Genomic DNA, 55,849 nt, shown 5'->3' with positions numbered 1-55,849 from the left:
GCAACAACCTCCCCAAGGTCGCCTGGATCGGCCTCGGCATCATGGGCTCCCCGATGTCCGAGAACCTGATCAAGGCCGGTTACCAGGTCACCGGGTTCACGCTGGAGCGGGAGAAGCTGGACCGTCTGGCCGCCGCGGGCGGCACCGCGGCCGGCTCGATCGCCGAGGCCGTGCGGGACGCCGACGTGATCGTGACGATGGTCCCCGCCTCCCCGCAGGTCGAGGCCATCGCCTACGGCCCCGACGGCATCCTGGAGAACGCGAGGTCCGGCGCGCTGCTGGTCGACATGTCCTCGATCACCCCGCAGACCTCCGTCGACCTGGCGAAGGCCGCGAAGGAGAAGGGCGTCCGCGTCCTGGACGCGCCCGTCTCCGGCGGCGAGGCCGGCGCGATCGAGGCCGTGCTCTCCATCATGGTCGGCGGCGAGCAGGCCGACTTCGACGAGGCCCAGCCGCTCCTCGAAGCGCTCGGCAAGACCCTCGTGCTCTGCGGTCCGCACGGCTCGGGCCAGACGGTGAAGGCCGCCAACCAGCTCATCGTCGCCGTCAACATCCAGGCGTGCGCCGAGGCCGTGGTCTTCCTGGAGAAGTCGGGCGTGGACCTGAAGGCCGCCCTGGACGTCCTGGGCGGCGGGCTGGCCGGCTCGACCGTGCTGGCGCGGAAGAAGGACAACTTCCTCGCCCGTGACTTCAAGCCGGGCTTCCGCATCGACCTGCACCACAAGGACATGGGCATCGTCACCGACGCGGCCCGCAATGTCGGCGCGGCCCTGCCGGTCGGCGCGGTGGTGGCCCAACTGGTCGCGTCCCTGCGCGCGCAGGGCGACGGCGGCCTCGACCACTCGGCGCTGCTGCGGGGCGTGGAGCGCCTCTCCGGCGCCCAGGTCTGACCCGCCCCCCGCCCACCGGACCGCCCCCTCAGGACCGGCCCTTCGAGACTTCCGGGCGGTGCCGTGCGCTGACACCTGTCCCGTCGCGCCCGAGTGCGCGGCGCCGCCCGGAAACCACTTCAACAAACTGTTGACGTACGCAAACCCCGATCCTAGGCTCCACGAAGCGGAAACAGTTTTCCGCTGATCACTCGCACGGAAGGTCCACGATGTCGCAGCGCGTGCTCACCACCGAGTCCGGCGCCCCGGTCGCCGACAATCAGAACTCCGCCTCCGCCGGCGTCGGCGGTCCGCTCCTGCTCCAGGACCAGCACCTCCTGGAGAAGCTCGCGCGCTTCAACCGGGAGCGCATTCCGGAGCGGGTGGTGCACGCCCGCGGCTCCGGTGCCTACGGGCACTTCGAGGTGACCGACGACGTCACGGACTTCACCCACGCCGAGTTCCTCGACACCGTCGGCAAGCGCACCGAGGTGTTCGCGCGCTTCTCGACCGTCGCCGACTCGCTCGGCGGCGCGGACGCGGTCCGCGACCCGCGTGGCTTCGCGCTGAAGTTCTACACCCGCGAGGGCAACTACGACCTGGTCGGGAACAACACCCCGGTCTTCTTCGTCAAGGACCCGGTCAAGTTCCCCGACTTCATCCACTCGCAGAAACGCGACCCGTTCACCGGCCGCCAGGAGCCGGACAACGTCTGGGACTTCTGGGGCCACTCCCCCGAGGCCACCCACCAGGTGACCTGGCTGATGGGCGACCGGGGCATCCCGGCGTCGTACCGGCACATGGACGGCTTCGGCTCGCACACCTATCAGTGGACGAACAGCGCGGGCGAGGCGTTCTACGTCAAGTACCACTTCAAGACCAACCAGGGCATCCGCTGCCTCTCCGCCGAGCAGGCGGCCGAGACCGCGGGCAGCGACCCGAACTCGCACCAGACGGACCTGCTCCAGGCGATCGAGCGCGGAGTGCACCCGTCCTGGACGCTCCACGTCCAGCTCATGCCGGCGGCCGAGGCGGCCGGCTACCGCTTCAACCCGTTCGACCTGACCAAGGTGTGGCCGCACCAGGACCACCCGCTGCGGCGCGTGGGCCGCCTGGTCCTCGACCGCAACCCGGACAACGTCTTCGCCGAGGTCGAGCAGGCCGCGTTCTCCCCGAACAACTTCGTGCCGGGCATCGGCCCCTCCCCCGACAAGATGCTCCAGGGCCGGCTCTTCGCCTACGCCGACGCGCACCGCTACCGCCTGGGCGTCAACCACACTCTGCTGGCCGTCAACGCGCCGAAGGCGACGTCCGCCGAGAACTACGGCCGGGACGGCCTGATGGCGGCGAACGCCCAGGGCCGGGGTGCGAAGAACTACGAGCCGAACTCCTACGGCGGCCCCGTGGAGACCGGCCGCCCGCTGTCGGCGCCGCTGCCCGTCTCGGGCCACACCGGCACCCACGAGGCGCCCTCGCACACCAAGGACGACCACTTCTTCCAGGCCGGTGAGCTGTACCGGCTGATGACGCCGGACGAGAAGAAGCGCCTGGTCGCGAACATCGCCGGCGGCCTGTCCCAGGTCACCCGCGACGACGTGATCGAGCGGAACCTGGCCCACTTCCACGCCGCCGACCCGGAGTACGGCAAGCGGGTGGAGGAAGCGGTCCGCGCCCTGCGCGAGGGCTGATCCCGGCTCGCGCGCGGACCCGGCGGGGAGGCCGGGACCGTGTGTGTGGCCCGCGGCGGCACCGGGCGGCCCGGATGAGGGGTACCGCCCCGGTGCGCCGCGGGCATCGATCGGGGGCCGCGGCGGCGTGCGAGCCAGTGCGGTGGTGAAGGGAACGGAGTCTCCTCCTACGACCTGAGGGGAGGAACCCCGGCCCCGTCGCACCCGCCGCGGTCCCGTCCCATCCCCTCCCCCACACCCCCACCAGACCCCGTCCGGCGGCGCGAATGTCCTGTCGCGCCCAGTCTCGCGCCGTCGGACGGACACCAGCCCCACGAGGGCGAGCAGCGCCGGAAGCGGACGGTCCCGCATCCGGCGCCGCTCGGCGTTCCGGCACGGCCCCTCAGGTTCCCGCGCGGCTTCCTCAAGTCTTCCTCTGAAACCGGCGCCCGCACGCTTCGGGCACCCCCACCGCCGGGCACATCCCCGGACACACGGGGGTGAGTCGGATGGACATCGGTACCGGAATGGAGCTGGAGCCGCACGAGATCGCGCTGCTGGCGGGCGGGGAGCGGGCGGTCGTCATGGTGACGGTGGTGGCCCTGCATCTGCTGGGCGCCCTGGAGACCGGACCGGGCGGGACGCTGTGGGCGGTGGGGCCCTGCCCGGACGAGGTGTCGCCGCTGGAGGGGACCGTCCGGGACTGTCTGGAGAAACCGCTCACCGCGCGGGAGTTGGCCAGGGACCCGGACGTGCGCCTCGCGCTCGCCCTGACCCGCATCCCGCTCTCGGACGCCGGGCTACTGGGCTACCCGCGGCTGCGGCCGAACCGGACCGCCCGCCGCTGGGTGGCGTTCCTGCGGGAGCGGCACCCGCTGCCGGCCGTCCGGCACGGGCTGACGGACGAGGACACGCTGCTCGCCGTCGCCCTGCACGGCGAGGCCGCGCTGCGTGTCCTCCTGCCGCGCTTCGCCCTGCGGGCCGGGCTGACGGACCCCGGCGGCGCGGCGGACCCCGGCGGCACCGCGGCGGGCGGGCGGCCGCCCTCCCGCCGGGAGAGGTTCCTGCGGTGGGCCGACGCGTACGGGGACGCCATCGGCCACGGCGACCGCGGGGACCACGGGGGCGGCGGCTTCGGCTGCGGAGGGGGCGGAGGCGGCGGGGACCGGCCGGGGTGACCGGCCCCGGACGCACCGGAGGGCGGCCCGTCCAGGGGACGGGCCGCCCGCACACGGTGGCCGCGCGGATCAGACCTTCAGCGTCCTGACCGCCGTCGGGGCGTGCCCCGGCTCGGTGGCGACGTCCTCGAACTCCACCACGCGGGAGATGTCGTTCGTCCCCGACATGGAGATGTTGGTGACGCGCTCCAGGATGGCCTCGACGATCACCGGCACCCGGAACTCGGCGGCGAGCTTCTTGGCCTGCTCCAGGGCCGCGCCCAGCTCACCCGGGTCGGTCACCCGGATCGCCTTGCAGCCCAGGCCCTCGGCGACCTTGACGTGGTCGACGCCGTAGACGCCCAGTTCGGGCGAGTTGAGGTTCTCGAACTCCAGGTTGACCTGGAAGTCGATCTCGAACGCCCGCTGCGCCTGGCGGATCAGGCCCAGGTAGGAGTTGTTGACCAGCACGTGCACGTACGGGATGCGGTGCTGCGCGCCGACGGCCAGTTCCTCGATCATGAACTGGAAGTCGTAGTCGCCGGAGAGCGCCACGACCTGGGCGTCGGGGTCGGCCTTGGCGACGCCGAGCGCGGCCGGGACGGTCCAGCCGAGCGGGCCGGCCTGACCGCAGTTGATCCAGTGCCGCGGGCGGTAGACGTGCAGCATCTGGGCGCCGGCGATCTGCGAGAGGCCGATGGTGGAGACGTACCGGGTCTCGGGCCCGAACGCCTTGTTCATCTCCTCGTAGACGCGCTGCGGCTTGATCGGGATGTCGTCGAAGTGCGTACGGCGCTGGAGGGTGGCCTTCTTCTCCTGCGCGGCGGCCGCCCAGGCGGAGCGGTCGGGCAGCTTGCCGGCCGCCTTGAGTTCCCCGGCGACCTCGACGAACAGTTCCAGGGCGGCCTTGGCGTCGGAGGCGATGCCGTAGTCCGGGGCGAAGATCCTGCCGATCTGGGTGGGCTCGATGTCGACGTGGACGAACTTCCGGCCGGCGGTGTAGACGTCCAGCTTGCCGGTGTGGCGGTTGGCCCAGCGGTTGCCGATACCGAGGACGAAGTCGGACTCCAGGAAGGTGGCGTTGCCGTAGCGGTGCGAGGTCTGCAGGCCGACCATGCCGGCGTTCAGCTCGTGGTCGTCGGGGAGCACGCCCCAGCCCATCAGGGTGGGGACGACGGGGGTGCCGGTCAGCTCGGCGAACTCCACCAGCAGGTCGGCGGCGTCGGCGTTGAGGACGCCGCCGCCGGCGACGAGCAGCGGGCGCGCGGCGGCGTTCAGCATCCCGAGCGCCTTCTCCACCTGGGCGCGGGACGCGGCCGGCTTGTAGACGGGCAGCGGCTGGTACGTCTCCGGGTCGAACTCGATCTCGGTGAGCTGGACGTCGATCGGCAGGTCGATCAGGACCGGGCCGGGGCGGGCCGAGCGCATCAGGTGGAACGCCTGCTGGAAGACGCCCGGGACCTGCGCGGCCTCCAGGACGGTCACCGCCATCTTGGTGACCGGCCGCGCGATGGAGGCGATGTCGACGGCCTGGAAGTCCTCCTTGTGGATCACCGCGGTCGGGGCCTGGCCGGTGATGCACAGGATCGGGATCGAGTCGCCGATCGCGGAGTACAGACCCGTGATCATGTCGGTGCCGGCCGGGCCCGAGGTGCCGATGCAGACACCGATGTTCCCGGCGTGGGTCCGGGTGTAGCCCTCTGCCATGTGCGAGGCGCCCTCGACGTGCCGGGCGAGGGTGTGGTGGATGCCGCCGGACGCCTTGAGTGCCGCGTAGAACGGGTTGATCGCCGCGCCCGGCACACCGAACGCGTCCGCGACGCCCTCGCGCTTGAGGATCTCAACTGCCGCGCGGGCAGCGGTCATACGAGCCATCGAGTACTCCTGCTTCGGCTGTCGGATACGCATTCCCGTCGCGCCCGCGGTGAGTGCGCTCTCCGTGTGTTTTCCGCATAGCGAAATTCAAGTTCTACTATCTGGAAATAATCTAGGTGGGCCGCCGGGGGCCGTCAAGGGTCCCTGCTGCCGACGGCCCGAGCAGGAGCCTGTAACGGGGCCCCGGGTCTCGCGGACCGGGGTGCGGACCGACCGGCCTCCGGCCGCCTGGAGGACGAGACCGGCCGGGAGTGAGTCGGGGCCGTCGCCGCCCTCGTCCGCACCGGGCGCCGCCCGGCCGATCAGAGGAGGGCGCCGCCGGAGACCTCGACGCGCTGGGCGGTGACCCAGCGCAGGCCCTCGGAGGCCAGCGTGGCGATGGCGTCGCCGATCTCCTCGGGTTCGCCGACGCGGCCGAGCGCGGTCTGCCCGGCCAGGACCTGGCGCGTCCCGGCGTCGTCCCGCATCGCTCCGCCGTTGAAATCGGTGGCGGTCGGCCCCGGGGCGAGGGAGTTGACCCGGATTCCGCGCGGGCCGAGTTCCGCGGCGAGGGTGCGGCTCAAGGCTTCGACGGCAGCCTTCGAGGCGGTGTAGACCGAGGTGGCGGGGCTGGTGTGGCGGGTCAGTGAGGTCGAGACGTTGATGACGCGGCCACCTCGGGCCAGCAGCGGCACAAGTGACTGGATGAGGAAGAACGTGCCCCGGACGTTGGTGCCCATCACCGTGTCGAAGTCGTCGACCGTGACGTCCTCCAGCGGTCCGAAGATCCCCACGCCCGCGTTGTTGACCAGGATGTCGAGCCGCGAAGTACCCCAGCGCTCCAACTGCTCGCCCAGTTCGGAGGTGAAGGACGCGAAAGAGGAGACGTCGCCGATGTCGAGCCGGAGAACAGCGGCAGTCCCACCCACCGCCCGCACCTGTTCCACCGTCTTCTCCGCCCCGGCCGCATCACCGCGGTGGGTGACCAAGACCCGCACCCCGCGTGTGGCCAGGGCGATGGCCGCACTGCGTCCGAGGCCGCGATTCGCTCCGGTCACCAAAGCGGTCCTGTCGATCGTCATGAGCTGTTCCTCCACCGCGCGGCTACCGGGACTCAGTCGGCGCCACAGACACGAGGCGAGTCACTCGACTCACCTTCCACTCGCACCGTAGGCAGGATCATTGAGGCGAGTCAAGTGACTCGCCTCGGGGCTGCGGCATACTGTGCGCATGGCCGCAGAACTCTCCGCACACCACCGCAGACTCGCTCAGCAGAAACGCGAGGCGATCACCAGCGCGGCCACCGAGCTGTTCTTGGAGCGTGGCTACGACGGCACCTCACTGGCCCGGATCGCCGAAGCGGCCGGAGTCTCGAAATCCACCCTGTTCAAGCGGTTCCCCACCAAGGCGGCCCTCTTCGAGGCCATCGTCACCGAGTCCTGGCAGCGTGACGCCGGCGACGCCGACGCGCGGCCCCAGGCCGGAGATCTGCGCTCCGGACTGACCACCGTCGGCCACCGCTATGCCGACCTGGTCGGCCGGCCCGGCATGACAGCCCTGTTCCGGATCGTCATCGCCGAACTGCCTCGCTTCCCCGAACTGGGACGGATGCAGTTCCAGCTCGGCAAACTGCCCTACTTCACCTCCGTTCAGCACTACCTGGAAGCCGAGCACGAGGCGGGCAACGCCGATGTCCCGGACGCGGCGAGCGCCGCGAACCAGTTCCTCGGCATGATCGCCAACTACGTCCTGTGGCCCCGCATGCTGCTGACCGACTGGAACCCCGCGGCCTCCGACATCCACGACGCCGTCGAAGAGGCCGTCCGGACCATGCTCGCCAGATACACACCGGCCCACCGGCTTGACCCGAAGCCGGAAGACTGACACCGGCGCGCGACGCTCACCATCCGCGACGGAGGCCGGGACCGCTGCCGTGCCGCATCCGCCGACGCGGCCGCGCTCAGTGACGCTCCGTGCCGACGAACCGGTCCGGGCCGATCACGCTCAGCAGTTGGAGCTTCTCGTGGGCCTCGGTGCGCGGCGGGGTGGTCAGCACCAGGAGCACCTGGGACTGGTCCTCGGTGAACAGCGCCTGGCAGTCCACCTCGATCGCGCCCAGCTCGGGGTGGACGAGGGTCTTGTGGTCCTCGAAGCGCTGCGCGACCTCGTGCCGCTCCCACAGCTCGGCGAACTCGGCGCTGGCCTTGCGCAGGGCGCGCACCAGTTCACCGGCCCGGGACCGGGGGCCGCGCAGCCCGTAGGCGACCCGCAACGTCGCGACCTGGGCGCGGCTCTGCCGGTCCCGGTCCGCCTCGGGGTAGCGCTCCCGCTCCGCGGGGTCCGTGAACCAGCGCAGGATCGCGCTGCGGGCGAGCCCCGTGAACCGGGACGCGTCCCCCAGCAGGGCGGCCGCCATCCTGTTCTGCGCCAGCGTCTCGCCCAGCTCGGACAGGATGAGCGCCGGCGTCTCGTCCAGCCGGTCCAGCACCCGCAGCAGGGCGGGAGCGACGTGTGTCGAGGCCGACCGCGGGGACGGGGCGTTGTGCCCGGCGACCCGGTACAGGTAGTCGCGCTCGTCGGTCGTCAGGCGCAGCGCACGGGCGAGGGAGGACAGCATCTGCTCGCTCGGCTGCGGGCCCCGCCGCTGTTCCAGCCGCGTGTAGTAGTCCGTGGACATCACGGCGAGGGACGCGACCTCCTCGCGCCGCAGCCCCTCGGTCCGCCGGCGGGGGCCGGTGGGCAGGCCGAGGTCCTGCGGTCGGAGCGCGGCGCGGCGGCGGCGCAGGAAGTCGGCCAGAGCTGCACGGTCCATGGGTACGAGTATCGTCCGCGGGCGGCGGGGGAGCCAGGGATCGCCGGTCCCCCGACAACCGGTCCCTGCCCTCGCGGCGCTGGATGAGCGAGGCTGGAGCCATGAACATCTCCGGAAACACCGTCTTCGTCCCCGGCTCCACCAGCGGCATCGGTCTCGCCCTCGCCCTGGAGCTGCGGGCCCGGGGCAACACCGTCATCGTGGGCGGCCGGCGGGTCGAACTGCTGGAGCGGATCGCCGCCGAGCACCCGGGCATCGACACCGTGCGGATCGACACCGCCGACCCGGCGAGCATCGCCTCCGCCGCGACGGAGGTCCTGGCGAACCACCCGGACCTCAACGTGCTCGTCACCATGGCGGGCGTGATGCGCGTCGAGGACTGGCACACCCCGGACTCGTTCCTCGCGTCGGCGGAGGAGACGGTGACGACGAACGTCCTCGGTCCGATCCGGCTCATCGCCGCGTTCGTCGAGCACCTGCGGACCCGGCCGGACGCCACGATCATGACCGTCTCCTCGGGCCTCGCGTTCGCCCCGCTCAAGGTCACACCGAGCTACAACGCGTCGAAGGCCGCGATCCACATGCTCAGCGAGTCGCTGCGGCTCCAGCTCGCGGACACCTCGGTGAAGGTCGTGGAACTCGTCCCGCCCGCCGTGCGCACCGCGCTGCTGCCCGGCCAGGAGGAGAGCGAGTTCGCGATGGACCTGGCCGAGTTCGTCGCCGAGACCGTCGCCCTGATCGAGGCCCGGCCCGACGCGAAGGAGATCCAGGTCGAGCGCGTGAAGTTCCTGCGTCACGGCGCGGCCCGCGGCGACTACGACCAGGTCGTGCGGACCCTCAACGCGGCGGACCCGCACGGGAAATGACCCGGCCCGGACGGAGTGCGGCCGGCCATGACCGCGTCGACCGACCGCCACGGGCCACTTTCGGGCTCCTACAGGGTCTCGCCCCGGCTTCGGGCGTTGGCTTGGGCGACCTTCTCGCGCAACCGGGAACGCCCACCCTGATCGCCTCCGTACGGCGGTCGGTCGGCCCATTCCTCAGCGGTGCCGAACGGGTCACCGGGGTCGTGGAACACGAGCAGCCGACCGTTGACGCCGTACTGCTCGATGGCCTCGGACAGTGCCGCTCGTGCGCTGCTCGCCATGACGGTTGCTCCTCGTGTCGGCTGTCACACGACAGCCTCACGCGAGTTCGGCAGAGGCTACAGGGAGGGAATGTCCCCCTTTCTGCGCGCTTACGAGGTCATTCCCAGGAACTCGGCGAGCTTCCGCAGGCCCGGAGGGCGGGCGGGGCCGGCCCAGAGGTCCCCGACGATGGTGACGGCGAGCGTGTGATGCCGTATCCAGGCCGGCGCGATCTCCCGCAACTTCGTGAGGGCCCGCACGGCGCCTTCGGCGTCACCGAGATCGGCGTGGGCGCGTGCGACGTCGAGGAGGAGCCAGGTACGCCACGACACGGGCGTGTCGGAGCTCAGCCGCATTCCCTCGGCGAGGTGCAGAGCCTCATCGGGGCGCGCGTGCTGCACCGCGAGCCGCACCCGTTCGATCCGGACCGACGAGCGGCTGAACACGGACACCAGCTTGCCGTCGACAGGCGGCGGCAGCTTCGCGAGCCGCCTGGTGGCGCTCTCGGCGGTCGACATCATCTCGGAGGCCGTGTCGTAGTCACCGGAGCGGGCCGCCGATGTCGCGGCCGACATCACCAAGCCGCCCCACACCCGCACGCTCTCGGCGGTGTCCCGCTGCTCTCGCTCGACCTTGTCGGCCGCGTGGACGGCCAGGTTCGTCGCGTCGTCGAGACGGTTCTGGCGCTGGTAGTTCCACGCCACCGAGTTCGCGATCATCGACGGGAGCAGCGGGTCGGAGGACTGCTCGGCCGCGTTCATCGCGCGCTCCAGCGCGGAGAGGGCCAGGTCCACCTTGCCCAGCCGGATCGCGAGGTGTCCGGCGAGCTGGAGGGCTTTGCCGAGGGCCGCCTGACCCGCCGCGCGGTCCTCCGGGGTACCCACGGAGGTGAGGAAGCGGGCGTCGTCGACGATGCCGGGCAGGGCGGCCATGAGCCGCCCGAAGTCGGCGTCGTGGTAAAGGGTCCAGGCGGCCGCGAGTTCCCGGCGCATGAGCGGGACGGTCAGGCGCTCGGTGTCGCCCGGTTCGGGGGGCGCGGCGAACAGGGGGGGCATGACGGCGCGGCGCAGGGCGACGAGCCTGGGTGAGTCGACGTCCCCGGTGCTCGGTACCCCGGGCGGGTCGCCGAGCAGGGCCGTCAGCTCGACGCCGAGGCCCTTGGCGAGGGCGTGCAGGGTGGGCAGCCGCGCGGAGTGCTTGCGCTTCTGTTCCAGCTTCTTGATCACGTCCACGGAGAGCCCGGACAGCTCGGCCAGGCTCTCCTGCGTGAGGTCGGCCAGTCGGCGCAGACACGCCAGACGGTCGCCCAAGTGCTCTGCCATGTTCCGAGGGTAGGGCCTGGCCCATGAGGGCCAGGGCGGGTCACCGGAAGTCCTCCTCCCGGTACTCCCCCTCCGAGCCCGCCGCCGTCGCCTCGCGCAGTTCGATGCGGCGGATCTTGCCCGAGACCGTCTTGGGGAGGTCGGCGAACTCCAGGCGGCGGAGGCGCTTGTAGGGGGCGAGGGTCTTGCGGGAGTGCGCGAAGAGCGCCCTCGCGGTGTCCGCGCCGGGTTCCCAGCCCGCCGCGAGGACGACGTACGCCTTCGGGACCGCCAGGCGCAGCGGGTCCGGCGCGGGGACCACGGCGGCCTCGGCGACCGCCTCGTGCTCCAGGAGCGCGCTCTCCAGCTCGAACGGGGAGATCTTGTAGTCGCTGGCCTTGAAGACGTCGTCGCTCCGGCCGATGTACGTCAGGTAGCCCTCCGCGTCCCGCGCGCCGATGTCGCCGGTGCGGTAGTAACCGTCCGCCATCGCCTCGGCCGTACGGCCCGGGTCGCCGTGGTAGCCGGTCATCAGGCCGACGGGGCGGGCGGACAGGTCGAGGGCGATCTCTCCCTCGGTGGCGCCGGGGGCGCCGGTGACCGGGTCGAGGAGTTCGACGCGGTAGCCGGGGCTGGGGCGGCCCATGGAGCCGGTCTTCAGCGGCTGGCCGGGGCTGTTGGCGACCTGCACGGCGGTCTCGGTCTGCCCGAAGCCGTCCCGGACGGTGACCCCCCAGGCCGCGCGGACCTGTTCGATCACCTCGGGGTTGAGCGGCTCCCCCGCGGCGACGACCTCGCGGGGGCGGGTGCGCAGCCGGGACAGGTCGGCCTGGACGAGCATGCGCCACACCGTCGGCGGGGCGCAGAAGGTGGTGACGCCCGCCCGGTCCATCTCCGCCATCAGCCGGGTGGCGTCGAACCGCGTGTAGTTGAGGAGGAAGACGGTCGCCTCCGCGTTCCACGGCGCGAACAGGTTCGACCAGGCGTGCTTGGCCCAGCCGGGCGAGGAGATGTTCAGGTGGACGTCGCCGGGCTTCAGGCCGACCCAGTACATCGTCGCCAGGTGCCCCACCGGGTAGGAGACGTGGGTGTGCTCGACCAGCTTGGGGCGGGCCGTGGTCCCGGAGGTGAAGTAGAGCATCAGCGGGTCCTCGGCGCGGGTCGGACCGTCCGGGGTGAAGCCGTCGGGGGCCGTGGCCGTGTCCTCGTACGGCAGCCAGCCGGCCGGCGCGCCGCCGACCGCGATCCGCGTGTACGCGCCGGGCACCTCCTCGAACTTGGCCGCGTCCTCGGCGCGTACGACCACCTGGGCGACCCGGCCGCGCTCGACGCGGTCACGCAGGTCGGCGGGGCCGAGCAGCGGGGTGGCCGGGATGACGACGGCCCGCAGCTTCATCGCGGCCAGCGCCGTCTCCCACAGCTCGGCCTGGTTGCCCAGCATGACCAGGATCCGGTCCCCGGCCGCGACGCCCCACTCGCGCAGCCGGTTCGCGACCCGGTCGCTGCGCGCGGACAGTTCGGCGAAGGTCCGGCGGGTCTCGGTGCCGTCCTCCTCGACGATGTGCAGCGCCGTGCGGCCGTTGCCGTCGGCGATGACGTCGAACCAGTCCAGCGCCCAGTTGAAGTGTGCCGGGCGGGGCCACTCGAAGCCCTGGTAGGCGCGGGTGTAGTCCTCGCGGTGCCGGAGCAGGAAGTCCCGTGCCCCGCGGAAGGTGTCGGTCGCCGTCGTCATCCCGGCAGCATACGGAGGAAGGTGCGGGAACGCCCCCGTTGCCTACCATTGGCCGGGACACGACACACGGAGGGAGCGGTGACCGTGCGACGGGACCAGCGGGACCAAGAGGAATCCGCCCGGCACCGCCCCGCCCCGCTCGTCGGCCGCCTCGAACCCCTCGGCGCCGCGCGCGGGCAGCTCGACCGCGGGGGCAGCGTCCTCCTGCACGGCCCGGCCGGGATCGGCAAGTCCACCGTCCTCGCGACCCTCGCCGCGGAGTACGGCCGCACCGCGCGGACCGTGCTGCGCTGCTCCGCCACCGAGTCGGAGTCCCACCTGCCCTTCCTGGCCCTCGCCGACCTTCTCGGGCTGGTCCTGGACGAGGTGTCCGGCGCCCTGCCCGAGGCCCAGCGGGCCGCGCTGGAGTCGGCGCTCACCGGACGCGGCGAGTCCACGCTGCGGCGCGACGCGCTGGCGCTGCGGCTGGCGGTGCTCTCCGCGCTGCGCGCGCTCGCCGCCGAGGGGCCGGTGCTGGTCGTCGCCGACGACCTCCAGTGGCTGGACGCGGCCAGCGCGGAGATCCTCGGCTTCGCCGCCCGCCGGCTGGGCTCCATCCCGGTGCGGCTGGTGGGCGCGGTGCGCACCGAGGGCGACGCGTACGACCGGCGGCTGCCGGCCTTCCCGGCGGACACCCTCGCGGTCCGGCTGGAGCCGCTGGCCCTGGCCGAGGTGTCGGCGCTGCTCGCCGCGCACGGCCACCGCGGTCTGCCCCGTTCCACCGTCCGCGACATCCACCGCACCAGCGGCGGCAACCCGCTCTTCGCGCGCGAACTGGGCCGGGCGCTCGCCGAGAGCCCCGCGCCGCCCCGGCCGGGCGAGCCGCTGCCGGTGCCGACCTCGCTGCGGGCCCTGGTCCTCAGCCGCCTGGAGCTGCTCCCGGACGAGGCCCGCCGCACCCTCCTGGTGGCCAGCGCGGGCGCCCGCCCCACCCTCGCCCTGCTGCGCGCGGCCGGCCGGCCCGACGCCGAGGCGGAGACCGCGCGCGCCGCCGAACTGGGCCTGCTCGCCACCGAACCCGAGGGTCCCGCCGTACGGTTCGCGCATCCGCTGATCTCCGCCGCGCTGTACGCCGAGGCCCCGGCGCCCGAACGGCGGGCCGCGCACGCGGCGCTCTCCACGGCGGCGCCCGACCCGATCGAACGCGCCCGGCACCTGGCCCTGGCCAGCACCGGCACCGATCCGCGGGTCGCGGCGAAGCTGGCCGGGGCGGCCGCCCTGGCCCGGGACCGGGGGGCGCCGTCGGTGGCGGCCTCGCTCGGGCTGCTCGCGGCCCGGCACACCCCGGCCGGCGGCGAACCGGGACCGGACGAGCGGCGGTTGCAGGCCGCCGAGGACGCGCTGACCGCCGGGGAGACCGACCTGGCGCGGGACGTCGCCCGCGAGGTGCTGACCCGGGCGAGCGCGCCCGGCGAACGGGTGCGGGCCTGGATGGTGGTGATCGAGGCGGCCGGGCAGGCGCTCGGCGAGGTCGACGCCGTCTTCCCGCAGGCGCTGGCCGACGCGGGCGAGGAGCCCCGGCTGCTGGCCCTGGTCCACTACCAGCTCGCCTGGCGCGGCCTGGTGCTCCAGGGGGACTTCGCCGAGGGCCGGCGGGAGGCCGCGCACGCCGCCCGGCTGGCCGCGCGGGCCGGGGACCGGCGCACCGAACTGCTGGCGCTCGCCTTCCAGGCGCAGGCCGAGATCCTGATGGGGCATCCGGACGCCCCGGACACCATCGAACGGGCGCTGCGCGAACCGCAGGACCCGCGCGTGGCCTGCCATCACAACGGCGCGGGTTCCGCCCGTTTCCGCTGGCTGGTCATGAGCGACCGGCTGGCCGAGGCCAGGTCCGCCGTCACCGCGCTGCTGCGCGAGGTGCGGCGGCGCGGGATGGCCGAGAGCGAGGTCCACTACCTGCGCTTCCTCGCCGAGACCGAACTGCGGGCCGGGAACTGCGGCCGGGCCCTGGAACTGGCCCACGAGAGCCTCGCCCTGGCCCGGGACGCGGGCATCGGGGAGGGCGCGGGCGCGATGCTCGCCTCGCTCGCCGAGGCCGACGGCGGTGCCGTGGAGCGGGCGCTCGCGCTGGCCCGGGAGGCGGTGGACCGGGCCGAGGAGGACGGGGACGCCGTCTACCTCTCCCGCGCGCTGGCCGCGCTCGGCCACGCCCACCTGGTCGCGGGCGACGCGGGGGCGGCCGTACGGGAACTGCGGCGGGTGCGGGGCCTGGAGGCCGGGGCGGGGATCACCGACCCGGCGCGCGGCCGGTGGCAGGGCGACCTCGCGGAGGCGCTGGTACGGATCGGCGAGACCGACGAGGCGCAGCAGGTGGTCGACGGGGCCCGCGGGCACGCCCTGCGGCTGGGCCGGCAGAGTGTGCTGGCCGTCCTGGACCGGGCCGAGGCGCTGGTACGGGCGGCCCGCGGCGAACCCGAGGAGGCGCTCGTCCGGCTGGCGGCGGTACGGGACCGGCTCGGCGCCCTGGGGCACGGCCTGGAGGAGGCGCGGGCCGCGTTCGCGCTGGCGGCGCTGGGCGGACCGGAGGCGGGGCCGGGGGCGTACGACGAGGCGGCGCGGCTGTTCCGGCGGTGCCGGGCGCTGCCGTGGCTGCGGCGGGTGGAGGCGGCGGCGGGCGCGGTGGGGCCGGGCGCGCCGGGGGCGGGGCTCGCGGGACTCGCCGCGATGGAACGGCAGGTGGCCGCGCTGGTCATGGAGGGGGCGACCAACCGGGAGGTCGCCGGGCGGCTGTTCGTCAGCGTCAAGACCGTGGAGGCGACCCTGACCCGGGTCTACCGCAAACTGGGCATCCGCTCCCGGGTGGACCTGGTCCGGCTGGCGGCGGGGCAACTGGCGCGGTGAGCGCGGGGACCGAGGGTTATCCCTGCCCGGTCCGCATAGGGGGTTCCCCCTCTTGGGCGGGCCGGGGGCGGTTCCCTAGCGTGTGGGTGTGCCACCCGCACGGACGCACGGGGCTCTGTCCCGAGATCCCCGTGTCCCCCACACGCCCGTGCGGACCTGAGGAGCCCTCAGGTGTCGTGCCGGGGGGCGTTGCGGGCCACCACGAGCGGCCCGCAACGCCCCCTCTCCATGACCGCCGCGTCCAGGCGGCGGGCGGCCCGTTCGACGTGCGCCGGCAGGGGTCTGCGGTGCCGCAGGGCGGCGGGCAGGCGGTTGAGGGCCTGGCGCAGGGCGTCCCGGGCGTGCGGGTCGTGCCGGGCCTCGGCGGCGAGCGCGCGGGTGCGGGCCAGGGCGTACGGCAGGGGGCGGCGCAGCCAGGCGGTGAGCAGCGCGTTGCGGCTGACGGCGGCCTGGTGGCCGGTGCGCGGGTCCGGGTGCGGATGGTGGTGGGCGGTGACCTCGGGGCAGTGGGTGACGCCCCAGCCGCGGGCGGCCAGGTCGTAGGCGAGGAGGGTCTCCTCGGCACCGGAGAACAGCAGGGGGTGGTAACCGCCCGCGTCGAGGTACGCCTCGCGGCGGACGACGGCGGCGCGGCCGAGGAAGTCGAGGATCTGGATGCCGGGGAGGTCGGCGGCCGGGCCGAGGGGCGAGGCGGCGAGGACGCCGCTGAGCGGGTCGGCGTACTCGGCGGGCCCGACCAGGGCGCGGGCGGAGAGCAGGCCGAGCCGGGGGTGCTCGTCCAGCAGCTGGGCGGCGGTGGCGAGCGCGCCGGGCGCCCACCAGGAGTCGTCGTCGCAGAAGGCCACGTACGGCGTGTCGAGGGCGCGGACGCCGTCGGTGCGGGCGAGGGCGCCGCGGTCGGACGGCAGGGGCAGGACCCGTACTTGCGGGAAGTCGCGGGCCAGCAGGGCGCGGGTGTCGTCGGTGGAGGCGTTGTCGACGACCAGGATCTCGGGCCGCTCGGGGAGCGCGAGCAGGTGCCGCAGGGAGCGGGCGAGGCCGGCGGAGCGGTCGCGGGTGGCGAGGACGAGGCCCATCGGGGCCGGGCCGGGGCGTGCGGTGCCGGCCGGGGTGCGGGTGGTCGAGGGGGCGTGGTTCACAGGGCCTCGCAGAGGGCGTCGAGCGTGTCGAGGGCGTCCAGGACCTCGGTGGTGGTGATGCGCAGCAGGGCGGGGTCGACGGCGCGGCCGTGCGGGTCGCCGTCCGGGCCGGGGTGCCACAGGGCCCGGTGGCGGGGGTGCGCGGGCGGGCCCCAGCGGCTGGGCGGCACCGGTCCGAAGAGGGTGACGGTGGGCGTGGCGAGGGCGACGGCGAGGTGCGCGACGCCGGTGTCGCCGCTCACCACGGCGTGGGCTTCGGCGACCAGCGCGGCGAGCCGGTCGTAGGGCAGGCCGCCGCCGAAGACGTCGGTGCCGGGCAGGCCGGCCAGGGCGGCCAGCCGGGTCACGAGGCCGCCCTCGGCCCCTCCCCCGGTCACCACGACGCGCAGGCCCCGCTCCCGGAGCCGGCGGGCGAGCGCCGCGTACCGCTCGACGGGCCAGCAGCGGGAGGGGGCGCCGGCGCCGGGGTGCAGGACGACCGCCCCGGGGGCCGGGGACGCCGCCCGCGGGCGGGGCAGCAGCAGGTCGGTGGGGTCGGCGGCGATGCCGTACGCCGTCAGCAGCCGGCACCAGCGGTCGCGTTCGTGCTCCTCGGCGTACCAGGGCGGCCCGTCGCCGCGCGGCAGGTCAGGGTGGGCGAACGCCAGCAGTCTGCGCGGGCGCACTCCGGCCAGCAGGCGGTGGCTGGACGGGCCGTTGCCGTGCAGGTCGACGGCGACCTCGGGGGGCGGGCCGGTCCAGTGCAGGGCACGGGGCACGGTGCGGCCGGGTCCGGCGGCGGGCAGCAGCCGGTCGACGGCACCGGTCGCGGCCGCGACGGGGGCCAGCTCCTCGGGTCCGGCCAGCACGAGGTCGTGCCCCGGGTACGCCCGTCGCAGCGCGCGCAGCGCGGGGACCCCGGCGAGCAGATCCCCCAGTCCGAGCGCCCGCAGGACGAGCAGGCGGGGCACCGGCGCGCGGTCCGAAGCGGCCCCGGACTCCGGGCCGGCCCCGGGTTCGAGGGGCGCGGACGTGCCGGGGGCCCGTGCCGTCGTCACCGGGCTCGCTCCGCCGCGCGGGCCAGCAGGGCGGTGGAGGAGCGGCCGTCGAGGTAGGGGAGGAGGACGGCCTGGCCGCCCCACTCCGCCAGGAGTCCGGCCTCGGGGAGGTCCGCGCCGGCGTAGTCGCCGCCCTTGACCCAGACGTCGGGGCGCAGGTCGCCCAGGAGGCGTTCGGGGGTGTCCTCGTCGAAGACGGCGACGGCGTCGACGCAGGCCAGGGCGCGCAGGACGCGGACGCGGTCGGCGAGGGGGTTGACCGGGCGGCCGTCGCCCTTGCGGCGCCGTACGGAGGCGTCGGAGTTGACGCAGACCACCAGGCAGTCACCGAGCCGCCGGGCCGCCTGGAGCAGACCGACGTGCCCGGCGTGCAGCAGGTCGAAGCAGCCGCCCGCGGCGACGACCGTGCCGTGCTGGGCGCGGACCCGGTCGGCGAGGACACGCGGGTCCTCGAAACCGGATTCCGGGGCGTCGGGTCCGCAACGGACGCCCGGCCGGGCCGCGACGGACCCGCGCCCGCCCCTCGGATCGGCGACAGGTCCATCCCCGGCACCCGACACGACATCGCCCGCTCCCCAACCGGTACCCGACCCGACGTCGACAGGCCCGCGACCGGCACCCGACACGGCCCGGACGGGCCCTCGGCCGGCACCCGACGCGGCCCGGACGGGTCCGCGCCCGGCCTCCGGCAGGACCCGGACCGGTCCGCGACCGGCGTCCGGGAGGGCGCTCGCGCCGCCCGCGGCGACGAAGGCGGTGGCGGCGCCCACCGCGGCCTCGACGGCCTCGCCGACCAGCGCCCCGTCGGCCAGCAGCCCGGCGGCCGTCGCGGCGAACCGGTCGCCCGCGCCGCAGGAGTCGCCGGGGTGGGCGTCGGGCGCGGGCACGAGCAGCGGGTGCTCGCCGTAGGAGAGCAGGGCGCCGCGCGGGCCGAGGGTCACCGCCACCGCGGCGACCCGCCAGTTCCGCACCAGGGCGGCGGCGCTGTGCGCGGCGGCGCCGAGGCCGCTGCCGGGCCGGCCCTCCGGCGGGGCGAACCCGTGCGCCTCCTGCTCGGCGGGCGTCACCAGCCGGGTGCCCGGCACGGGGGCGCCGCCGCGCGGATGCGGGTCCCAGACCAGCGGCGGCCGGGCGGCGAGCACGTCCCGGAGGGCGTCGGCGGTGCCCCGGCCGTAGTCGGAGACGAGGACGGCCGGGGCGGAGCGCAGCGCGGCGCGGGCCTCGTCGGTGGCGGCGCGGGCGCGTCCGCCGCCCCGGTCGAGCCGGACCACCGGGTGCGCCCGCGCCAGGACGCGGGTCTTCTCGGGCAGCGTGCCGGTGGACGGCAGCGCGATCAGCGTCAGCCAGGGGTCGAGCAGGGCGCGCAGCTCTCGGGCGGCGGGGTCGTCGCCCAGGGCGGTGATCAGCGTGACGTCGCGGCCGTCGCGGGCGGCGAGCCAGGCGGCGAGCGCGGCGCCCCCGGGACGGACCCGCTCGGCGCAGTCCCGGACCACCGGGACCGGCGCGTCCGGCGCGAGCCGGTCGGCCGAGCCGGTCAGGTCCCGGTCCAGCAGGGCGTCGCCCACCACGACGAGGGGGGTCCGCTCAGCCATGGGCACCCCTCGCGTCCGCGCCCCGGTCGAGGGCGGCGTCGAAGGCCGCGCAGATCATGTGCACGGCGACCAGGTGGATCTCCTGGACGGTCGCGGTGCCGGGCGCCGCCACGCACAGCGACTCGTCGCTGCCCGCCATCAGCGGGTTGGGTTCGCAGCCGGTGAGCGCCCACACCCGGACGCCGACCGCGCGGCCCGCGTCGGCGGCGGAGAGCAGGTTGGCGCTGGCGCCGGAGGTGGACAGCAGCATCAGTACGTCGCCGTCGCGGCCGTGCGCGCGGACCTGCCGGGCGAACACCTCGTGCACGCCGTAGTCGTTGGCGATGGCGGTGGTGCTTGAGGTGTCGGCGTGCAGGGCGATCGCGGAGAACGGCGGCCGGTCCTCGCGGTAGCGGCCGACGAGTTCGGCGGTGAGGTGCTGGGCCTGGGCGGCGCTGCCGCCGTTGCCCGCGGCCAGCAGCCGGCCGCCGCCGGAGAGCACCGACGCGAGCCGTTCGCCCCAGCGCTGGGTGATGTGCGCGGAGCGGCGGAACGCCGCCAGGGCGTCCCGGAGTTCGTCGCAGTGATCGACGACGGGCGGGTGCACGGTCATCACGCCACCTCCTCGGCCAGCTCGTGATCGGCGACGGTCAGGCGGTACACCTGTTCGGCGCCGTCCGCGACCCGCCGCCAGGTGTAGTGCCGCAGCACGCGTGCCCGCCCGGCCGCCCCGTACTCGCGGCGCAGCTCCTCGGCGGCGAGCAGTTCGCGGGCGGCGGCCGCGACCGCCCCGGGGTCGCGCGGCGGTACGAGGCGTCCGGTGACGCCGTCCGACACGGAGTCCCGGTGGCCGCCGACGTCGGTGGCGAGCACCGGCACCCCGCACGCCATCGCCTCCAGCGGCACGATGCCGAACGGCTCGTAGTGCGGGGTGCACAGGACGAGGTCGGCGCTGCCCATCAGGGTGGGCATGTGGTGCGGGTCGACCGCGCCGAGCAGGTGGACGCGGTCGGCGACGCCCAGCCGGTGCGCGAGCGCCGTCAGCCGCCGCGCCTCGGGGTCGGCGGCCAGCGCGTCGGCGGGCGGGCCGCCGGCGATGAGGAGTTCGGCGTCGGGCAGGCCGGCCAGGGCGCGCACGGCGTCCTCGTAACCCTTGCGGGGGACGAGCCGGCCGCAGGACAGGAGCCGGTGGCGCCGTCCGCGCGCGGGGGCGCGCCCGGCGTCGGCGCCGGGCCGGAAGTGGGTGGCGTCCACGCCGCAGGGCACCACGGAGATCCGGCGCGGGGGCACGCCCATCTCACCGAGTTCGACGACCTCGTCGGTGCAGGTCGCCAGGGTCCGCGCGCAGGTGCGGCCGATCTGCCGCTCGATGCCGACGCGGGCGTACGGGCTGGTGTCCCGCAGTCCCTGGTGGCGCCGCTTGACGGTGCCGAGGGCGTGGAAGGTCTGCACCAGCGGGACGCCGTGCGGCTGTACGCCGATCTGTGCGGCCAGCCCGGACATCCAGAAGTGGGCGTGCACCACGTCGGGCCGTGCGGCCGTCCAGACCCGCGCCAGATGGGCGCCGAAGGCCGGCATGTGCGGGAACAGGTCGTCCTTGGGCAGGATCTCGGCCGGTCCGGCGGGGACGTGCTCGACGGCGGCGCCGCCGGGCAGCGGTACCCGGTCGGGCAGGTCGAGCGAGTCGCGGCGGGTGTACACCGTGACCTCGTGGCCCCGGCGGGCCAGTTCCTCGCTGAGCCGTGCCACGTAGACGTTCTGTCCTCCGGCGTCGACGCCGCCGAGCGCGGCGAGCGGACTGGCGTGCTCGGACACCATGGCGATCCTCATCGGGTCACCTCCTTCAGCAGCCGCTCCCAGTCGTCCAGGAAGCGGGACAGCCCGTAGCGGGCGAGGGCCGCCGCGCGCGCCTCGTCGCCGACCGCGCGCGCGTGCGAGGGGTCGGCGAGGAAGCCGCGTACGGCGTCGGTCAGTACGTCGACGCGGTTCGAGACCACCCCGGCGCCGGGCGGCACCGCCTCGGTCACCTCGGTGGTGGCGAGGGCGACGACGGGCATGCCCAGGTGCATGGCCTCCAGCAGGGACAGGCCGAGGGAGGTCCAGCGCACGGGGTGGAGGTAGACGCGCCGCCGGGCCAGTTCGGTGTGCAGTTCGCTCTGGACGACGTCCCGCGCGCGGCAGCGGTCGGGGGCCAGGCCGAGGTGTTCGGCGAGTCCTTCGGCGCGCATGCCGAACACGTCGAGGGGGGCGGCGCGGGAGAGCGCGGGCAGCAGGTCGGTGCCGGTGGTACGGCCGCGCCGGACGGGTTCGTTGACGACGACGGCCGCCCGCTCCAGTTCGCCGGTCCAGCGGTGGCCGGGGTCGACGACGCCGTGCTCGACGACGGCCGTCTCGGTGCGGCCCGCGTCCCACATCAGCCGGTTGAAGTGGGTGACGTGGACGAGGGTGACGCCGGGGATCGCGGCGGCCGGGTGGCGGGTGTCGGGCACCCCGGGCGGGCCGTGCGGGGCGTTGTGCTCCAGGTACACCAGCGGCGGGCGGCGGCCCAGCCACCGGTCGACCAGGCCGAGTTCGTGCGGGCGTTGCAGCACCACGAGGTCGATGTCGGCGTCGCGCAGCCGCTCCGGCGGGACCTCGACCACCGAGTCGGGCCAGTCCCAGGTGCGGGCGCGGCCGAGGCCGTCGGGTCCGCGGCCGGGGGTGACGGGCAGCAGGTAGGTGTGCGGGCCCTGCACGAAGGACGTGGTCCACGACCCGTGCACGTGCCACAGGAGGATTCTCATGACGCCTCCCCGACGAGTTTGCCGACGGCGGCGGTCACGTCGGTGGCGGTGACGGTGTCCAGGCAGGGGTGGCCGGGGACGGGGCACCGCCGGGCCCGGCTGCCGGCGCAGGGCGCGGCCTGGTCGCCGAGGAGGACGTACGGCACTCCGTACGGTCCCCAGCGTTCGGCCGGGACGACCGGCGCGAACAGGGAGACGACGGGGGTGCCGACGGCAGCGGCGAGGTGGGCGGGGGCGGTGTTGCCGGTGACGACGGCCGCGGCGCCCGCGAGGACGCCGGCGAGTTCCGGTGCCCGGGTACGGCCGCCCAGGTCGGTGCCGTGCGTTCCGGCGACGTACGCGGTGAGTTCGCGTTCGTCCGGTCCGCCGGTGACCAGCACCCGGTGTCCGGCGGCGGTGAGTTCGCGCACGGCCTCGGCGGCCCGGCCGGGGCTCCAGGCGCGGGCGGGGACGGCGGCGCCGGGGTGCAGCACGACATAGCGGCCGGGGCCGGTCAGGGCGGTGGTGTCCGGGGGTCTGCGGACCCGCAGCCGCCCGTCGTCGGGCCGGGGGAACCCGGCGGCCTCGGCGAGGTCGAGTGCGGCCTCGGCCTCGTGGGCGTGCGGGGCGCGGTGGTGGCGCACGTCGAGCAGGGAGCCGGGGTAGTCCTCGCTGTCGGCGGCCAGGCGGCGGACCCCGGCCAGCCGCAGCAGCAGGGCGGTGGGCAGCGGGGACTGGTGGAAGGAGGTGAGGATCAGGCCGGTGTCGGCGTCGATCCGGTCGGCGAGGGCGTCGATCTCCGCGCGGTCCACGGGCGGCGGCCGGAATCCGCCCCAGGGCGCCTCCCAGACGAGGACCTCGTCCACGCCCGGCAGCAGCCGGGCGGCGGGGGCGCCGCGCGGCCCGCACAGCAGGGTGACGTGGTCGGCGCGGGCGGCGACGGCGCGGACGGCGGGCCCGGCGAGCAGCACGTCGCCGAAACTGTCCAGCCGGGCGACCAGGGCTCTCATCGCGCGCTCCCCGCAGCGGTGCCCCGGACCCGGCCCGCGGGCGGGCCGTCGAGCAGCGCGCGTACGGCGGCCCGCAGGTCGGGGGCGACGCGCGGGGCGGCGCTGATCTCCGCGGGCCGGGTGCGGGCGTTCGGGACGAGGATGCCGTGGGCGCCCGCGCGCCGGGCGGCCTCGACGTCGGCGCCGATGTCACCGATGACGGCGCAGTCGGCGGGCGGGAGACCGAGGCGGCCGGCCGCCCACCGCACCATGCCCGGCCGCGGTTTGCGGCAGGGGCAGCCGTCGTCGGGGCCGTGCGGGCAGAGGGCGACGACGTCGAACGGGCCGAGCAGTTCGCCGAGCCGGTGGTGGACGCGGCGGACGTCGGCGTGGGTGAGCAGGCCGCGGGCGATGCCCGACTGGTTGGTGACGACGCCGGTGCGGATGCCGTGCGCGCGCAGCAGGTCGACGGCCTCGCGGGCGCCGGCGACGGGCCGTACCCGATCGGGGTCGCCGTTGTAGGGGACGTCGTGGACGAGGGTGCCGTCGCGGTCGAACAGGACGGCTTTGACGGGGCTCATGCGACCACCTCCTGCCAGGCGGGGGCGGACCGGTGCCGCCACTCCCCGCTGAGCCGGTGCCAGGTGGCGGCCGGCGGGATGAGGACGCTGGTGACGGCCATGGTCGTCACCTCGTGCCGGGTGCGCGGTCCGGGCGCGATCCGGGCCCAGGCGAACTCGGCGGTGCCGGCCGCCCAGCCGAGCCCGGCGAGGGCGGCGGCCCGGGGCCGGCCGGCGGCGGCCAGCGCGAGAGCCGCGGCGCCCGCCGCGGTGATCGCGGCGTGCCGGCGGACCCGGCCCCTGGGGGCCATCGCCTTCGCCCACCAGGTGGGGCCGTGCAGGCGGCGCATGAGGGCGTCGTCGGCGTTGCCGCGCTGCTGCCGCAGCGACACCCAGCGGGAGGCGGAGCGCACCGGGTGCCGGGTGGTGCGCCGGCCCTGCCGGATGCGCCACCCGGCGTCGAGGACGCGCAGCGCCAGGTCGGCGTCCTCGCGGAAGGCGCGGGTGAACCGTTCGTCGAAGCCGCCGACCTGTTTGAGCGTCTCGGTGCGGTACGCCATGTCGGCGGTGATCCAGCGGGCGGTGGCGAGGCCGGCGGTGCCGCGTTCCCAGTCGGTGGGGCGGCGTTCGCCGGGCAGCGGCACGGCGATCACGCCCGGGATGCCGCCGGTGTCCGGGCCGGCCCCGTCGAGGTCCTGGCGGAGCTGTTCGCACCAGTGCGGGCCGACCTGGACGTCGTCGTCGAGGAAGACGGCCCATTCGGTGGTGACCGCGCCGAGCCCGGTGTTGCGCGCGGCGGCGGGACCGCGTCCGCCGCCGCGCAGCACGATCGTGCGTTCGCGCAGGTCGCCGAGGACGCCGAGCGGGTGCTCCAGCGCGTCGGGGCCGGCGCCGGGTGTGGCGTCGAGTGCGCGGCGGTCGTGTTCCGGCCGGTCGTCGACGAGGACGATCTCGTCGGGGCGGGGCCCGTTGGCGGCGACCAGCGCGGCCAGGCAGTCGGCGAGCGTGGTCCGCACGAGGGTGGGGATCACGACGGCGTACCCGGTCGTCGCGGGGCCGGAGTCCGTGGGGCCGGAGTCCGTGGGACCGGGGTTCGTGGGGCCGGTCATGCGAAGACCCTCCCCCGGCGCACCGCGAACGGGCCGATCGCCAGCAGGTCCACCGGCGCGGAGCCGAAGCACTCCAGCGCGTCGCGCGGGTCGTCGACCATGGGCCGCCCGGCGGTGTTGAGGCTGGTGTTGACCACGACGGGCAGCCCGGTGCGCCGCTCGAAGGCGGTCAGCATCCTGGCGACGAGGGGTTCGCGGCGCGCCTCGACGGTCTGGACGCGGGCGGTGCCGTCGACGTGCACGACGGCCGGGACACGCGCCCGCCACCCGGCGGCGACCTCGTGCACGAAGAGCATGTACGGGCTCGGCAGCGGCCCGGCGAAGATCTCGGCGGCGCGGTCGGCGAGCACCATGGGCGCGACCGGGCGGAACTCCTCCCGGCCCTTGACGCGGTTGAGCCGCTCCAGGTTCTCCGCGCGGCCCGGGTGGGCCAGCAGGGAGCGGTGTCCGAGGGCGCGCGGCCCGTACTCGCCCCGCCCCTGGAACCAGGCCACGATCCCGTCCCGGGCCAGCTCCTCGGCGACCGTCTCGGCGATGTCGTCCGGTTCCTCGAAGGGGATCGCGGCCGTCTCCAGCCAGGCCCGGATCTCCTCGCCGGTCCAGCTCCGGCCGAGGTCGGCGCCGGGCATCGGCCGCGGGGCGGTGCCCTCCCGGGCGGCGGCGACGTGCAGGGCGGCGCCGAGCGCGGTGCCGGCGTCACCGGCGGCGGGCTGCACCCAGACGTGCCGGTACGGTCCGCGCTCGGCGATCTTCGAGTTGGCGACGCAGTTGAGGGCGACGCCGCCCGCCATGGTGAGGGCCTCGCCGCCGGCCTCGCCGTGCAGCCAGTGGACGAGTTCGAGCAGCGTCTCCTCCAGGACCGCCTGGGCGCTGGCGGCGAGGTCGGCGTGGTCCCGGGTCCAGTCCTGGCCGCCGGGGCGGGCCGGGGCGAGCGAGGCCCAGTCGACGCCGTGGGTGCGGAAGCCGCCGTCGCCGGTGGCGTGGACGCGGGCGCGCAGCGCGTCGAGGAAGCGGGGGGTGCCGTAGGAGGCGAGTGCCATCACCTTGAACTCGTCGCTGCTGCGCAGGAAGCCGAGGTGCTCGGTCAGGTCCTCGTAGAGCAGGCCGAGCGAGTGCGGCAGGGCCTGGGCGGCGAGGGTGTCCAGCTTGCCGTCGCGGTAGCGGCCGGCCAGGTGGGAGGCGCACTCGCCGCGTCCGTCGAGGACGAGGACGTCGCTGTCGGGGTACGGGGAGGCGGGCCCCGCGGAGGCGGCGTGCGCCATGTGGTGCGGGACGAAGACGACCTGCTCGGGGTCGAGTCCGGGCAGCGCCTCGGCCAGGAACTCGGGGGCCCGCCGGGCGTACTCCTGGCGCAGCGGGTCCCACGGGTCGTCCAGGCCCAGGTCGCGGGCGGGGCGGGCGAGCTTCGGGTCGTAGGAGTAGGCGACCGCGTCCAGCTCCCCGGGGCGGACGCCCGCGTGCTCCAGGCACCAGCGGGCCGACAGCTCCGGTACCTCCCAGGCCGAGAAGGGCACGGGCCGCTTGCCGTGCTTGCGGCGGCTGAACCGCTCCTCCTCGGCGGCCGCCACGGTCCCGCCGTCCACGACGAGGGCGGCGGCGGGGTCGTGGAACAGGGCGTTGATACCAAGGATGCGCATGGGGTGTGCTCCGTCCCTGCGGCGGATGGTGCTGCTGAGGCGTTCGGTGCCGGTCGGTGTCGGTCGGTTTCTCTCCGTGTCTGTGGGTGCCGCGCAGAGATGACCTCAAACACCAACAAATCACCCAATTCAGGAAACGGGCACCGAACCGCCCTCGGTGACCGCGACGGTCTCGGTGACCTCGGTGACCTCGGTGACCTCGGTGACCTCGGTGACTTCTTTCGAGTGGCGTTTCGGGTCACGCCGCGACGGCGTGTGCGAACCACCCGATGGTCCGCTGCAGTCCCTCGTTCCAGTCGGTGCGGGGCCGCCAGCCGAGCCGTTCGCGGGCCAGGGTGGTGTCCGGCCGGCGCCGGCCGGGGTCGTCGACGGGGCGTTCGACGAACCGGACCCGGGAGCCGGAGCCGGTCAGGTCGATGATCCGCCGGGCCAGTTCCAGCACGGTGATCTCCTCGGTGCCGCCGATGTTCATCGGCCCGCTCTCGCCGGACGCGGCGAGGGCGAGGACCCCGTCCACGGTGTCGTCCACGAAGCACAGGGAGCGGGTCTGCCCGCCGTCCCCGGCGACCGTGAGCGGCACGCCGTCCAGCGCCTGGGCGATGAAGGCGGGCACCGCGCGGCCGTCACCGGTACGCATGCGGGGGCCGTAGGTGTTGAAGATGCGGACGACGGCCGTGTCGGTGCCGTGGACCTGGCGGTGGGCGGTGGTGAGGGCCTCCGCGAACCGCTTGGACTCGTCGTAGACGCTGCGCGGTCCGACCGGGTTGACGTTGCCCCAGTACGTCTCGCGCTGCGGGTGCTCCAGCGGGTCGCCGTAGACCTCGGAGGTGGAGGCGAGCAGGAAGCGGGCGCCGTCGGCGTGGGCCCGCTCCAGGGCGTTGCGGGTGCCGGTGGAGCCGACGTCGAGGGTCTCCAGCGGGAGCCGGAGGTAGTCGAGGGGCGAGGCCGGGCAGGCGAAGTGCAGGACCAGGTCGAACCGGCCGGGCAGGCCGCGCAGGGCGCCGGCGTCGGTGGCGTCGGCCCGGACGAAGCGGAAGCGGGGCTCCCGCTCCAGGGCGGCCACGTTGCTCCGGGAACCGGTGGCCAGGTTGTCCAGGCACACCACCTCGGCGCCGGTGCCGAACAGCCGGTCGCACAGGTGGGATCCCACGAATCCGGCTCCGCCGGTCACCAGCGCCCGGCGCCAGGGCCGGCCGCTCACGAGGCTGTCGCTCACGGGGCTCTCCTTCCTCTCGCCTTCACACGCGTGTCGGCGCGAGTAACCCGGCGGACGCCTTCCGTACCTCGAACGATCATTCGACAGGCCGCCGCGCGGCGCGTTCACCGGCTACGGGGGCCGTTCCCTACGATCGTCGGGTGGCCACCTTCTTCCTGGAACGCACGGCACCGCTGCCGCTGGACGAGACCTGGCGCCGGCTCACCGAGTGGCACCGCCACGGTGCGGCGGTGCCACTGACCCGCGTCACCGTCACCCCGGACGCGCCCACCCGTGTCGGCACCCTGGTCGTCGCCCGCACCGGCGTCGGCCCGCTGGCCTTCGACGACCCGATGGAGGTGACCGTCTGGGAACCCCCGCACGACGACGGGCCCGGCCGCTGCCGCCTGGAGAAGCGGGGCCGGCTGGTCCGGGGCTGGGCGGAGATCGAGGTCCGCCCCGGCCCGGGCGGCCGCACCCGCGTGCTGTGGCGGGAGCGGCTGGACGTCCTCCCGTCCCCGCTCGACGGGCTGGTGGGCCGCTCGGGACGGTACGTGTTCGGCCGTGCCGTCAACCAGTTGCTGAGACGGCCGTGAAAACCACCCGAACGGCGCAGAAGCGGCTCAGGCCACCGACCCGGCCCGCCGCCGCGGCGCCGCCGCCGCCCCGTCATGGTGGATCGGCGTGTGCGCCCCCGTCAGCGGCACCCCCGTGCCTCCGTGCCGCGCCGCGACGATCTCGGCGGCGATGGACAGAGCCGTCTCCTCGGGGGTGCGGGCGCCCAGGTCGAGGCCGATCGGGGACTTGAGGCGGGCCAGTTCCAGGTCTGTCACGCCGACCTCGCGCAGCCGCGCCGCCCGGTCCAGGTGGGTGCGGCGCGAGCCCATCGCACCGACGTACGCCACCGGCAGCCGCAGCGCCCGTTCCAGCAGCGGTACGTCGAACTTGGCGTCGTGGGTGAGGACGCACAGGACGGTGCGGTCGTCCACCTCCGTGCGCTCCAGGTACTCGTGCGGCCACGCCACGACGATCTCGTCGGCGTCGGGGAAGCGCGCCTCGGTGGCGAAGACGGGACGCGCGTCGCACACCGTCACCCGGTAGCCGAGGAACTTGCCGGCCCGGGTCAGCGCGGCGGCGAAGTCGATCGCACCGAAGACGATCATGCGCGGCGGTGGCACCGAGGACTCCACCAGCACCGTGAGCGGCGCTCCGCAGCGGGCGCCCCGCTCACCAATCTCCAGGGTGCCGGTGCGTCCGGCGGCCAGGAAGGCGCCCGCCTCGGCGGCCACCGTGCGGTCCAGTTCGGGACGGGCGCCGAAGCCGCCGTACCAGGAGCCGTCCGGACGGACCCCGAGCGCGCGTCCCCGCAGGCCGGGCGGGCCCGCCACGATCCTGGCGAGGGCCGCCGCCTCCCCGCGTACGGTGGCGGCGAGCGCGGCGGCCAGCACCGGGCGGGCCGGGTCGCCGGCCCGTACCGGCGTGACCAGGACATCAAGGACGCCGCCGCAGGTCAGACCGACCGCGAAGGCGTCCGCGTCGCTGTAGCCGAAGCGCTCGGTGACGGTCTCGCCGTCCGCGAGCGCCTGGCCGCACAGCTCGTAGACGGCGCCCTCCACGCAGCCCCCGGAGACCGAGCCGACCGCCGTGCCGTCGGCGTCCACCGCGAGGGCGGCGCCGGGCAGGCGCGGGGCGCTGCCGCCGACGGCCACCACGGTGGCCACGGCGAAGTCACGTCCCTGCTCGACCCACCGGTGCAGCTCTTCGGCGATGTCCAGCATCTGTTCGGTCTCCTTGGAGTGAGGGGGAAATCCTGGTGCGGGGCCGGGTGGACGGGTTCCCGGGCGGGCCGCTAGTGCACGCCCAGCAGGCTCTCGATCGGGTGCAGGGCGAAGTAGACGACGAAGATCACCGTCAGGACCCACATGAAGACACCGATCTCCCTGGCCCTGCCCTGGGCGGCCTTGATGGCGGTGTACGCGACGACGCCCGCGGCGACGCCGGTGGTGATGGTGTAAGTGAACGGCATCAGCACCACGGTGAGGAAGACCGGGATCGCGGTGGCCCGGTCCGCCCAGTCGACGTGCCGGGCGTTCATCAGCATCATCGCGCCGATGACCACCAGGGCCGCGGCGGCGACCTCCTGCGGGACGATCGCGGTGAGCGGGGTGAAGAAGAGACAGGCCGCGAAGAACGCGCCGGTGACGACGGAGGCGAGGCCGGTGCGGGCGCCCTCGCCGACGCCGGTGGCGGACTCGATGAACACCGTCTGGCCGCTGCCGCCCGCCACCCCGCCGATCGCGCCGCCGGCGCCGTCGATGAACAGCGCCTTGGACAGGCCCGGCATCCGGCCCTTGTCGTCGGCGAGCTTCGCCTCGGTGCCGACGCCGATGATGGTCGCCATCGCGTCGAAGAAACCGGCCAGCACCAGGGTGAAGACGATCATGCCGACGGTCATCGCGCCGACCTCGCCCCAGCCGCCGAACTCGACCTCGCCGAAGAGCGAGAAGTCCGGCATGGAGACCGCGCTGCCGTGCAGTGCGGGGGCGACGCCGCCCGCCCACTGCCCGGGGTCGATGACCCCGGCGGCGTTGAGCAGGGCCGCGGCGAGCGTGCCCACGACGATGCCGACGAGGATCGCGCCGGGGACCTCGCGGGCCTGCAGCATGAAGATCAGCAGGAGGGTGCAGCAGAAGAGCAGCACCGGCCAGCCGGTGAGTTCGCCCGCCGGGCCGAGGCTGAGCGGGGTGGCCTCGCCCTGGTGGACGAACCCTGCCTTGTAGAAGCCGATGAGCGCGATGAACAGGCCGATGCCCATGGTGATGCCGTGCTTGAGGGCGAGCGGGATCGCGTTCATGATCATCTCGCGCAGGCCGGTGACCACCAGCAGCATGATGACCACGCCGTACAGCACGCACATGCCCATCGCCTGCGGCCAGGTCATCTCGGGGGCGACCTGGGACGCGAGGACGCCGGAGACGGACAGGCCGGCCGCGAGCGCGAGCGGCACCTTGCCGACGAAGCCCATCAGGAGGGTGGTGAAGGCGGCGGCGAACGCGGTGGCGGTGATCAGCGCCTTGGCGGCGAGGGTGTCGCCCGCCGCGTCCTCGCCGGACAGGATCAGCGGGTTGAGCAGGAGGATGTACGCCATCGCCATGAAGGTGGTGACGCCGCCGCGCACTTCGCGCGCGACCGTCGATCCCCGCCGGGATATGTGGAAGTAGCGGTCGAGCCACGACCGGCCGGCCGGGACGCGGGAACCCGCGCCCGCGTCCTCGGCGGTGGTCGTGGGCTCCACTGACTGCTGGGTCATGGTGCCGTCTCCCAAGGTTCACAGGGGCACCCGCGATCGCCTGCGGCGGACGGCGGGTGCGGGATCGGGGATGCACGACCCGGGGGACGGCCCAGGGCGAACAGTCCGGTGCCGGTCGGGTACCGCTGGGGGTACCGGTGCCGGTCGGGTACCGCTCGGGTGCGGATACCGGTCCGGTACCGCTCAGGTACCGGTTGGTACGAGTACCGGTCCGGTACCGCTCAGGTACTGGTGCCGGTCAGATGCTCCGGGCGTACCGGAGTCCGGTCGAGCGCCAGGCCCGTCGCGTTCCGGATGGCCGCGAGGACCGCCGGGGTGGACGACAGGGTGGGTGCCTCGCCGATGCCGCGCAGCCCGTACGGGGCGTTGTCGTCGGCGAGTTCGAGCACGTCGACCGGGATGGTCGGCGTGTCCAGGATGGTGGGGATCAGGTAGTCCGTGAAGGACGGGTTCCTGACCTTGGCGGTCTTCGGGTCGACGACGATCTCCTCCATCACCGCCATGCCCAGGCCCTGGGTGGTGCCGCCCTGGATCTGGCCGATGACGGAGAGCGGGTTGAGGGCCTTGCCGACGTCCTGGGCGCAGGCCAGCTCGATCACCTTCACCAGGCCGAGTTCGGTGTCCACCTCGACGACCGCGCGGTGCGCGGCGAAGGAGTACTGGACGTGACCGTCGCCCTGCCCGGTGCGCGGGTGGAACGCCTCGGTGGGCCGGTGCCGCCACTCCTCCTCCACCTCGACGGCCTCGTCCTCCAGGACGTCCGCGAGGCCGGCGAGGACCTCGCCGCCGTCGGTGACGACCTTGCCGTCCTCCAGGAGGAGTTCGGCGTTCGCCCAGGCCGGGTGGTACGAGCCGAACTTGCGGCGCCCGATCTCCAGGACCCGCTCCCGGACCAGCTCGCAGGCGTTCTTCACGGCGCCGCCGGTGACGTACGTCTGCCGGGAGGCCGAGGTCGAACCGGCCGAGCCGACCTGGGTGTCGGCCGGCTGGATGGTGACCTGCGTGACGCCCAGCTCGGTGCGGGCGATCTGCGCGTGGACGGTGACGCCGCCCTGGCCGACCTCGGCCATCGCCGTGTGGACGGTGGCGACGGGCTCGCCGCCGACCACCTCCATGCGCACGCGGGCGGTGGAGTAGTCGTCGAACCCCTCGGAGAAGCCGACGTTCTTCAGGCCGACCGCGTAGCCGACGCCGCGGACGACACCCTCGCCGTGGGTGGTGTTGGACAGGCCGCCGGGCAGTTGCCGTACGTCGGCACCCTCGCTGGACTCCCACTGGCGCTCCGGCGGCATCGGCATCGCCTTGACGCGGCGCAGCAGTTCGGCGACCGGCGCGGGTGAGTCGACGCGCTGGCCGGTGGGCAGGAGGGTGCCCTGCTCCATGGCGTTGAGCCGGCGGAACTCCACCGGGTCCATGCCGAGTTCCCGGGCCACCTTGTCCATCTGCGCCTCGTAGGCGAAGCACGCCTGCACCGCGCCGAAGCCGCGCATCGCACCGCAGGGCGGGTTGTTGGTGTAGAGGGCGATCGCCTCGATGTCGACGTCCTCGATCACGTACGGGCCCACCGAGAGCGAGGAGGCGTTGCCGACGACCGCCGGGGAGGCGGAGGCGTAGGCGCCGCCGTCCAGGACGATCCGGCACTTCATGTGGGTGAGCTTGCCGTCCCTGGTGGCGCCGTGCTCGTAGGTGAGGCGGGCGGGGTGGCGGTGGACGTGGCCGAAGAAGGACTCGAAGCGGTTGTAAACGATCTTGACGGGTTTGCCGGTGCGCAGCGCCAGCAGACAGGCGTGGATCTGCATCGACAGGTCCTCGCGCCCGCCGAAGGCGCCGCCGACGCCGGAGAGCGTCATCCGGACCTTGTCCTCGGGCAGGCCGAGCACGGGCGCGATCTGGCGCAGGTCGGAGTGGAGCCACTGGGTGGCGATGTACAGCTCGACGCCGCCGTCCTCGGCGGGTACCGCGAGGCCGGACTCGGGGCCGAGGAACGCCTGGTCCTGCATGCCGAAGTAGTACTCGCCCCTGACGACGACGTCGGCGCGGCGCGCGGCCGCGTCGGCGTCGCCGCGCACGATCGGCTGGCGGTGCACGATGTTGGGGTGCGGGACGTGGCCGATGTGGTGGTCGTCGCGGTTCTCGTGGATCAGCAGCGCGCCGGGGGCGGTGGCGGACGCCTCGTCGGTGAGGACGGGCAGCTCCCGGTACACCACCTTGATCTTGGCGGCGGCGCGGCGGGCGGTCTCCGGGTGGTCGGCGGCGACGATCGCGACCGGCTCGCCGTGGTGGCGGACCCGGCCGTGGGCGAGGACCGGGGTGTCCTGGATCTCCAGGCCGTAGTGGCGCACCTCGGTGGGCAGGTCGTCGTAGGTCATGACGGCGTACACGCCCGGCAGCGCGAGGGCCTCGCCGGTGTCGATGGAGACGATCTCGGCGTGCGCGACGGTGGAGCGCAGGATCTGGCCCCAGAGCATGTCCTCGTGCCACATGTCGGAGGAGTACGCGAACTCGCCGGTGACCTTCAGGGTGCCGTCCGGGCGGAGCGTGGACTCGCCGATGCCGCCCTTGGTCCGGTAGCCCTGGGTGAGTTCGGTGGGTGCGCCGTTGGCAGCCATGCTCAGACCTCCTCGGACTGGCGGGCGGCCGCCAGGCGGACCGCGTCCATGATCTTCTCGTAGCCGGTGCAGCGGCACAGGTTGCCCGAGAGCGCCTCGCGGATGTCGGCGTCGGAGGGGTTCGGGTTGCGCTCCAGCATCTCGTCGGCGGCGACCAGCAGACCGGGGGTGCAGAAGCCGCACTGGACGGCCCCGGCGTCGATGAACGCCTGCTGGACCGGGGCGAGTCCGGTGCCCTCGCCGGTCTGGGAGTCGGTGCCGCCGGGCGGCCGGCGCCGGGCGTCCGGCAGGGAGGTGCCGCGGGCCCCGCTGCCGCGGGAGCGCTCCTTGGCGAAGTCCGCCAGGCCCTCCACGGTGACGACCTCGCGGTCCTGGGCCTGTCCGGCGGCGACCAGGCAGGAGCAGACCGGCACGCCGTCCAGGCGGACCGTGCAGGAGCCGCACTCGCCCTGCTCGCAGGCGTTCTTGGAGCCGGGCAGGCCGAGGCGCTCGCGCAGGAGGTAGAGGAGGGACTCGCCCTCCCAGACGTCGTCGGCCTCCTGCGGGCGTCCGTTGACGGTGAGGTTGACGCGCATCACGCAGCTCCCTTGGTGGTGCGGCGGGTGCCGCGGTAGGTCTCCCAGGTCCAGGTGAGCGTCCGCCGGGCCAGCACGCCGATCGCGTGGCGGCGGTAGCTCGCGGTGCCCCGGACGTCGTCGATCGGGTTGCAGGCGGCGGCGCACAGCTCCGCGAACTGTCTGGCGACCGACGGGGTGATGATCTTTCCGTTCTCCCAGAAGCCGCCCTCGTCGAGCGCCGCGTTCAGGAACTCCTCGGCCGTCTTCGCCCGCACCGGCGTGGGCGCGGCCGAGCCGATGCCGGTGCGGACCGTGCGGGTCTCGGGGTGCAGGGCGAGGCCGAACGCGCAGACCGCGATGACCATGGCGTTGCGGGTGCCGACCTTGGAGAACTGCTGCGGGCCGTCGGCCTTCTTGATGTGCACGGCGCGGATCAGCTCGTCGGGCTCCAGGGCGTTGCGCTTCACGCCGGTGTAGAACGCGTCGATCGGGATGCGGCGCGACCCGCGCACCGACTCGGCCTCGACCTCGGCACCGGCGGCGAGCAGCGCCGGGTGGGCGTCGCCGGCCGGGGAGGCGGTGCCGAGGTTCCCGCCGACGCCGCCGCGGTTGCGGATCTGCGGGGAGGCGACGGTGTGCGAGGCGAGGGCGAGGCCCGGCAGCTCGGCGCGGAGGTTCTCCATGATCTTCGTGTAGGGCACGGCGGCGCCGAGCCGTACGGTGTCCGCTGCGGCCTCCCACTCGGCCAGCTCGCCGACGCGGTTCAGGTCCAGGAGGTACTCGGGCCGGCGGTGATCGAAGTTGATCTCGACCATCACGTCGGTGCCACCCGCGAGGGGGACGGCGGTGGGGTGCTCGGCCTTGGCGGCGAGCGCCTCCTCCCAGCTTGCGGGGCGAAGGAAGTCCATGACCGGCTCTCTTCTGGAGTCGTGTGGGGCATACAGATCGAGCCACACCGGTTGCGGCCGGCCGGGCTCGTTCATGTGCTGTTCACGTGGAGTGGCCTCAGTACACCGCTCTGTGCTCCACCGGGGTCAGTCACCGAAACCATGAAGGAGTTGGCTGGCCAGGACGGCCGCCTTGTAGATTCGTATGAAGGGAGGACCTCCGGTAACCTCCACGTTTTCCCGAGGAAACGCGCGACCCGATCGCGTGACCTGCGACACGGCCGTCAGTCCCCACCCGATGAACCCCCCAGACCCCACAGACCCATCCCACGGACCCAAGAGACAGAGAACGGCGGCGACGAGAATGCGGCTGCGCGCACTGCTGGACACCGACGCGCTGGGCCTCAGGCTGCTCGGCGGCGAGGACGAGCTGGACCGCACGGTGCGGGGTGTGATGACCACCGACCTGCGGGACCCCAGCCGCTATCTGTCGGGCGGGGAACTGGTCCTGACCGGGCTGGCCTGGCGGCGGGACGCCGGCGACTCGGAGCCGTTCGTCCGTCTGCTGGCGCAGGCCGGGGTGACCGCGCTGGCCGCCGGTGAGGCCGAGCTGGGCCGGGTGCCGGAGGACCTGGTGGCGGCGTGCGTCCGGCACCGGCTGCCGCTCTTCGCGGTGCACGAGTCGGTGGCGTTCGCGACCATCACCGAGCATGTGGTGCGGCAGGTCTCCGGGGAGCGCGCGGGCGACCTCGCGGCCGTCGTGGACCGGCACCGCCGGATGATGACCGCCGGTCCGGCGGGCGGCGGCCCGGACGTCGTCCTGGACCTGCTCGGCTCCGACCTGGATCTGCGGGCGTGGGTGCTGTCGCCGACCGGGCGGCCGGTCGCGGGGCCGCGAACCGCCGGTGACGCGCTGCCCCCCGAGGTGTGCGCGAGGCTCGCGGCGGAGCATCTCGCGGCCACCCGCGCGGGGCGCCGGGCCCCGCACCGGGTGGTGCTGGGCGCGACGACGTACAGCCTGTTCCCGGTACGCGGCTGGGGGCAGCGGCCGGGCGCGGCGGACCGGCCCGAGCGGGGCGGCCGGGAGGCGGGCGGCCGGGACGCGCGCGCGACGGTGCTGTCCGACTGGCTGCTGGCCGTCGAGGCGGACGCCGGGGACTGGGCCGAGGAACGGCTCGACCTGCTGTACGGCGTCACCCAGCTCATCGCGGTCGAACGGGACCGGCGGGACGCGGCCCGCACGGTGCGGCGGCGCCTGGCGCAGGAGGTCCTCGAACTGGTCCGGACCGGCGCCGCGCCCGCCGAGACGGCCGCCCGGCTGCGGGTCGCCGCCCCCGTGCTGCTGCCCGGCGTCGGCGCGGCCCCGCACTGGCAGATCGTGGTGGCCCGGGTGGAGTGGGACGGCGGCGACCCGGACAGCGGTCCGGTGGCCCAGACGCTGCTGGAGGAGATCCTCGTCGACCCGCGGGCGACGGGCCCCGAGCACTCCGACCGGATCGCCGTCGCGCACGACGGTGCCGAGGCGATCGCCCTGGTCCCGCTGCCGGCGGTGGCCGGCGAGCACGACGGCTTCGAGGCGGGCGTGCGGGCCGAGGCGCTGCTGGAGGCCGTACGGGACCCGCTGACGGCCGGGCTGGACGGGGACGGGCGGGTCACGCTCGGCGTCAGCGCGGCCGTGCACTCGGCGGAGGGGCTGCGCGGCGCGCTGGAGGAGGCACGGCACGCCCGGCGGGTGGCCGCGGCCCGTCCGGGGCGGGTCTGCGCGGCGGGCCACCAGGAACTGGCCTCGCACGTACTGCTGCTCCCCTTCGTCCCCGACGACGTGCGCCGGGCCTTCACCGCCCGGCTCCTCGACCCGCTGCGCGACTACGACCGGCGCCACCGCGCCGAGCTGATCCCGACCCTGGAGGCGTTCCTGGACAGCGACGGCTCCTGGACGCGCTGCGCGGCCCGGCTCCACCTGCACGTCAACACGCTGCGTTACCGCGTCGGCCGGATCGAGCAGTTGACGGGCCGTGACCTGTCCCGCCTGGAGGACAAGCTCGACTTCTTCCTCGCGCTGCGGATGAGCTGACCCGCGGGGCCCGGCGGGGTCCGCCACGCTCCCCACCGCGTCCGCCGGGAGTCCCACGACTTTGTGAAATCCTTCACCCGCCCTCTTGGCCGGGCCGGTCGTTCCGTGCTCTGATGCGGCCACCACTCGGGCTCGACGGTGTGCTGAGGAGGGCAACGTGGCGCATCCCGCCATGTCCGGCAGGGGATCCACCGCCAACGACGATCCGCTCCAGACCGCGATATGGCGGCTGCGTTCGCGGGCCTGCTGGGTCGACGCGGCGGCGCTGCTGCGGCCGGACACGGCGGCCGCCGCGCTCCAGCGGGCCGCGCTGCTGGTGGAGCGGTGTCTCTACACCGAGCAGGGGTGGGCGGAGGCCGAGGACGCGCTGCGCACCGCGGAGGCGCTGGCCGACAGCGACGAGGAGCGGGGGGCCGCCGCGTGCGAACGCGGGCACCTCGCCTACGCCGCCACGCTGCACGCGGTGCGGGACCGCTCCGACGAGGCGCGGGCGGCGCTCGGCCGGGCGGCGGCGCTGATCGCGCCGGGGGCCCCCGGGCGGGCCCTGCTGGACTTCCGGCGCGGGCTGCTCGCGGAGAACCTGGCGCACTCGCCGCAGTCGGCGCGGGCCGCCTACCGGCGGGCGCACGCCGGGGCCACCGCCCACGCCGACCCGCTGCTGCTGTCGTTCACCTGGCGGCACCTGGCCGGGCTGGCGCTGCGCGACGGCGACCTCGCCGAGGCCCGGCACGGCTTCACCGAGTCCCTGCGCATCCGGGAGGAGCTGGGCTACCTCGTCGGTACGGCACCGGCGCTGGCCTCGCTCGCGGAGACGGCGGCGGAACCGGAGGCGTCCCGGCTCCGCGAGGAGGCCCGCCGCCTCTTCCGCCTCCTCGGCGGCGTCCCGACCTGGCTCGCCCGGCACCTGGCACCCCCGCCGGCACCGGGCGCGGCGGCCCAGGCCACGGCCTGACGCCGGCCGGTTCGCGCGCGTAGGCCCGCCCCTACGTTCGCGCGCCGGAGGCGGGGGTCGCCCCCGGGGCCGGGCGCCGAGGGCCGGACCGGACCCGGCGCGGTTCAGCGCGTCCCGGTGAAATGTTCCGCCACGAGCGTGCGGACCATGTCCGTGTCCCCGGCGATCAGCGCGTCCAGCAGCGCCGTGTGCTCGTGCGCGTCGGCGACGAGGTCGGCCCGGCCGCGGGCGGCGGGGCCGCCGACGAGCGGCCACTGCGCGCGGCGGTGCACGTCGTCCGCGATCCGCACGAGCTGCTCGTTGCCGGACAGGGCGAGCACCGCGCGGTGGAAGGCGCGGTCGGCCTCGGCGTAGGTGGCGCGGCAGCCGGAGGAGGCGGCGCGGACGGTCGCCTCGGCCTGCGGGCGCAGCTCCGCCCAGCGCTCGGCGGGCACCGTGCGGGCCAGCCGCAGCATCACCGGGACCTCGATCAGGGCCCGCACCTCGGCCAGCTCGGCCAGTTCCCGGGGGGCCCGCTCGACGACCCGGAAGCCCCGGTTGGGCACGACCTCGACGGCGCCCTCCAGCGCGAGCTGCTGCATCGCCTCCCGCACGGGTGTCGCCGAGACCCCGAAGCGGTCGCCGAGCGCGGGCCCCGAGTAGACCTCGCCGGGCCGCAGCTCGCCCGCGACCAGCGCGGCCCGCAGCGCGGCGAGGACCTGCCCGCGCACCGAGGACCGCTGGACGAGGGGGCGCGTGCGGGACAGCGGCGGCGGGGCCGGCGGGCGGGTGGGCTCGGCAGGGGCGGGGTCGGCGTGGGTGTGGGCGTGGGTGCGGGTGTGCTCGCCGCGTTCGGCGCCGCCCGCCCCGGGCTGCGCCGGCACCCGGACCACCGGTGCCGCGGCCGGCGGGGCGGTCCGGACCCGGGGGACCTCCGGCCCGGCGGAACTCTGCGCGCCTGGCTGCACGGGGTCCTCCAAAGGACGTGTCGGTACTTGAGGTCATTACGGCGAGTTGTCACCCACCCGTCAAGCACCCTAGGCGCAGACCGCGCCAGGTCAAATACAGCTCCAAATACAGCGGATCTTGGGTAAGGTAAGGCTTACCTCCAAATTGCCGGTGATCTGACAGGGATCGGTGGATCGCATGCCTGTGCCCCGTTCGGCCGTCGCGGACGCCTACGCACGCCTGACCGAGGTCCTCCCCGAGCTGGGCATCACCGAGCTGGCGGCGGGGGACGCGGTGCCGTCGGGCGGCGGCTGGGTGCCGGCCGCCGCCCTCGCGGCGGGCGGCGGCGCCCTGGACGCCTTCCTCGCCCGGGACGACGCCCAGGTGGTGCGGGACTACGGGCAGCGGGCCCGCCCGGACGTGGTCGCGAGCTTCGGTCTGCACCGGTACGCGTGGCCGGCCTGTCTGCTGATCACCGTGCCGTGGTTCCTGCACCGCCGGGTCCCCCGCCTCCCCGTGACGCACGTCGCCTACGACCGCGGCGCCGACGACCTGCCGATGGGCCGCCTGGCCGTGCGGCCGGACGGCTTCGCCTGCCTGCCCGGCGACCCGGCCGCCGCGCTGCCCGGCGCCCGCGTCGTCGCCGACGAGGACGCGCTGCGGGCCGAGGTGCGGGCGGCGGTCGCGGACCACCTGGAACCGGTGCTGGCCGGCTTCGGACCGCGCACCCGCAGGCGCGGACGGGCCCTGTGGGGCATGGCGACCGACGAGATCGTCGAGGGACTCTGGTACGTGGGCGAGCTGCTCGGCGAGCAGGAACGGGCCCGGCGCGAACTGGAGCTGCTGCTGCCGGGGACGACCCGGCCGTACGTGGGCACCCCGGCGTTCCGGGAACTGACCGGGCCGGACGGCGAGCCGCTGCCCACCCGGGACCGGGCGAGCTGCTGCATGTTCTACACCCTGCGCCCCGAGGACACCTGCGTCACCTGCCCGCGCACCTGCGACGCGGACCGGGTGAACAAGCTGCTGGCCAGCACCGGCTGACGACCCGTCGGCCCGGGGGTCCGCCGGTCCGCCGGTCCGGAGCACCCCCGGGCGTGTCCTAAGATCATGCGTAGGTGCGACCCCCGTGCGGTCACCGTGGATTCACCGGACCGGATTCACGCCTCCCCCACCGGCCACGGGAACTTTCCGAGGAACCATCCGTACGGGTACTGTTATTCGAACTCAACTCCTGCCCCTCATGAGGCAGTTCGAGCAGAGTGCCGTCCCGGGCAAACCCCCGCACTCCCTTGGCGGCATCTTGCCCCGAAAACCCCTGAGGGCCGGCGTGCTTGGGCCACTATGGCGGGCATTACGCCCTATCCCACTGCAAGGGACCCCTAGATGAGACTGACCGACATATCGCTGAACTGGCTGCTTCCGGGCGCCGTACTGCTCCTGGGCATGCTGGCGGCGGTGGCGGTACTCGCGCGCGGCAAGCGCTCCTCGGGGAAGGACACGAGCGCGGACGACTCGTGGGAGCGTGCGGAAGAGCGCCGCAGGCGCAAGGAAGCGCTGTACGGAACGTTCTCCTACATCCTCCTCTTCTGCTGTGCCGCGGTCGCCGCGGCACTCTCCTTCCACGGTCTGGTCGGGTTCGGCGAGCAGAACCTCGGCCTGTCCGACGGATGGCAGTACCTGGTCCCGTTCGGCCTCGACGGCGCGGCGATGTTCTGCTCCGTCCTCGCGGTCCGCGAGGCCAGCCACGGTGACGCGGCGCTCGGCTCCCGGATACTCGTATGGACGTTCGCGCTGGCGGCGGCCTGGTTCAACTGGGTGCACGCCCCCCGCGGTCTCGGCCACGCCGGCGCCCCGCACTTCTTCGCGGGCATGTCCATGTCGGCGGCGGTGCTGTTCGACCGCGCGCTGAAGCAGACCCGCCGGGCCGCCCTGCGCGAGCAGGGCCTGGTGCCGCGTCCGCTGCCGCAGATCCGTATCGTCCGCTGGCTGCGCGCTCCCCGGGAGACGTACGGCGCCTGGTCGCTGATGCTCCTCGAAGGCGTGCGGAGCCTGGACGAGGCGGTCGAGGAGGTCCGCGACGAGAAGCGGAAGAAGGACGAGACCCGTCAGCGCCGGCGCGAGCACGGGCGCATGGAGCGGGCGCAGCTCAAGGCGATCAGCCGGGGCCACGGGAACCCCCCGGGCCGCGGCGGCCGCAAGGCCGAGGTCGAGGTGCAGGTGGAGCGGGACTCCGACCGCGCCGCCGCGGAGCCTGCGATAGCCACGCCCGAGCTGCCCATGCGTCACCGCCCCTCGCTGCAGCCCGTGCCCAAAGGAGGGATCGACGCGATCACCGTCGACCTGACCGCGGAGGACGACACCCAGGCGCTGCCGCGCCTGGACTCCTTGGAGCGCAAGCTCAAGGACCTGGAGCAGCAGTTCGGCTGAGCCCCGCGCCGGGTCCGGACCGCCGGACCGCCGGACCGCCGGACCGCCGGACCGCTCCGGAAGGGGGCGTGACCTTCGGGTCACGCCCCCTCGGCGTCCAGTTCGAACCAGACCGCCTTGCCCACGCCGTGCGCCCGCACGCCCCAGGCGTCCGCGAGGGACTGCACCAGGATCAGGCCCCGGCCGTGCGTACCGTCCCCGTACATGCCGTCCTCGGGGCCGGCCGGCCGCGGGCGCGGCCACCGGCCCACGAAGTCCCGTACCTCCACGCGCAGCGACCCGGGCCCGACGGTGGCCGTCAGGACCGCGTCGTGCTCGGTGTGCAACAGCGCGTTGGTGACCAGCTCGCTGGTGAGCAGCTCCGCCACCTCCGAACGACCGGGCCGGCCCCAGTGCCGCAGCAGCTCGCGCAGCGCCCGCCGCGCCTCGGGTACCGCCTCCAGGTCGGACCGCCCCAGTCTGCGCCTGAGCTGGGGCGCCGCGTCCATGATGTCGCCGGCCTTCCCCTTCGTCGCGTCCGTCGCGTTCATCGCGTTCGCGTGCGGCGTGGTCGTCGCGCCGTCCGCCCGAGCGACCCCTACCAGCGCGGTCGCGCTCCCTCGTACCTGCTGCCTGTCCATGACCCCCCGCTCGCGTACCGCTGCCGGATCCCCTTCTTCTCGAACACATTCACTAAGGTTGTGTGCCCGATCGGGCGTCGGCCAGTCACGCGACCCCCGACGATCGGGTCTTCGGCCACCGGAATGGCCGATACCGCTGTTCCGGGCGGCGGTGTGTTCAGGGCCGGGGCAGGTTGCGCAGATTCGATCGAGCCATCTGGAGCATCCGGCCGACGCCTCCGTCCAGGACGATCTTCGAGGCGGAGAGGGCGAAGCCGGTCACCATGTCGGAGCTGATCTTCGGCGGGATGGACAGGGCGTCGGGGTCGGTGACGACGTCCACGAGGGCCGGGCCCTTGTGCTTGAACGCCGCCTTCAACGCCCCCGCCAGATCCCTCGGTTTCTCCACCCGGACCCCGAAGGCACCGCACGCCTCGGCCACGGCCGCGAAGTCGGGGTTCTTGTTCGTGGTGCCGTGCGAGGGGAGCCCGGCGACCAGCATCTCCAGTTCGACCATGCCGAGGGCGGAGTTGTCGAACAGGACGACCTTCACCGGCAGGTCGTACTGGACGAGGGTGAGGAAGTCGCCCATCAGCATCGAGAAGCCGCCGTCGCCCGACATGGAGACGACCTGGCGGCCGCGGTCGGTGAACTGCGCGCCGATCGCCATCGGCAGCGCGTTGGCCATCGAGCCGTGCGAGAACGAACCGATGATCCGGCGGCGCCCGTTGGGCGAGAGGTACCGGGCCGCCCACACGTTGCACATCCCGGTGTCGACCGTGAAGACCGCGTCGTCGGCGGCGACCTCGTCCAGCACCGCCGCCACGTACTCGGGGTGGATCGGCACCTGCTTGTCGACCTTGCGGGTGTACGCCTTGACCACGCCCTCCAGGGCGTCCGCGTGCTTCTTCAGCATGCGGTCGAGGAACTTGCGGCTCTTCTTCTCCCGCACCCGGGGGATCAGGCACCGCAGGGTCTCCCGGGCGTCGCCCCACACGGCGAGGTCCAGCTTGGAGCGGCGGCCCAGATGCTCGGGCCGGACGTCGATCTGGGCGATCTTGACGTCGTCGGGCAGGAAGGCGTTGTACGGGAAGTCGGTGCCGAGCAGGATCAGCAGATCGCACTCGTGGGTGGCCTCGTAGGCGGCGCCGTACCCGAGCAGACCGCTCATACCGACGTCGTACGGATTGTCGTACTGGATGTACTCCTTGCCGCGCAGGGCGTGGCCCACCGGCGACTTGACCTTCCGGGCGAACTCCATGACCTCGGCGTGCGCGCCCGCGGTGCCGCTGCCGCAGAACAGGGTGACCTTGTCGGCGTCGTCGATCAGCCGGACCAGCCGGTCGATCTCCGCGTCGCCGGGGCGGACGCTCGGCCGGGAGGTGACCAGGGCGGTCCCGGCGGCCCGCTCCGGGGCGGGTTCACCCGCGATGTCGCCGGGCAGCGAGACGACGCTGACGCCGGAGCGGCCGACGGCGTTCTGGATCGCGGTGTGCAGCAGCCGGGGCATCTGCTTCGGGCTGGAGATCAGCTCGCTGTAGTGGCTGCACTCCTGGAAGAGCCGGTCGGGGTGGGTCTCCTGGAAGTAGCCGAGGCCGATCTCGCCGGCCGGGATCTGCGAGGCGAGGGCGAGCACCGGGGCCATCGAACGGTGGGCGTCGTACAGCCCGTTGATGAGGTGCAGGTTGCCGGGGCCGCAGGAACCGGCGCAGGCGGCCAGCCTGCCGGTGATCTGCGCCTCGGCGCCGGCCGCGAAGGCGGCGGTCTCCTCGTGCCGTACGTGCACCCACTCGATGCCGGGGTGGCGGCGCACGGCGTCCACGACCGGGTTGAGGCTGTCGCCGACGACGCCGTAGAGGCGTTCCACTCCGGCGCGGGTGAGGATGTCGACGAACTGCTCGGCGACGTTCTGTCTCGCTTTGGCCATGGCCCTTGGGTGCCCCTTCGTTCCGTTCCGTCGGTGTTCCGCCGCGTCCACTGGTCCGCCGCGTTCCCTCCGGTCCATGAAGGCACAGGGCTTGCGTTCACGCCTCCCACACCGCGGCGGCCGTACGGTCGTCGGCGTACCCCTTGACGCGGGTCAGGCCGTCGGCGAGGAAGTCGGCCAGGCCCGGTGCGGTGGGGCCGGACCACCGGGCGGCGAGGTGGGCGCGGAGCGCGGGCTCGCCCCGCAGGGGCTCGGCCAGGCCCGCGCCGCACAGCAGCAGCACATCACCCGGGCGGGCGACCGAGGCGCGGAACCGGAAGGGTTCGCGGGGCGGCTCGGCGACCGGGTCCTGGTACGGGCTCGGCGGGGTGGGGATGCCGAGGTCCATGGTGAGCCGGTCGCCCTCGGGCGTCTCGGCGGGCTGCGAGCCGAAGCCCACGACGGGCTCGCCGACGGTGTCGGCCGGGCGGGGCTCGATGTCCTGCCAGTCCCCGTCCCGCAGCCGCCAGAGTCCGCCCGTGCCGACGCCGAAGAAGACGCGGGTACGGCAGTGCGGATCGGCGGGGAGCAGCAGGCAGCGCAGGGTGGCGGCGTACGCGTCCGGCGCCAGGCCCTGTTCGACGGCGCTGGCCCGGAGCCTGCCGAGGCTGCGGTCGGTGAGGCGGTGCAGGCCGGACTTGAGGTCGCCGCGGCGGCCGGCCCGGAGGTCCTCGGCCAGCCGGACGTGGCTGCGGCCCACGGCCCGGCCGATCCAGCGGCAGACCTCGGCGGCGGCGCGGTGCGCGCCCTCGGCGGCCCGGGTGCCGGTCGCCGTCGCCACCAGGACCAGGGCCTGGTCGCCGGTGCCGAAGCGGGCGGTGAGCAGCGCGTCGCGGCGCGGGTCGCCCCGGAACCGCGCGGAGTCCCCGCGCGAGGACAGCGCCCGCAGCGTGCAGGCCCCGTACCGGGCTCCGTCCAGCACGGTGTCGGCCACCAGTCCGCCGAGGTCGGCGGGGTCGGCGGGCGGCAGCGCGGTGGGCTCCGCGTGGTAGGTGGGCGGCCCGGAACCGACGTACTCCCGGGCCGCGACGGGCTCCGCCTCGCCGGACGCGACGGCCCCCGTCTCCCGGGAGGCGGCCGTCCCCGCCTCCACCGGCGCGGCGCGACCAGCGGCGGGGCGCCAGGACGCGGGCAGCGGGGGCGGGGGCGAGGCGGGGGGCGGAGGGGCGGTAGGAGGTGGAGGGGCGCTGGTGGGAGGTGGAGGGGTGGTGGGGAGGACGGCCGGTGGGGCGGGCGAGGTGACGGGCGGTCGGGCGCTCGGTGCGGGCGGCGCCGCCGCCGGGAGGGCCGCGGGAAAGGCCGCCGGGAAGGTCGTCGGCCCGGTGGGGGTGGCCGGCGGTGGTTGCCAGGGGGCGTGTGCCGGTGGGCCGGGGTCCGGCGCCGCTTCGGCGCGGGCCGCCGGGAGCGCCTCGGTCGGTGTGCTGGTCGGTACGCCGGTCGGTACGCCGGAGGCCCCGGTGTCCTCTCCCCCGTCCACCGTGTCCGCCGCCGAGGCGAACCGGTCGTCCAGGGAGTCGGCCGCGGCCGCGGCTCCCGTGTCACCCGTGGAGTCGTCGTAAAGCTGACCCCACCAGTCGTCGTCCTCGTGGCCGGTGGGACTTCCCCCCTGCTGGCTCATGCCCCTAATTGTCGACCGCGCGGGCCGCGGGGAAACGGGGCGTCCGGAAATAGCGGGGGCACGCCGGAGGTCGCCGGGCGGCCCCACCCCCCACGGGAGGACCGCCCGGCGACTGCGAAGCGATCCGGGCGCGTTCCCCCGGCGGGCGCGGGTCGGCGCACGTCACGGGCCCGGATCACGGCATGGCGGCGGACCTCCCCCGAGGCCGGGGCACCGGTCGGCGCTGCGCTGACGCCACCTTGGCAGAGTGACGCGTACAACCGCGATGATGTACGAAGGCGGGTTTGCGCCGTGGCCGTTTCCCGCCACGGACGCCATCCCGAGGTTCGTGGTCCAGGGGAGGGACGGGCGCTGATGCTGGGAGTGCTGGGGCTGGAGGAGACGCAGGAGGCGGCCTACCGGGCGCTGGTGTCCGTCGGGGCGGCCGACGTGCCCGATCTGGCCCGGCGGCTGGCACTCGGCGAGCGGGCCACCGAGCGGGCCCTGCGCCGCCTGGAGCAGAGCGGGCTGGCGGCGCAGTCGTCGGCCCGGCCGGGCCGCTGGGTGGCGGCACCGCCCGGGGTGGCGCTGGGCGCCCTGCTCACCCAGCAGCGCCACGAGCTGGAGAAGGCGGAGCTGGCGGCGGTGCTGCTGGCCGAGGAGTACCGGGCCTCGGCGGGCGAACCGGCCGTGCACGACCTGGTCGAGGTGGTGACCGGCGCGGCGGCGGTCACCCGGCGCTTCCTCCAACTCCAGCTCGGCGCCGCCGAGGAGGTGTGCGCCCTGGTCACCGGCAGCCCCGTCGCCGTCACCGGCATGGAGAACGACGCGGAGGAGCAGGCCACCGGGCGCGGGGTGCGCTACCGGGTGGTGGTGGAGCGGTCGGTACTGGACCGGCCGGACGGCATCACGGAGCTGACCGCGGCGCTCGGCCGCGACGAGCGGGTACGGGTGGTGGACCGGGTGCCGACCAAGCTGGTGATCGCCGACGGCGCGCTCGCGCTGGTGCCGCTCACCGCCCGGTCCGCGGAGCCCGCCGCGCTGGTCGTGCACGCCAGCGGCCTGCTGGAACTGCTCTCCGGTCTCTTCGAGTCGGTGTGGCGCGGCGCGCTGCCGCTGCGGCTCGGTACGACCGGGGTGAGCGAGCGGGAGCCCGACGGCCCCGACGGCACCGACCTGGAGATCCTTTCGCTGCTGCTGGCCGGTCTGACCGACGCGAGCGTGGCCAAACAGCTCGACCTGGGGCTGCGGACCGTACAGCGCCGGGTGAAGCGGCTGATGGAACTCACCGGGGTGACCACCCGCCTGCAACTGGGCTGGCACGCCTACGAGCGCGGCTGGGTGGCCCGCGACCGCTGAACCCGTCAGCCCGATCCGCGCGCGCCGGGCGCGGGCCGACCCCGCACCGGCACCGGCACCGGCACACCCTCCAGGGCGAGCAGCCGGATCTTGCGGTCCAGTCCGCCGGCGTACCCCGTCAGCGAACCGTCGGCGCCGATCACCCGGTGGCAGGGGCGCAGGATCAGCAGCGGGTTGGCGCCGATCGCGCCGCCGACGGCCCGTACCGCGGCCCGGGAGGCACCGACGCGGGCGGCGATCTCGCCGTACGTGGTGGTGGTGCCGTAGGGGACGGCGTCGAGGGCGTCCCACACCTTGGTGCGGAAGACGGTGCCCTCGGCGCGCAGCGGCAGCCGGAAGACGACCGGCTCCCCGGCGAAGTAGGCGGCGAGCTGCTCGGCGGCCGCGCGGAACGGTCCCGGGTCGGACCGCCAGCCCTCCTGGACGCTCCGGCCGCCCTTCTGCCCGGGCACGGACAAGGAGGTCAGCGCCCCGTCGGCGGCGGCGGTCAGCAGCAGCGGGCCGACCGGGCTGTCGATCGCGGTCCAGTGGGTGGTGAGGAGGCTGTGCATGGGTTACTCCGACTCTCGCGCGGTGCGCAGGTGGTTCAGGGCGTAGGAGCGCCAGGGGCGCCAGGTGTCGGGGGCGTGCGCGCCGGGCGCGGCGGCGTCCGGGTCGCCGAGTCCCCGGGCGCGGACGGCGGCCGCGGTGGCCGGGTCCATGCCGGGCAGGGCGAGCAGCGCGCGCTCGGCGTCGTCCCGGTCGGCGCCGGGGTCGAGGCGTACGGTGCCGTCGGCGAGGGCGGCGGTGAGGGCGCCGGCGGTGCCGTCCGGTTCGGCCTCGGCGAGGACCGCCGGTTCGGGGAAGAGGTGGGTGAGGGTGCCGCAGGGGGCGTCCAGTGTGGTGCCGTACCGCCGGACGAGCCGTTCCGCCTCGGCCCGCCCCACCAGGGCGCGGACGGCGAACTCCTCGGGGTCGGCGGTGCCGGGCGGGCGCAGCCCCGGGCGGGCCGCGACCAGTGGGGCGAGCCGGGGGTCGGCGGCGAGCCGCTCGTCGACGGCGTACGGGTCGGCGTCGAGGTCGAACAGGCGCCGCAGCCGTTGTACGGCGGTGGTCAGGTCACGCGGGTCGGTGAGGCGCAGTCCGGCCTCCAGCCAGCCGCCGGTGCCCGTTCCGCCGGTGCCCGGTCGGCCGGGCCGCTCGTCGACGGTGACGATGCCGGTGCCGTACGGCAGCCGCAGGGTGCGCCGGTAGCGGCGGCGGCCGGGCGGTCCGGTGACCTCCTCGACGCCCGTGAGGGCCTCCCGCTGGAGCAGGTCGAAGACGGGTCCTGGCTGGTAGGGGCCCCGGTGGGCGAGGCGCAAGGGTATGCCGGTGGACGGGGTGGCCGCGCGGCGGGCGGCCTGGTCGCGGACCGGGGTGGCGGCGCGCAGCGCGCTCGGGGTGGCCGCGTACACGGCCCGGACGGTGTCGTTGAACTGGCGCACGCTGGCGAACCCGGCGGCGAAGGCGACCTCGGTGACGGGCAGGCCGGTGGTGCGCAGCAGTATCCGCGCGGTGTGCGCGCGCTGGGCGCGGGCCAGCGCGACCGGTCCGGCGCCCAGTTCGGCGGTGAGCTGGCGCTGCACCTGCCGGGCGCTGTACCCGAGCCGCGTGGCGAGGCCGGCGACGCCCTCGCGGTCGACGACGCCGTCTGCGATCAGCCGCATGGCGCGGCCCACGACGTCGGCGCGGACGTTCCAGTCGGCCGAGCCCGGCACGGCGTCCGGGCGGCACCGCCGGCAGGCCCGGAACCCCGACCCCTGCGCGGCGGCGGCCGTCGCGTAGAACCGCACGTTGCGCCGGACCGGCGTACGCGCCGGGCAGCTCGGCCGGCAGTAGATGCCGGTCGTGACGACGGCGAAGAAGAACGCCCCGTCGAACCGGGCGTCCCGGCCACGCACCGCCTCGTACCTGCTGTCGTCGTCCTTCACACCGTCCAGTCTCCGCCAGTCCCGGGGTCCGGGCTGGCGGAAATCGGACATGGCTCACGGGGTGGGGGCTGCCGCACCCGGCTCGCTCCCGCCAGGATCACCGCACCCGGCCCCGCTTGACCTCCATCGCGGCGCGGCCCTCGGCGCCCCGGCGCTTCCACTCCTTGCGGATCTCCGCGCGGAGCCGGGCGTCGGTCTTGGCGACGATCCGCTGGTTCTCCCGCAGCAGCTTGCGGTAGCTCTCCAGCCGGCGTTCGGGCAGCTCACCGGTGTCGACGGCGGCCAGCACCGCGCAGCCCGGCTCGCTCTCGTGGGCGCAGTCGTGGAACCGGCAGTCGGCGGCCAGCTCCTCGATCTCGGAGAAGACCTGCCCGACCCCGTGTCCGGCGTCCCACAGCCCGACGCCGCGCAGCCCGGGGGTGTCGATCAGCACTCCCCCGCCGGGCAGGACGAGCAGGTTGCGGGTGGTGGTGGTGTGGCGTCCCTTGCCGTCGACGTCACGGGCCGCCCGTACGTCCATGACGTCCGCGCCGACGAGCGAGTTGGCGAGGGTGGACTTGCCCGCGCCGGACTGCCCGAGCAGCACGGCGGTCGAGCCGGAGACGACGGCGGCCAGCACGTCCAGTCCGTCGCCGTGCAGGGCACTGACGGGCAGCACCGGCACGCCGGGCGCGGCCGTCCCGACATCCTGGACGAGGTGCGCGAGCGTCACCGGGTCGGGCACGAGGTCGGCCTTGGAGAGCACCACCACGGGTTGCGCCCCGGATTCCCAGGCCAGCGCGAGGAACCGCTCGACGCGGGCGAGGTCGAGTTCGACGGCGAGCGAGACGGCGACGATCACGTGATCGACGTTGGCCGCGAGGATCTGTCCCTCGGACCGCTTGGAGGAGGTGGAGCGGACGAAGGCGGTACGGCGGGGCAGCAGCGTCCGTACGTACAGCGGATCACTGCCGTCCGGGTCGACGGCGGCCCAGTCCCCCGTGCACACGACCTTCATCGGATCGCGCGGGACGACGAACTCGGTGTCGGCGCGGACGGTGCCGGCCGGTGTGACGACGTCACAGAGCCCGCGATCGACCCGGACGACACGACCGGGCACGAGACCCCGCCCGGCGTACGGGGCGAACTCGGCCTCCCAGCCCGCGTCCCAGCCGTACGGCACCAGCGGATGCGCGGCCGCCGAGGACAACGAGGACGAACCCGGAAGAGAGGGAAGAGAGGAGGAAGAGGCAGAGGCAGAGGCAGAGGAGGAGGAAGACAAGGGGTGACCCTTCACAGGGGTGGCCCCGGCACCGCGCCCGGCGGGCACGGAAGGTGAGCAGTGAGGTCAGCCGGCGGCCACGGAGGTGGACTGGACGAGCTTTCGGATGCGGGCAACGCCCATCGCAACGACAGCCATCGGTCAACACCTCCCTCACGTGGAACGAGTGCCGGCGGCCACCTGACCACCGGATCGCGTCCAACCTTAGCCACCCCGCTCGGGGATGCACCAGCCGATTACCGGGCCCGCGCCGAACACGACCGCGCCCGTACGGACACCCGCGCCTTCCACCGACCCGTCATCGCGGAGGCCGTGCCCCAGAAGTCCCGGTCAGCCCGGCCGCTTCCTATAGGTTCGATCACATCCCGTCGGCGGACGGGTCAGGACCGACTCGTGAGGGGATTCGCGTGGCCACCATCCACCGCACCACCATGACGCCCACCAAGCTGGAACTGCTCACCGGCTGGCTGCCGAAGCAGGACTGGTACGCGGGTGATCCGGAGGCGCCGGAACTGGTCACGGCGGGTGGGTTCCGGCTGGACGATCCGCAGGGCGCGGTCGGGATCGAGTTCATGATCGTGGCGGATGCCGCGACGGCGGAGCCGGTGGCGTATCTGGTCCCTCTGGGCTACCGGGATGCGGCGCTGGCAGACGATGTCGACGAGGCGCTGATCGGTACCTCGGAGCATGGTGTGCTCGGCACCCGGTGGGTCTACGACGGTGCCCGCGACCCCGTGGTGACGGAGCGGTTGCGCGCGCTCCTGCGCGGCGAGGCGGTGCCGCAGCACCAGAGCGTGAGCGACACCCTCGACCCGACCGTCACCGTGCGGGGAACCGGCCCTGCCGACGGGGCCGACGTGCGGATCAACCGCGTCCTGCGGTCGGCGCGACCCGTACAGGCGCAACCCGTACAGGGGTCGTCCGGCGATCTCGTCGCCGGGTGGACCTGGCCGGACGGGTCGGCCGCACGCGGAGTACTCGCGACCGTCGTCCCGCGGCGATAGGGCGACCGTGCCGGCGTGCGCGCAGCCCGTCACCGCTTCTGCGGGGACGGCCTCGGTTCGGCGGGCGCGGCGGTCAGGTCGAGCAGGAGCATCGCGTCGTGGTCGGGTGTCCCCGGTTCGGCGGTGTAGACGACCATGCGCTGGCCGAGGGTGCCTTCGAGGGCCATTCCCTGGTAGCCGAGAGTGATCTTCCCGACCTGAGGGTGCTGGAAGGTCTTGGCGGCGATTTTGCGGCCGGTGACCTCGTAGCGCTCCCACAGTCCGGCGAAGGCGGGACTCTTCAGGAGCAGCTCGCCGACGAGGTGGGTGAGGTCGGGGGCGTCGGGGTCGGTGCCGGCCAGGGCGCGCAGGCGGGCGACGCACCCGCGGATCTGGCTGTCCCAGTCGGGGAAGACGTCACGGGCGGCCGGGTGCAGGAAGAGGTAGCGGGCGAGGTTGCGCTGGGTGGCGGGCCAGTCGGTCAGGCCGGCGTAGAGAGCGAGGCCGCCCGGGTTGTGGGCGAGGACGTCCATGCTGCGGCTGACGACGTAGGCCGGACTGGGCCGCACGGCTTCCAGGATGAGTTTCGCAGGGGGGCGCACGGTGCGGCTGGGCGCCGGGGCGGCCTGCGGCGCGTAGCGGGCGGCGCGGACGGCGAGGTCCCGCAGATGCTGGTGCTCGGCGTCGTCCAGCCGCAGGGCGCGGGCCAGGGCGTCGACCACGGCGAGGCTGGGGCGGGTCTCCTTGCCGCGTTCGATGCGGGTGTAGTAATCGATGCTGACCCCGGCGAGGGTGGCCAGCTCCTCACGGCGCAGGCCCGGGGTGCGGCGTACCCCGGGGCCTGGGGTGAGGCCGGCGGACTGGGGGCTGGTCTGCGTCCGGCGGGCGCGCAGGAACCGTGCCAGTTCGTCGCCGCCGCTGTGCTGCTCGGGTGCCATGGCGCCAGTGTCTCTCCGTCGCCCTCGGAACATGTCCGTCGAGGGGAGCCCTGCTACACCCCCGCTGGCCAGCCCGTGGCACAGCTCGGCCTGCCTGGCGCGGGCTCGGCGCGGCAGTCTGGACGGTGCCGCCGCGCCCCCTGTCCCGCGAACCGGGACCGAACTGGAGAAGCATGCCGACCGTCCAGGCGTACGCCGCCACCTCCGCCATCGAGATCAAACACACCGGTGTCTGTCCCTCCGACGTCCGCCACCGGTTCGTGATCGACATCGCGACTCTGAACGGCTGATCGCGGGCCCCACCGCCGGCCTCGCCGCGCGGCCGCGGGCGGTGTCCTCCCCGATGGCGGCCCGGGTGGGGGTGAGCCACGGTGGAAGGCGACGAACATGTCCGCCGAACCGTACTGAACCACTCCGAAACGCTCCGCATCGCGCCGACCCCATGGCCGCCCCGCCCCCTCTGCACCCCCGCACCAAGCTTCTGTAGTCGGAAAGGCAAGACCCCCATGCGTGCCACCTTCATGTACGGCCCCGGCGACGTCCGGGTCGAGAACGTCCCCGACCCGCGGATCGTCGAGCCCACCGACGCGATCGTCCGGATCACCCTGGCCTGCGTCTGCGGCTCCGACCTGCACCCTTACCACTCCATGGACAAGACCGACGAGGGTGTCCCGATGGGGCACGAGTTCCTCGGCGTGGTCGAGGAGACCGGTTCCGAGGTCACCGGTCTCCAGCGCGGCGACTTCGTCGTCTCGCCGTTCGCGTTCGCGGACAACACCTGTCCGATCTGCCGGGACGGTTTCCACACCGCCTGTCCGCACGGCGGCTGGTACGGCGCCGGAGGTGTCGGCGGCGCCCAGGCCGAGGCCATCCGGGTACCGCAGGCCGACGGCACCCTGGTCAAGATCCCCGCGGCCGTGGACAAGGCCCTCCTGCCCTCGCTGCTCGCCCTGAGCGACGTCTACCTCACCGGCCATCACGCCGCCCACATGGGCCGGGTCGGGGCCGGTCGGACCGTCACCGTGATCGGTGACGGCGCGGTGGGCCTGTCCGCCGTACTGGCCTCCCGCCGGATGGGCGCCGAGCGCATCATCCTCATGGGCCGCCACACCTCCCGTACCGACCTGGGCAGGGAGTGGGGCGCCACCGAGGTCGTCGCCGAGCGCGGCGCGGAGGGCATCGCGAAGGTGCTGGAGCTGACCGGCGGCGAGGGTTCCCACGTCGTCCTCGAAGCCGTCGGCCTGATGCCCGCCTACGAGCAGGCGTACGGCATCGTCCGGGCCGGCGGGATCATCTCCCGGGTCGGAGTCCCGCAGTACGAGGAGGCCCCGGTCGGTTTCGGGTCGCTGTTCGGGAAGAACGCCGGTCTGACCGGCGGCCCCGCCCCCGTGCGCGCCTACCTCGAGCAGGCGATCCCGGACGTGCTGGAGGGCCGCATCGACCCGGGCCGGGTGTTCGACGCCGAGGTCGGCCTCGACCAGGTCGCCGACGCCTACCGGGCCATGGACGACCGCACCCGCCTCAAGGTGGTGGTCCGTCCGTGAGATGGCCCGGGTCTTCGACTTCCTGCACGCCACCAACGACGTCCTCACCGGCCGCGGCATCGAACTGCCCCTGGAGGGCCAGTCCACGTCGGCAACACCCGCGCCGCCCTGCTCGCCGTCCTGACCGGCCTGCTGCCGTTCATCGGCTATCCCCACACCCTCAACGCGCTGGCCGCCGTCGACGCCACCGCACCCGCCGACACCGCTCCCGCCGGCACCGCCCCGACCGCGGAGGACCCCGCATGACCGCTACACGTACCTGGCTCATCACCGGCGTCGGCAGCGGCTTCGGCCACGCGCTGACCACCCGGCTCCTGGAGCGCGGTGACACGGTCATCGGCACCGTCCGCGCCCTGGACAAGGTCGCCGACCCGATCGACGCCTACGAGGGCAACCCCGCCCACGCCTTCCGGGCCATGCTGGACCCCGCAGGCGGTCTCGCCCCCGGTGACCCGCAGCGCATGGCCGCCCGCATCATCGAGTCCGTCGACACCGAGCCCGCCCCGCTGCGGATGGTCCTCGGCTCCCAGGCCCTGGAATCCACCCTCGGTGTGCGGCGCAAGCGGATCGACGGCTTCGAGACGCAGCGCGACCTCGCGGCCTCCACGGACTTCCCGCTCGGGGAGTGACCGCTGCCCGGAACGCGGGCGGGAGCACATCACACCGGCACAGACCCGGTCGCCGCCGGGCACCCCGACGACAAGGAGAATTCGCGTGCGAACCGTCACCCTGAACAACGGCATCGAGATGCCGATCCTCGGCTTCGGCGTCTACCAGATCCCGCCGGAACAGACCGAGCGGGCCGTCGCCGACGCCCTCGCGGCCGGCTACCGGCTCCTGGACACCGCGGCCGCCTACGGCAACGAGGAAGCCGTCGGCCGGGCCGTCAAGGCCGCGGGTGTCCCGCGCGAGGAACTGTTCGTCACCACCAAACTGTGGGTCCAGACGGCGTGCGGCACCAGTCCTGGGGCGGCTTCGCCGAAGGCAAGAACAACCTGTTCACCCACCCCGTCCTGAGCGAGATCGGCACGGCGCACGACAAGTCCGCCGCCCAGGTCGTACTGCGCTGGCTGATCCAGCGGGAGATCGTCACGATCCCCAAGTCGGTCGACCCCGACCGCATGGCGCAGAACTTCGACGTCTTCGACTTCGCCCTCACCGACGAGGAGATGACACGGATCGCCGCCCTCGACACGGGCAGGACGCTGTTCTTCGACCACCACGACCCCGAGATGGTCGCCTGGCTCAGCAAGCGCCGCCTGGACGGCTGAACGCGGGAGACCGGACGCCGGACGCCGCAGGGAACAGCCGCCGACCCGACAGGAGAATCACGAACCATGAAGTACATCAACCTGGGTGACCTGGAAGTCTCCCGGATCGGTCTGGGCGCGATGGGCATGTCCCACGGCCTGACCGGCGCCGGCAGCGACGACGCGGAGTCCATCCGCACCATCCACCGCGCCCTCGACCTCGGCGTCACCCTCATCGACACCGCCGAGATCTACGGCCCCTACGTCAACGAAGACCTCGTCGGACAGGCCCTCAAGGGCCGCCGTGACCAGGTCGTCCTCGCCACCAAGTTCGGCATGATCGACCACGGCGGGGCCGGCGCCTGGAACCTCAACTCCACCCCGGCCAACATCCGCACCTCGGTCGAGGGTTCCCTCGAACGCCTCGGGACCGACCACATCGACCTGTACTACCAGCACCGCGTCGACCCGGACACCCCCATCGAGGAGACCGCCGGCGCCGTCGCCGAACTGATCGCCGAGGGCAAGGTCCGCCACTTCGGCCTGTCCGAGGCCGGCCCGGACACCATCCGCCGCGCCCACGCCGTCCATCCCGTCGCCGCCGTGCAGTCCGAGTACTCGCTGTGGACCCGCGGCGTCGAGGACCGGGTCCTGCCCGTGCTGCGGGAGCTGGGCATCGGCCTGGTGCCGTTCGCCCCGCTCGGACATGGGTTCCTCACCGGCAGCGTCCGTGACGAGAGCGACTTCGAAGAGGGCGACTTCCGGCGCGGCAACCCACGCTTCACCGGCGAGAACTTCCGGCGCAACCTGGCCCTCGCCGACGAGGTCCAGGCCATCGCCGCCCAGGTCGGCGCCACCCCCGCCCAGGTCGCCATCGCCTGGCTCCTCGCTCAGGGCGACGACATCGCCCCCATCCCCGGCACCAAGCGCGTCACCCGCGTCGAGGAGAACACCGCCGCCGACAGCCTCCGGCTCACCGACGAGGTCCTGGCGAAGCTCTCCGGTCTGCCTCCGGCGGCGGGCGACACCCACACCGAAGCCGGCCTGGCCATGCTGGAACGCTGACCCGCGTTCCCTTCCCCACCCCACCCTTCNCCACCCCACCCCCGACCCGCCGCACCAACGCAAGGAGCACCCCGTGGAGTTCGTCGAGCCGCAGCCCACCGGCAAGGGACCCGAGGACTGGTTCAACGGTGACGTCTGGTTCGACGTCATCCACGCCGGCACCGAGCCCTCCCGCCTGCGCGCCAACATGG

48 protein-coding genes and 1 pseudogene (2 of these 49 only partly in view) are annotated in these 55,849 nt (G+C 74.4%); 19 read left to right on the top strand and 30 right to left on the bottom strand.

Annotated elements, in window-relative coordinates:
- From ABEB00_RS25805 to ABEB00_RS25795, 3 genes are all read left to right on the top strand, one after another.
- Window positions 1-890 carry the 3' portion of a 2-hydroxy-3-oxopropionate reductase gene (locus ABEB00_RS25805; RefSeq protein WP_345622605.1) on the top strand. It extends 4 nt beyond the left edge of the window, so 890 of the gene's 894 nt are visible here — the last part of the coding sequence; its start codon lies beyond the left edge, outside the window; its stop codon occupies window positions 888-890.
- Between the two features lie 209 nt (window positions 891-1,099).
- Window positions 1,100-2,557 carry a catalase gene (locus tag ABEB00_RS25800; protein WP_345622604.1) on the top strand — a complete coding sequence of 486 codons (1,458 nt, stop codon included), beginning with the start codon at window positions 1,100-1,102 and terminating at the stop codon, window positions 2,555-2,557.
- A 488-nt stretch (window positions 2,558-3,045) separates the two neighbouring features.
- The gene (locus ABEB00_RS25795) at window positions 3,046-3,714 is read left to right on the top strand and encodes a TIGR04222 domain-containing membrane protein (RefSeq protein WP_345622603.1); all 669 of its coding nucleotides are present in this window, start codon (window positions 3,046-3,048) and stop codon (window positions 3,712-3,714) included.
- A 69-nt stretch (window positions 3,715-3,783) separates the two neighbouring features.
- Here ABEB00_RS25795 and gcl read toward each other — a convergent pair whose 3' ends face one another.
- Both gcl and ABEB00_RS25785 read right to left on the bottom strand, forming a co-directional pair.
- Window positions 3,784-5,568: a glyoxylate carboligase gene (gcl, locus tag ABEB00_RS25790; protein WP_345622602.1), complete on the bottom strand. Its 1,785-nt coding sequence runs from the start codon at window positions 5,566-5,568 to the stop codon at window positions 3,784-3,786.
- Between the two features lie 302 nt (window positions 5,569-5,870).
- A complete protein-coding gene (locus ABEB00_RS25785) occupies window positions 5,871-6,629 on the bottom strand; it encodes an SDR family NAD(P)-dependent oxidoreductase (protein ID WP_345622601.1) in 759 nt (252 codons plus the stop codon).
- 148 nt (window positions 6,630-6,777) lie between these two features.
- Here ABEB00_RS25785 and ABEB00_RS25780 point away from each other — a divergent pair, with 148 nt between their 5' ends.
- Window positions 6,778-7,431 (top strand): TetR/AcrR family transcriptional regulator, encoded by a 654-nt coding sequence (locus ABEB00_RS25780; protein WP_345622600.1) that lies wholly within the window; start codon window positions 6,778-6,780, stop codon window positions 7,429-7,431.
- 76 nt (window positions 7,432-7,507) lie between these two features.
- Here ABEB00_RS25780 and ABEB00_RS25775 read toward each other — a convergent pair whose 3' ends face one another.
- A complete protein-coding gene (locus ABEB00_RS25775; protein ID WP_345622598.1) occupies window positions 7,508-8,359 on the bottom strand; it encodes a helix-turn-helix transcriptional regulator in 852 nt (283 codons plus the stop codon).
- Window positions 8,360-8,460: 101 nt separating this feature from the next.
- Here ABEB00_RS25775 and ABEB00_RS25770 point away from each other — a divergent pair, with 101 nt between their 5' ends.
- Window positions 8,461-9,225: an SDR family oxidoreductase gene (locus ABEB00_RS25770; protein ID WP_345622596.1), complete on the top strand. Its 765-nt coding sequence runs from the start codon at window positions 8,461-8,463 to the stop codon at window positions 9,223-9,225.
- A gap of 68 nt (window positions 9,226-9,293) precedes the next feature.
- On the opposite strand, the gene ABEB00_RS25765 is transcribed toward ABEB00_RS25770, so the two are convergent.
- From ABEB00_RS25765 to ABEB00_RS25755, 3 genes are all read right to left on the bottom strand, one after another.
- On the bottom strand, window positions 9,294-9,506 hold the full coding sequence (locus ABEB00_RS25765; protein ID WP_345622595.1) for a hypothetical protein: 213 nt from the start codon (window positions 9,504-9,506) through the stop codon (window positions 9,294-9,296).
- A 90-nt stretch (window positions 9,507-9,596) separates the two neighbouring features.
- Entirely contained in the window at window positions 9,597-10,808 is a 1,212-nt protein-coding gene (locus ABEB00_RS25760) for a helix-turn-helix domain-containing protein (RefSeq protein ID WP_345622594.1), read from the bottom strand.
- A 40-nt stretch (window positions 10,809-10,848) separates the two neighbouring features.
- Window positions 10,849-12,519: an AMP-binding protein gene (locus tag ABEB00_RS25755; RefSeq protein WP_345622593.1), complete on the bottom strand. Its 1,671-nt coding sequence runs from the start codon at window positions 12,517-12,519 to the stop codon at window positions 10,849-10,851.
- Between the two features lie 78 nt (window positions 12,520-12,597).
- Between ABEB00_RS25755 and ABEB00_RS25750 the strand changes: the two genes are divergently transcribed.
- Entirely contained in the window at window positions 12,598-15,399 is a 2,802-nt protein-coding gene (locus tag ABEB00_RS25750; RefSeq protein ID WP_345622592.1) for an AAA family ATPase, read from the top strand.
- A gap of 167 nt (window positions 15,400-15,566) precedes the next feature.
- Here the strand turns inward: ABEB00_RS25750 and ABEB00_RS25745 are convergent, their stop codons facing one another.
- The 11 genes from ABEB00_RS25745 to ABEB00_RS25695 form a co-directional block, all read right to left on the bottom strand.
- Entirely contained in the window at window positions 15,567-16,475 is a 909-nt protein-coding gene (locus tag ABEB00_RS25745; RefSeq protein WP_345622654.1) for a glycosyltransferase family 2 protein, read from the bottom strand.
- Between the two features lie 59 nt (window positions 16,476-16,534).
- Window positions 16,535-17,488: a glycosyltransferase family 9 protein gene (locus ABEB00_RS25740; protein ID WP_345622652.1), complete on the bottom strand. Its 954-nt coding sequence runs from the start codon at window positions 17,486-17,488 to the stop codon at window positions 16,535-16,537.
- An 83-nt stretch (window positions 17,489-17,571) separates the two neighbouring features.
- Complete coding sequence (rfaE2, locus tag ABEB00_RS25735) at window positions 17,572-19,167, bottom strand: D-glycero-beta-D-manno-heptose 1-phosphate adenylyltransferase (protein ID WP_345622591.1); 1,596 nt, start codon at window positions 19,165-19,167, stop codon at window positions 17,572-17,574.
- Window positions 19,160-19,759, bottom strand: coding sequence for a D-sedoheptulose-7-phosphate isomerase (locus ABEB00_RS25730; RefSeq protein ID WP_345622590.1), 600 nt, complete (start codon window positions 19,757-19,759; stop codon window positions 19,160-19,162). The genes rfaE2 and ABEB00_RS25730 overlap by 8 nt, the downstream gene beginning before the upstream one ends.
- Entirely contained in the window at window positions 19,759-20,976 is a 1,218-nt protein-coding gene (locus tag ABEB00_RS25725; protein WP_345622589.1) for a glycosyltransferase, read from the bottom strand. Before ABEB00_RS25725 ends, ABEB00_RS25730 begins: the two co-directional genes overlap by 1 nt.
- The gene (locus tag ABEB00_RS25720; RefSeq protein ID WP_345622588.1) at window positions 20,973-21,929 is read right to left on the bottom strand and encodes a glycosyltransferase; all 957 of its coding nucleotides are present in this window, start codon (window positions 21,927-21,929) and stop codon (window positions 20,973-20,975) included. The genes ABEB00_RS25725 and ABEB00_RS25720 overlap by 4 nt, the downstream gene beginning before the upstream one ends.
- Window positions 21,926-22,918, bottom strand: coding sequence for a glycosyltransferase family 9 protein (locus ABEB00_RS25715; RefSeq protein ID WP_345622587.1), 993 nt, complete (start codon window positions 22,916-22,918; stop codon window positions 21,926-21,928). Before ABEB00_RS25715 ends, ABEB00_RS25720 begins: the two co-directional genes overlap by 4 nt.
- Window positions 22,915-23,478, bottom strand: coding sequence for a D-glycero-alpha-D-manno-heptose-1,7-bisphosphate 7-phosphatase (locus ABEB00_RS25710; RefSeq protein WP_345622586.1), 564 nt, complete (start codon window positions 23,476-23,478; stop codon window positions 22,915-22,917). The genes ABEB00_RS25715 and ABEB00_RS25710 overlap by 4 nt, the downstream gene beginning before the upstream one ends.
- Window positions 23,475-24,566: a glycosyltransferase family 2 protein gene (locus ABEB00_RS25705; protein WP_345622585.1), complete on the bottom strand. Its 1,092-nt coding sequence runs from the start codon at window positions 24,564-24,566 to the stop codon at window positions 23,475-23,477. The genes ABEB00_RS25710 and ABEB00_RS25705 overlap by 4 nt, the downstream gene beginning before the upstream one ends.
- A complete protein-coding gene (locus ABEB00_RS25700; RefSeq protein WP_345622584.1) occupies window positions 24,563-26,203 on the bottom strand; it encodes a carbamoyltransferase family protein in 1,641 nt (546 codons plus the stop codon). Before ABEB00_RS25700 ends, ABEB00_RS25705 begins: the two co-directional genes overlap by 4 nt.
- A 238-nt stretch (window positions 26,204-26,441) precedes the next feature.
- Entirely contained in the window at window positions 26,442-27,419 is a 978-nt protein-coding gene (locus ABEB00_RS25695; RefSeq protein WP_345622583.1) for an NAD-dependent epimerase/dehydratase family protein, read from the bottom strand.
- Between the two features lie 140 nt (window positions 27,420-27,559).
- On the opposite strand from ABEB00_RS25695, the gene ABEB00_RS25690 reads away from it, so the two are divergent.
- Window positions 27,560-27,994, top strand: coding sequence for an SRPBCC family protein (locus ABEB00_RS25690; RefSeq protein ID WP_345622581.1), 435 nt, complete (start codon window positions 27,560-27,562; stop codon window positions 27,992-27,994).
- Window positions 27,995-28,021: 27 nt separating this feature from the next.
- Here ABEB00_RS25690 and ABEB00_RS25685 read toward each other — a convergent pair whose 3' ends face one another.
- The 5 genes from ABEB00_RS25685 to ABEB00_RS25665 form a co-directional block, all read right to left on the bottom strand.
- A complete protein-coding gene (locus tag ABEB00_RS25685; RefSeq protein WP_345622580.1) occupies window positions 28,022-29,176 on the bottom strand; it encodes an XdhC family protein in 1,155 nt (384 codons plus the stop codon).
- Between the two features lie 71 nt (window positions 29,177-29,247).
- Window positions 29,248-30,708, bottom strand: coding sequence for an NCS2 family permease (locus ABEB00_RS25680; protein WP_345622579.1), 1,461 nt, complete (start codon window positions 30,706-30,708; stop codon window positions 29,248-29,250).
- 221 nt (window positions 30,709-30,929) lie between these two features.
- On the bottom strand, window positions 30,930-33,317 hold the full coding sequence (locus tag ABEB00_RS25675) for a xanthine dehydrogenase family protein molybdopterin-binding subunit (RefSeq protein WP_345622578.1): 2,388 nt from the start codon (window positions 33,315-33,317) through the stop codon (window positions 30,930-30,932).
- Window positions 33,318-33,319: 2 nt separating this feature from the next.
- Window positions 33,320-33,892 (bottom strand): (2Fe-2S)-binding protein, encoded by a 573-nt coding sequence (locus ABEB00_RS25670; RefSeq protein ID WP_345622577.1) that lies wholly within the window; start codon window positions 33,890-33,892, stop codon window positions 33,320-33,322.
- Window positions 33,892-34,782, bottom strand: a complete 891-nt coding sequence (locus ABEB00_RS25665; RefSeq protein ID WP_345622576.1) for an FAD binding domain-containing protein — start codon at window positions 34,780-34,782, stop codon at window positions 33,892-33,894. The genes ABEB00_RS25670 and ABEB00_RS25665 overlap by 1 nt, the downstream gene beginning before the upstream one ends.
- A 343-nt stretch (window positions 34,783-35,125) precedes the next feature.
- On the opposite strand from ABEB00_RS25665, the gene ABEB00_RS25660 reads away from it, so the two are divergent.
- Window positions 35,126-36,835 (top strand): PucR family transcriptional regulator, encoded by a 1,710-nt coding sequence (locus ABEB00_RS25660; protein WP_345622575.1) that lies wholly within the window; start codon window positions 35,126-35,128, stop codon window positions 36,833-36,835.
- Window positions 36,836-36,992: 157 nt separating this feature from the next.
- The gene (locus ABEB00_RS25655) at window positions 36,993-37,787 is read left to right on the top strand and encodes a hypothetical protein (protein ID WP_345622574.1); all 795 of its coding nucleotides are present in this window, start codon (window positions 36,993-36,995) and stop codon (window positions 37,785-37,787) included.
- 104 nt (window positions 37,788-37,891) lie between these two features.
- On the opposite strand, the gene ABEB00_RS25650 is transcribed toward ABEB00_RS25655, so the two are convergent.
- On the bottom strand, window positions 37,892-38,734 hold the full coding sequence (locus ABEB00_RS25650; RefSeq protein WP_345622573.1) for a GntR family transcriptional regulator: 843 nt from the start codon (window positions 38,732-38,734) through the stop codon (window positions 37,892-37,894).
- A 178-nt stretch (window positions 38,735-38,912) separates the two neighbouring features.
- On the opposite strand from ABEB00_RS25650, the gene ABEB00_RS25645 reads away from it, so the two are divergent.
- Complete coding sequence (locus tag ABEB00_RS25645; RefSeq protein WP_345622571.1) at window positions 38,913-39,758, top strand: (2Fe-2S)-binding protein; 846 nt, start codon at window positions 38,913-38,915, stop codon at window positions 39,756-39,758.
- Between the two features lie 342 nt (window positions 39,759-40,100).
- Window positions 40,101-41,144, top strand: coding sequence for a DUF2637 domain-containing protein (locus tag ABEB00_RS25640; RefSeq protein WP_345622570.1), 1,044 nt, complete (start codon window positions 40,101-40,103; stop codon window positions 41,142-41,144).
- A gap of 80 nt (window positions 41,145-41,224) precedes the next feature.
- Here the strand turns inward: ABEB00_RS25640 and ABEB00_RS25635 are convergent, their stop codons facing one another.
- The 3 genes from ABEB00_RS25635 to ABEB00_RS25625 all read right to left on the bottom strand — a co-directional run bounded on the left by ABEB00_RS25635 (window position 41,225) and on the right by ABEB00_RS25625 (window position 45,327).
- The gene (locus tag ABEB00_RS25635; RefSeq protein ID WP_345622651.1) at window positions 41,225-41,674 is read right to left on the bottom strand and encodes an ATP-binding protein; all 450 of its coding nucleotides are present in this window, start codon (window positions 41,672-41,674) and stop codon (window positions 41,225-41,227) included.
- A gap of 247 nt (window positions 41,675-41,921) precedes the next feature.
- Entirely contained in the window at window positions 41,922-43,670 is a 1,749-nt protein-coding gene (locus ABEB00_RS25630) for a pyruvate dehydrogenase (protein ID WP_345622569.1), read from the bottom strand.
- 97 nt (window positions 43,671-43,767) lie between these two features.
- Window positions 43,768-45,327, bottom strand: a complete 1,560-nt coding sequence (locus ABEB00_RS25625; RefSeq protein WP_345622568.1) for a protein phosphatase 2C domain-containing protein — start codon at window positions 45,325-45,327, stop codon at window positions 43,768-43,770.
- A gap of 354 nt (window positions 45,328-45,681) precedes the next feature.
- On the opposite strand from ABEB00_RS25625, the gene ABEB00_RS25620 reads away from it, so the two are divergent.
- Window positions 45,682-46,665: a helix-turn-helix domain-containing protein gene (locus ABEB00_RS25620; RefSeq protein ID WP_345622567.1), complete on the top strand. Its 984-nt coding sequence runs from the start codon at window positions 45,682-45,684 to the stop codon at window positions 46,663-46,665.
- Window positions 46,666-46,670: 5 nt separating this feature from the next.
- Here ABEB00_RS25620 and ABEB00_RS25615 read toward each other — a convergent pair whose 3' ends face one another.
- Genes ABEB00_RS25615 through rsgA form a run of 3 tightly spaced genes read right to left on the bottom strand, consistent with a single transcriptional unit; the run spans window position 46,671 to window position 49,806 of the window.
- Window positions 46,671-47,216 carry a methylated-DNA--[protein]-cysteine S-methyltransferase gene (locus ABEB00_RS25615; protein WP_345622566.1) on the bottom strand — a complete coding sequence of 182 codons (546 nt, stop codon included), beginning with the start codon at window positions 47,214-47,216 and terminating at the stop codon, window positions 46,671-46,673.
- Window positions 47,217-47,219: 3 nt separating this feature from the next.
- The gene (locus ABEB00_RS25610) at window positions 47,220-48,668 is read right to left on the bottom strand and encodes a DNA-3-methyladenine glycosylase 2 family protein (protein WP_345622564.1); all 1,449 of its coding nucleotides are present in this window, start codon (window positions 48,666-48,668) and stop codon (window positions 47,220-47,222) included.
- 46 nt (window positions 48,669-48,714) lie between these two features.
- Window positions 48,715-49,806, bottom strand: coding sequence for a ribosome small subunit-dependent GTPase A (gene rsgA, locus ABEB00_RS25605; RefSeq protein WP_345622563.1), 1,092 nt, complete (start codon window positions 49,804-49,806; stop codon window positions 48,715-48,717).
- Window positions 49,807-50,285: 479 nt separating this feature from the next.
- On the opposite strand from rsgA, the gene ABEB00_RS25600 reads away from it, so the two are divergent.
- Window positions 50,286-50,882, top strand: a complete 597-nt coding sequence (locus ABEB00_RS25600) for a maltokinase N-terminal cap-like domain-containing protein (RefSeq protein WP_345622562.1) — start codon at window positions 50,286-50,288, stop codon at window positions 50,880-50,882.
- Window positions 50,883-50,911: 29 nt separating this feature from the next.
- Here ABEB00_RS25600 and ABEB00_RS25595 read toward each other — a convergent pair whose 3' ends face one another.
- Complete coding sequence (locus tag ABEB00_RS25595; protein WP_345622561.1) at window positions 50,912-51,799, bottom strand: helix-turn-helix transcriptional regulator; 888 nt, start codon at window positions 51,797-51,799, stop codon at window positions 50,912-50,914.
- A gap of 506 nt (window positions 51,800-52,305) precedes the next feature.
- Here ABEB00_RS25595 and ABEB00_RS25590 point away from each other — a divergent pair.
- The 6 genes and pseudogenes from ABEB00_RS25590 to ABEB00_RS25565 all read left to right on the top strand — a co-directional run.
- A complete protein-coding gene (locus tag ABEB00_RS25590) occupies window positions 52,306-53,343 on the top strand; it encodes an alcohol dehydrogenase catalytic domain-containing protein (protein WP_345622560.1) in 1,038 nt (345 codons plus the stop codon).
- Between the two features lies 1 nt (window position 53,344).
- The gene (locus ABEB00_RS25585; RefSeq protein ID WP_345622559.1) at window positions 53,345-53,467 is read left to right on the top strand and encodes a hypothetical protein; all 123 of its coding nucleotides are present in this window, start codon (window positions 53,345-53,347) and stop codon (window positions 53,465-53,467) included.
- Between the two features lie 118 nt (window positions 53,468-53,585).
- The gene (locus ABEB00_RS25580; RefSeq protein ID WP_345622558.1) at window positions 53,586-53,972 is read left to right on the top strand and encodes a Rossmann-fold NAD(P)-binding domain-containing protein; all 387 of its coding nucleotides are present in this window, start codon (window positions 53,586-53,588) and stop codon (window positions 53,970-53,972) included.
- Between the two features lie 85 nt (window positions 53,973-54,057).
- Window positions 54,058-54,614: pseudogene (locus ABEB00_RS25575) on the top strand (aldo/keto reductase).
- A 66-nt stretch (window positions 54,615-54,680) separates the two neighbouring features.
- Window positions 54,681-55,658, top strand: coding sequence for an aldo/keto reductase (locus ABEB00_RS25570; protein ID WP_345622556.1), 978 nt, complete (start codon window positions 54,681-54,683; stop codon window positions 55,656-55,658).
- Window positions 55,659-55,731: 73 nt separating this feature from the next.
- On the top strand, window positions 55,732-55,849 hold the 5' portion of the coding sequence (locus ABEB00_RS25565; protein ID WP_345622555.1) for a (R)-mandelonitrile lyase. Its footprint extends 302 nt past the window's final position; 118 of the gene's 420 nt are visible here — the first part of the coding sequence; it begins with the start codon at window positions 55,732-55,734; the stop codon falls past the right edge of the window.

The organism is Streptomyces ziwulingensis, assembly GCF_039542605.1.
GTDB classification, from domain to species: domain Bacteria; phylum Actinomycetota; class Actinomycetes; order Streptomycetales; family Streptomycetaceae; genus Streptomyces; species Streptomyces ziwulingensis.
The sequence above is the reverse complement of the archived record's forward strand: the minus strand, read 5'-3'. Positions and strand labels throughout refer to the sequence as shown.

Coding starts and splice junctions, on each gene's coding strand:
- ABEB00_RS25585 (WP_345622559.1), top strand. CDS start 53,345: ATGGCCCGGGTCTTCGACTTCCTGCACGCCACCAACGACGTCCTCACC.
- ABEB00_RS25775 (WP_345622598.1), bottom strand. CDS start 8,359: ATGGACCGTGCAGCTCTGGCCGACTTCCTGCGCCGCCGCCGCGCCGCG.
- ABEB00_RS25745 (WP_345622654.1), bottom strand. CDS start 16,475: ATGGGCCTCGTCCTCGCCACCCGCGACCGCTCCGCCGGCCTCGCCCGC.
- ABEB00_RS25715 (WP_345622587.1), bottom strand. CDS start 22,918: ATGAGAGCCCTGGTCGCCCGGCTGGACAGTTTCGGCGACGTGCTGCTC.
- ABEB00_RS25615 (WP_345622566.1), bottom strand. CDS start 47,216: ATGCACAGCCTCCTCACCACCCACTGGACCGCGATCGACAGCCCGGTC.
- ABEB00_RS25700 (WP_345622584.1), bottom strand. CDS start 26,203: ATGCGCATCCTTGGTATCAACGCCCTGTTCCACGACCCCGCCGCCGCC.
- ABEB00_RS25635 (WP_345622651.1), bottom strand. CDS start 41,674: ATGAACGCGACGGACGCGACGAAGGGGAAGGCCGGCGACATCATGGAC.
- rfaE2 (WP_345622591.1), bottom strand. CDS start 19,167: ATGGCTGAGCGGACCCCCCTCGTCGTGGTGGGCGACGCCCTGCTGGAC.
- ABEB00_RS25780 (WP_345622600.1), top strand. CDS start 6,778: ATGGCCGCAGAACTCTCCGCACACCACCGCAGACTCGCTCAGCAGAAA.
- ABEB00_RS25645 (WP_345622571.1), top strand. CDS start 38,913: ATGCCTGTGCCCCGTTCGGCCGTCGCGGACGCCTACGCACGCCTGACC.
- ABEB00_RS25670 (WP_345622577.1), bottom strand. CDS start 33,892: ATGCGCGTCAACCTCACCGTCAACGGACGCCCGCAGGAGGCCGACGAC.
- ABEB00_RS25755 (WP_345622593.1), bottom strand. CDS start 12,519: ATGACGACGGCGACCGACACCTTCCGCGGGGCACGGGACTTCCTGCTC.
- ABEB00_RS25770 (WP_345622596.1), top strand. CDS start 8,461: ATGAACATCTCCGGAAACACCGTCTTCGTCCCCGGCTCCACCAGCGGC.
- ABEB00_RS25800 (WP_345622604.1), top strand. CDS start 1,100: ATGTCGCAGCGCGTGCTCACCACCGAGTCCGGCGCCCCGGTCGCCGAC.
- ABEB00_RS25760 (WP_345622594.1), bottom strand. CDS start 10,808: ATGGCAGAGCACTTGGGCGACCGTCTGGCGTGTCTGCGCCGACTGGCC.
- ABEB00_RS25595 (WP_345622561.1), bottom strand. CDS start 51,799: ATGGCACCCGAGCAGCACAGCGGCGGCGACGAACTGGCACGGTTCCTG.
- ABEB00_RS25785 (WP_345622601.1), bottom strand. CDS start 6,629: ATGACGATCGACAGGACCGCTTTGGTGACCGGAGCGAATCGCGGCCTC.
- ABEB00_RS25660 (WP_345622575.1), top strand. CDS start 35,126: ATGCGGCTGCGCGCACTGCTGGACACCGACGCGCTGGGCCTCAGGCTG.
- ABEB00_RS25580 (WP_345622558.1), top strand. CDS start 53,586: ATGACCGCTACACGTACCTGGCTCATCACCGGCGTCGGCAGCGGCTTC.
- ABEB00_RS25570 (WP_345622556.1), top strand. CDS start 54,681: ATGAAGTACATCAACCTGGGTGACCTGGAAGTCTCCCGGATCGGTCTG.
- ABEB00_RS25680 (WP_345622579.1), bottom strand. CDS start 30,708: ATGACCCAGCAGTCAGTGGAGCCCACGACCACCGCCGAGGACGCGGGC.
- ABEB00_RS25590 (WP_345622560.1), top strand. CDS start 52,306: ATGCGTGCCACCTTCATGTACGGCCCCGGCGACGTCCGGGTCGAGAAC.
- ABEB00_RS25630 (WP_345622569.1), bottom strand. CDS start 43,670: ATGGCCAAAGCGAGACAGAACGTCGCCGAGCAGTTCGTCGACATCCTC.
- ABEB00_RS25610 (WP_345622564.1), bottom strand. CDS start 48,668: ATGTCCGATTTCCGCCAGCCCGGACCCCGGGACTGGCGGAGACTGGAC.
- ABEB00_RS25720 (WP_345622588.1), bottom strand. CDS start 21,929: ATGAGAATCCTCCTGTGGCACGTGCACGGGTCGTGGACCACGTCCTTC.
- ABEB00_RS25710 (WP_345622586.1), bottom strand. CDS start 23,478: ATGAGCCCCGTCAAAGCCGTCCTGTTCGACCGCGACGGCACCCTCGTC.
- ABEB00_RS25765 (WP_345622595.1), bottom strand. CDS start 9,506: ATGGCGAGCAGCGCACGAGCGGCACTGTCCGAGGCCATCGAGCAGTAC.
- ABEB00_RS25725 (WP_345622589.1), bottom strand. CDS start 20,976: ATGAGGATCGCCATGGTGTCCGAGCACGCCAGTCCGCTCGCCGCGCTC.
- ABEB00_RS25665 (WP_345622576.1), bottom strand. CDS start 34,782: ATGGACTTCCTTCGCCCCGCAAGCTGGGAGGAGGCGCTCGCCGCCAAG.
- ABEB00_RS25795 (WP_345622603.1), top strand. CDS start 3,046: ATGGACATCGGTACCGGAATGGAGCTGGAGCCGCACGAGATCGCGCTG.
- gcl (WP_345622602.1), bottom strand. CDS start 5,568: ATGGCTCGTATGACCGCTGCCCGCGCGGCAGTTGAGATCCTCAAGCGC.
- ABEB00_RS25685 (WP_345622580.1), bottom strand. CDS start 29,176: ATGCTGGACATCGCCGAAGAGCTGCACCGGTGGGTCGAGCAGGGACGT.
- ABEB00_RS25730 (WP_345622590.1), bottom strand. CDS start 19,759: ATGACCGTGCACCCGCCCGTCGTCGATCACTGCGACGAACTCCGGGAC.
- ABEB00_RS25640 (WP_345622570.1), top strand. CDS start 40,101: ATGAGACTGACCGACATATCGCTGAACTGGCTGCTTCCGGGCGCCGTA.
- ABEB00_RS25620 (WP_345622567.1), top strand. CDS start 45,682: ATGCTGGGAGTGCTGGGGCTGGAGGAGACGCAGGAGGCGGCCTACCGG.
- ABEB00_RS25675 (WP_345622578.1), bottom strand. CDS start 33,317: ATGGCTGCCAACGGCGCACCCACCGAACTCACCCAGGGCTACCGGACC.
- ABEB00_RS25705 (WP_345622585.1), bottom strand. CDS start 24,566: ATGACCGGCCCCACGAACCCCGGTCCCACGGACTCCGGCCCCACGGAC.
- ABEB00_RS25625 (WP_345622568.1), bottom strand. CDS start 45,327: ATGAGCCAGCAGGGGGGAAGTCCCACCGGCCACGAGGACGACGACTGG.